At 38.5% G+C, this 57,671-nt stretch carries 65 protein-coding genes (1 of these 65 only partly in view); 60 read left to right on the top strand and 5 right to left on the bottom strand.

Annotated features, from left to right (window positions below):
- On the top strand, positions 1–501 hold the 3' portion of the coding sequence (locus ACSAMO_RS04685) for a DUF2815 family protein (RefSeq protein WP_022230301.1). 30 nt of this gene lie to the left of the window's left edge; 501 of the gene's 531 nt are visible here — the last part of the coding sequence; the start codon falls outside the window, past its left edge; the stop codon is at positions 499–501.
- Positions 502–548: 47 nt separating this feature from the next.
- Here the strand turns inward: ACSAMO_RS04685 and ACSAMO_RS04680 are convergent, their stop codons facing one another.
- On the bottom strand, positions 549–926 hold the full coding sequence (locus ACSAMO_RS04680; RefSeq protein ID WP_022230300.1) for a type II toxin-antitoxin system death-on-curing family toxin: 378 nt from the start codon (positions 924–926) through the stop codon (positions 549–551).
- The gene (locus ACSAMO_RS04675; RefSeq protein WP_022230299.1) at positions 923–1,165 is read right to left on the bottom strand and encodes a hypothetical protein; all 243 of its coding nucleotides are present in this window, start codon (positions 1,163–1,165) and stop codon (positions 923–925) included. The genes ACSAMO_RS04680 and ACSAMO_RS04675 overlap by 4 nt, the downstream gene beginning before the upstream one ends.
- 89 nt (positions 1,166–1,254) lie before the next feature.
- Between ACSAMO_RS04675 and ACSAMO_RS04670 the strand changes: the two genes are divergently transcribed.
- From ACSAMO_RS04670 to ACSAMO_RS04640, 7 genes are all read left to right on the top strand, one after another.
- Positions 1,255–3,204 (top strand): DNA polymerase, encoded by a 1,950-nt coding sequence (locus tag ACSAMO_RS04670; RefSeq protein ID WP_117968742.1) that lies wholly within the window; start codon positions 1,255–1,257, stop codon positions 3,202–3,204.
- Positions 3,205–3,243: 39 nt separating this feature from the next.
- Positions 3,244–3,453, top strand: a complete 210-nt coding sequence (locus ACSAMO_RS04665) for a hypothetical protein (RefSeq protein ID WP_117968743.1) — start codon at positions 3,244–3,246, stop codon at positions 3,451–3,453.
- Entirely contained in the window at positions 3,450–5,807 is a 2,358-nt protein-coding gene (locus ACSAMO_RS04660) for a virulence-associated E family protein (protein ID WP_117968744.1), read from the top strand. The genes ACSAMO_RS04665 and ACSAMO_RS04660 overlap by 4 nt, the downstream gene beginning before the upstream one ends.
- Positions 5,808–6,035: 228 nt before the next feature.
- A complete protein-coding gene (locus ACSAMO_RS04655; protein WP_022230295.1) occupies positions 6,036–6,317 on the top strand; it encodes a VRR-NUC domain-containing protein in 282 nt (93 codons plus the stop codon).
- Positions 6,298–7,656 carry a DEAD/DEAH box helicase gene (locus ACSAMO_RS04650; RefSeq protein ID WP_022230294.1) on the top strand — a complete coding sequence of 453 codons (1,359 nt, stop codon included), beginning with the start codon at positions 6,298–6,300 and terminating at the stop codon, positions 7,654–7,656. Before ACSAMO_RS04655 ends, ACSAMO_RS04650 begins: the two co-directional genes overlap by 20 nt.
- The gene (locus ACSAMO_RS04645) at positions 7,653–8,060 is read left to right on the top strand and encodes a DUF1492 domain-containing protein (RefSeq protein WP_022230293.1); all 408 of its coding nucleotides are present in this window, start codon (positions 7,653–7,655) and stop codon (positions 8,058–8,060) included. Before ACSAMO_RS04650 ends, ACSAMO_RS04645 begins: the two co-directional genes overlap by 4 nt.
- A 300-nt stretch (positions 8,061–8,360) precedes the next feature.
- Complete coding sequence (locus tag ACSAMO_RS04640) at positions 8,361–8,714, top strand: HNH endonuclease (protein ID WP_147513794.1); 354 nt, start codon at positions 8,361–8,363, stop codon at positions 8,712–8,714.
- Positions 8,715–8,728: 14 nt separating this feature from the next.
- Here ACSAMO_RS04640 and ACSAMO_RS04635 read toward each other — a convergent pair whose 3' ends face one another.
- Both ACSAMO_RS04635 and ACSAMO_RS04630 read right to left on the bottom strand, forming a co-directional pair.
- Complete coding sequence (locus ACSAMO_RS04635) at positions 8,729–9,010, bottom strand: type II toxin-antitoxin system YafQ family toxin (protein WP_499209959.1); 282 nt, start codon at positions 9,008–9,010, stop codon at positions 8,729–8,731.
- Entirely contained in the window at positions 9,007–9,279 is a 273-nt protein-coding gene (locus tag ACSAMO_RS04630; RefSeq protein ID WP_022230290.1) for a type II toxin-antitoxin system RelB/DinJ family antitoxin, read from the bottom strand. Before ACSAMO_RS04630 ends, ACSAMO_RS04635 begins: the two co-directional genes overlap by 4 nt.
- A 713-nt stretch (positions 9,280–9,992) precedes the next feature.
- Here ACSAMO_RS04630 and ACSAMO_RS04625 point away from each other — a divergent pair.
- The 48 genes from ACSAMO_RS04625 (at position 9,993) to ACSAMO_RS04390 (ending at position 46,183) form a co-directional block, all read left to right on the top strand.
- Positions 9,993–10,292 carry a hypothetical protein gene (locus ACSAMO_RS04625; protein ID WP_117968457.1) on the top strand — a complete coding sequence of 100 codons (300 nt, stop codon included), beginning with the start codon at positions 9,993–9,995 and terminating at the stop codon, positions 10,290–10,292.
- Positions 10,289–11,572, top strand: coding sequence for a site-specific DNA-methyltransferase (locus ACSAMO_RS04620; protein WP_117968458.1), 1,284 nt, complete (start codon positions 10,289–10,291; stop codon positions 11,570–11,572). The genes ACSAMO_RS04625 and ACSAMO_RS04620 overlap by 4 nt, the downstream gene beginning before the upstream one ends.
- Complete coding sequence (locus tag ACSAMO_RS04615; RefSeq protein ID WP_499209958.1) at positions 11,565–13,403, top strand: DNA cytosine methyltransferase; 1,839 nt, start codon at positions 11,565–11,567, stop codon at positions 13,401–13,403. Before ACSAMO_RS04620 ends, ACSAMO_RS04615 begins: the two co-directional genes overlap by 8 nt.
- An 81-nt stretch (positions 13,404–13,484) precedes the next feature.
- Entirely contained in the window at positions 13,485–14,201 is a 717-nt protein-coding gene (locus ACSAMO_RS04610) for a virulence protein (RefSeq protein ID WP_412332087.1), read from the top strand.
- A gap of 149 nt (positions 14,202–14,350) precedes the next feature.
- Positions 14,351–15,298, top strand: a complete 948-nt coding sequence (locus ACSAMO_RS04605) for an amidoligase family protein (RefSeq protein WP_499209957.1) — start codon at positions 14,351–14,353, stop codon at positions 15,296–15,298.
- Positions 15,299–15,395: 97 nt separating this feature from the next.
- Entirely contained in the window at positions 15,396–15,860 is a 465-nt protein-coding gene (locus tag ACSAMO_RS04600; protein ID WP_499209956.1) for a gamma-glutamylcyclotransferase family protein, read from the top strand.
- The gene (locus ACSAMO_RS04595) at positions 15,857–16,069 is read left to right on the top strand and encodes a hypothetical protein (protein ID WP_022230283.1); all 213 of its coding nucleotides are present in this window, start codon (positions 15,857–15,859) and stop codon (positions 16,067–16,069) included. The genes ACSAMO_RS04600 and ACSAMO_RS04595 overlap by 4 nt, the downstream gene beginning before the upstream one ends.
- Before the next feature lie 96 nt (positions 16,070–16,165).
- On the top strand, positions 16,166–16,615 hold the full coding sequence (locus ACSAMO_RS04590) for a gamma-glutamylcyclotransferase family protein (protein ID WP_499209955.1): 450 nt from the start codon (positions 16,166–16,168) through the stop codon (positions 16,613–16,615).
- Position 16,616: 1 nt separating this feature from the next.
- Positions 16,617–16,823 carry a gamma-glutamylcyclotransferase gene (locus ACSAMO_RS04585; RefSeq protein WP_118446081.1) on the top strand — a complete coding sequence of 69 codons (207 nt, stop codon included), beginning with the start codon at positions 16,617–16,619 and terminating at the stop codon, positions 16,821–16,823.
- A 119-nt stretch (positions 16,824–16,942) separates the two neighbouring features.
- Positions 16,943–17,134, top strand: a complete 192-nt coding sequence (locus ACSAMO_RS04580; protein WP_117968463.1) for a hypothetical protein — start codon at positions 16,943–16,945, stop codon at positions 17,132–17,134.
- 90 nt (positions 17,135–17,224) lie between these two features.
- Positions 17,225–17,707 (top strand): phage terminase small subunit P27 family, encoded by a 483-nt coding sequence (locus tag ACSAMO_RS04575; RefSeq protein ID WP_117968478.1) that lies wholly within the window; start codon positions 17,225–17,227, stop codon positions 17,705–17,707.
- Complete coding sequence (locus tag ACSAMO_RS04570) at positions 17,707–19,254, top strand: terminase large subunit (RefSeq protein WP_117968464.1); 1,548 nt, start codon at positions 17,707–17,709, stop codon at positions 19,252–19,254. Before ACSAMO_RS04575 ends, ACSAMO_RS04570 begins: the two co-directional genes overlap by 1 nt.
- Before the next feature lie 107 nt (positions 19,255–19,361).
- Positions 19,362–19,727, top strand: a complete 366-nt coding sequence (locus ACSAMO_RS04565) for a type II toxin-antitoxin system Phd/YefM family antitoxin (protein ID WP_118446084.1) — start codon at positions 19,362–19,364, stop codon at positions 19,725–19,727.
- Positions 19,727–20,077: a type II toxin-antitoxin system RelE family toxin gene (locus ACSAMO_RS04560; RefSeq protein WP_117968466.1), complete on the top strand. Its 351-nt coding sequence runs from the start codon at positions 19,727–19,729 to the stop codon at positions 20,075–20,077. Before ACSAMO_RS04565 ends, ACSAMO_RS04560 begins: the two co-directional genes overlap by 1 nt.
- Positions 20,078–20,150: 73 nt before the next feature.
- A complete protein-coding gene (locus ACSAMO_RS04555; protein WP_499209954.1) occupies positions 20,151–20,852 on the top strand; it encodes a pentapeptide repeat-containing protein in 702 nt (233 codons plus the stop codon).
- Between the two features lie 235 nt (positions 20,853–21,087).
- A complete protein-coding gene (locus ACSAMO_RS04550; RefSeq protein ID WP_499209953.1) occupies positions 21,088–22,323 on the top strand; it encodes a phage portal protein in 1,236 nt (411 codons plus the stop codon).
- Positions 22,316–23,044, top strand: a complete 729-nt coding sequence (locus tag ACSAMO_RS04545) for a head maturation protease, ClpP-related (RefSeq protein ID WP_499209952.1) — start codon at positions 22,316–22,318, stop codon at positions 23,042–23,044. Before ACSAMO_RS04550 ends, ACSAMO_RS04545 begins: the two co-directional genes overlap by 8 nt.
- A 14-nt stretch (positions 23,045–23,058) precedes the next feature.
- Complete coding sequence (locus ACSAMO_RS04540; RefSeq protein WP_499209951.1) at positions 23,059–24,243, top strand: phage major capsid protein; 1,185 nt, start codon at positions 23,059–23,061, stop codon at positions 24,241–24,243.
- Between the two features lie 12 nt (positions 24,244–24,255).
- Positions 24,256–24,462, top strand: a complete 207-nt coding sequence (locus ACSAMO_RS04535; RefSeq protein WP_412577957.1) for a hypothetical protein — start codon at positions 24,256–24,258, stop codon at positions 24,460–24,462.
- Positions 24,449–24,712, top strand: coding sequence for a head-tail connector protein (locus ACSAMO_RS04530; RefSeq protein WP_499209950.1), 264 nt, complete (start codon positions 24,449–24,451; stop codon positions 24,710–24,712). The genes ACSAMO_RS04535 and ACSAMO_RS04530 overlap by 14 nt, the downstream gene beginning before the upstream one ends.
- Positions 24,712–25,182: a phage head closure protein gene (locus ACSAMO_RS04525; protein ID WP_499209949.1), complete on the top strand. Its 471-nt coding sequence runs from the start codon at positions 24,712–24,714 to the stop codon at positions 25,180–25,182. Before ACSAMO_RS04530 ends, ACSAMO_RS04525 begins: the two co-directional genes overlap by 1 nt.
- Positions 25,166–25,633 (top strand): HK97 gp10 family phage protein, encoded by a 468-nt coding sequence (locus ACSAMO_RS04520; protein WP_499209948.1) that lies wholly within the window; start codon positions 25,166–25,168, stop codon positions 25,631–25,633. The genes ACSAMO_RS04525 and ACSAMO_RS04520 overlap by 17 nt, the downstream gene beginning before the upstream one ends.
- Positions 25,634–25,641: 8 nt before the next feature.
- Positions 25,642–26,082, top strand: coding sequence for a phage tail terminator family protein (locus ACSAMO_RS04515; protein ID WP_499209947.1), 441 nt, complete (start codon positions 25,642–25,644; stop codon positions 26,080–26,082).
- Positions 26,069–27,145: a phage tail sheath subtilisin-like domain-containing protein gene (locus ACSAMO_RS04510; RefSeq protein ID WP_499209946.1), complete on the top strand. Its 1,077-nt coding sequence runs from the start codon at positions 26,069–26,071 to the stop codon at positions 27,143–27,145. Before ACSAMO_RS04515 ends, ACSAMO_RS04510 begins: the two co-directional genes overlap by 14 nt.
- Positions 27,146–27,160: 15 nt before the next feature.
- Complete coding sequence (locus ACSAMO_RS04505) at positions 27,161–27,613, top strand: phage tail tube protein (RefSeq protein WP_499209945.1); 453 nt, start codon at positions 27,161–27,163, stop codon at positions 27,611–27,613.
- Between the two features lie 88 nt (positions 27,614–27,701).
- The gene (locus tag ACSAMO_RS04500) at positions 27,702–28,076 is read left to right on the top strand and encodes a phage tail assembly chaperone (RefSeq protein WP_499209944.1); all 375 of its coding nucleotides are present in this window, start codon (positions 27,702–27,704) and stop codon (positions 28,074–28,076) included.
- 178 nt (positions 28,077–28,254) lie between these two features.
- A complete protein-coding gene (locus ACSAMO_RS04495) occupies positions 28,255–31,629 on the top strand; it encodes a phage tail tape measure protein (RefSeq protein ID WP_499209943.1) in 3,375 nt (1,124 codons plus the stop codon).
- A gap of 66 nt (positions 31,630–31,695) precedes the next feature.
- Positions 31,696–32,364: a hypothetical protein gene (locus ACSAMO_RS04490; RefSeq protein WP_412644535.1), complete on the top strand. Its 669-nt coding sequence runs from the start codon at positions 31,696–31,698 to the stop codon at positions 32,362–32,364.
- Positions 32,364–33,944 carry a CHAP domain-containing protein gene (locus tag ACSAMO_RS04485; RefSeq protein ID WP_499209942.1) on the top strand — a complete coding sequence of 527 codons (1,581 nt, stop codon included), beginning with the start codon at positions 32,364–32,366 and terminating at the stop codon, positions 33,942–33,944. Before ACSAMO_RS04490 ends, ACSAMO_RS04485 begins: the two co-directional genes overlap by 1 nt.
- 82 nt (positions 33,945–34,026) lie before the next feature.
- On the top strand, positions 34,027–34,935 hold the full coding sequence (locus tag ACSAMO_RS04480) for a hypothetical protein (protein WP_499209941.1): 909 nt from the start codon (positions 34,027–34,029) through the stop codon (positions 34,933–34,935).
- 493 nt (positions 34,936–35,428) lie between these two features.
- Positions 35,429–35,860 (top strand): hypothetical protein, encoded by a 432-nt coding sequence (locus ACSAMO_RS04475; protein ID WP_499209940.1) that lies wholly within the window; start codon positions 35,429–35,431, stop codon positions 35,858–35,860.
- Between the two features lie 146 nt (positions 35,861–36,006).
- Positions 36,007–36,960 carry a hypothetical protein gene (locus ACSAMO_RS04470; RefSeq protein ID WP_499209939.1) on the top strand — a complete coding sequence of 318 codons (954 nt, stop codon included), beginning with the start codon at positions 36,007–36,009 and terminating at the stop codon, positions 36,958–36,960.
- 119 nt (positions 36,961–37,079) lie between these two features.
- Positions 37,080–37,355 (top strand): DUF2577 family protein, encoded by a 276-nt coding sequence (locus ACSAMO_RS04465; protein ID WP_022228772.1) that lies wholly within the window; start codon positions 37,080–37,082, stop codon positions 37,353–37,355.
- Entirely contained in the window at positions 37,355–37,726 is a 372-nt protein-coding gene (locus ACSAMO_RS04460) for a DUF2634 domain-containing protein (RefSeq protein WP_499209938.1), read from the top strand. The genes ACSAMO_RS04465 and ACSAMO_RS04460 overlap by 1 nt, the downstream gene beginning before the upstream one ends.
- Positions 37,723–38,088, top strand: coding sequence for a hypothetical protein (locus tag ACSAMO_RS04455; protein WP_499209937.1), 366 nt, complete (start codon positions 37,723–37,725; stop codon positions 38,086–38,088). The genes ACSAMO_RS04460 and ACSAMO_RS04455 overlap by 4 nt, the downstream gene beginning before the upstream one ends.
- Positions 38,089–38,195: 107 nt before the next feature.
- Positions 38,196–38,711: a baseplate J/gp47 family protein gene (locus ACSAMO_RS04450; RefSeq protein ID WP_499209936.1), complete on the top strand. Its 516-nt coding sequence runs from the start codon at positions 38,196–38,198 to the stop codon at positions 38,709–38,711.
- On the top strand, positions 38,708–39,337 hold the full coding sequence (locus ACSAMO_RS04445) for a putative phage tail protein (RefSeq protein WP_499209935.1): 630 nt from the start codon (positions 38,708–38,710) through the stop codon (positions 39,335–39,337). The genes ACSAMO_RS04450 and ACSAMO_RS04445 overlap by 4 nt, the downstream gene beginning before the upstream one ends.
- A gap of 13 nt (positions 39,338–39,350) precedes the next feature.
- Positions 39,351–39,674 (top strand): hypothetical protein, encoded by a 324-nt coding sequence (locus ACSAMO_RS04440; RefSeq protein ID WP_499209934.1) that lies wholly within the window; start codon positions 39,351–39,353, stop codon positions 39,672–39,674.
- A gap of 52 nt (positions 39,675–39,726) precedes the next feature.
- Positions 39,727–40,143 (top strand): hypothetical protein, encoded by a 417-nt coding sequence (locus ACSAMO_RS04435; RefSeq protein ID WP_499209933.1) that lies wholly within the window; start codon positions 39,727–39,729, stop codon positions 40,141–40,143.
- A gap of 16 nt (positions 40,144–40,159) precedes the next feature.
- The gene (locus ACSAMO_RS04430; RefSeq protein WP_499209932.1) at positions 40,160–41,098 is read left to right on the top strand and encodes a hypothetical protein; all 939 of its coding nucleotides are present in this window, start codon (positions 40,160–40,162) and stop codon (positions 41,096–41,098) included.
- A gap of 17 nt (positions 41,099–41,115) precedes the next feature.
- Positions 41,116–41,334, top strand: coding sequence for a hypothetical protein (locus ACSAMO_RS04425; protein ID WP_022229158.1), 219 nt, complete (start codon positions 41,116–41,118; stop codon positions 41,332–41,334).
- A gap of 1 nt (position 41,335) precedes the next feature.
- A complete protein-coding gene (locus ACSAMO_RS04420) occupies positions 41,336–41,614 on the top strand; it encodes a phage holin (protein WP_499209931.1) in 279 nt (92 codons plus the stop codon).
- Positions 41,615–41,617: 3 nt separating this feature from the next.
- On the top strand, positions 41,618–42,406 hold the full coding sequence (locus ACSAMO_RS04415) for a CHAP domain-containing protein (RefSeq protein ID WP_499209930.1): 789 nt from the start codon (positions 41,618–41,620) through the stop codon (positions 42,404–42,406).
- 92 nt (positions 42,407–42,498) lie between these two features.
- Positions 42,499–42,708: an excisionase gene (locus tag ACSAMO_RS04410; protein ID WP_022229161.1), complete on the top strand. Its 210-nt coding sequence runs from the start codon at positions 42,499–42,501 to the stop codon at positions 42,706–42,708.
- A gap of 123 nt (positions 42,709–42,831) precedes the next feature.
- Entirely contained in the window at positions 42,832–43,041 is a 210-nt protein-coding gene (locus ACSAMO_RS04405; protein WP_147513765.1) for an excisionase, read from the top strand.
- A complete protein-coding gene (locus ACSAMO_RS04400) occupies positions 43,041–44,315 on the top strand; it encodes a site-specific integrase (RefSeq protein WP_499209929.1) in 1,275 nt (424 codons plus the stop codon). Before ACSAMO_RS04405 ends, ACSAMO_RS04400 begins: the two co-directional genes overlap by 1 nt.
- Positions 44,316–44,506: 191 nt before the next feature.
- The gene (locus ACSAMO_RS04395) at positions 44,507–44,785 is read left to right on the top strand and encodes a hypothetical protein (protein ID WP_499209928.1); all 279 of its coding nucleotides are present in this window, start codon (positions 44,507–44,509) and stop codon (positions 44,783–44,785) included.
- A gap of 159 nt (positions 44,786–44,944) precedes the next feature.
- Positions 44,945–46,183 carry an IS256 family transposase gene (locus tag ACSAMO_RS04390; protein ID WP_499209267.1) on the top strand — a complete coding sequence of 413 codons (1,239 nt, stop codon included), beginning with the start codon at positions 44,945–44,947 and terminating at the stop codon, positions 46,181–46,183.
- 180 nt (positions 46,184–46,363) lie between these two features.
- On the opposite strand, the gene ACSAMO_RS04385 is transcribed toward ACSAMO_RS04390, so the two are convergent.
- Complete coding sequence (locus tag ACSAMO_RS04385) at positions 46,364–47,206, bottom strand: AraC family transcriptional regulator (RefSeq protein WP_499209927.1); 843 nt, start codon at positions 47,204–47,206, stop codon at positions 46,364–46,366.
- Positions 47,207–47,360: 154 nt separating this feature from the next.
- On the opposite strand from ACSAMO_RS04385, the gene ACSAMO_RS04380 reads away from it, so the two are divergent.
- The 4 genes from ACSAMO_RS04380 (at position 47,361) to ACSAMO_RS04365 (ending at position 57,537) form a co-directional block, all read left to right on the top strand.
- Positions 47,361–52,991, top strand: coding sequence for an MGH1-like glycoside hydrolase domain-containing protein (locus tag ACSAMO_RS04380; RefSeq protein WP_499209926.1), 5,631 nt, complete (start codon positions 47,361–47,363; stop codon positions 52,989–52,991).
- A gap of 84 nt (positions 52,992–53,075) precedes the next feature.
- The gene (locus tag ACSAMO_RS04375) at positions 53,076–55,439 is read left to right on the top strand and encodes a glycosyl hydrolase family 95 catalytic domain-containing protein (RefSeq protein WP_499209925.1); all 2,364 of its coding nucleotides are present in this window, start codon (positions 53,076–53,078) and stop codon (positions 55,437–55,439) included.
- A 43-nt stretch (positions 55,440–55,482) separates the two neighbouring features.
- A complete protein-coding gene (locus tag ACSAMO_RS04370) occupies positions 55,483–56,709 on the top strand; it encodes a 6-phosphofructokinase (protein WP_499209924.1) in 1,227 nt (408 codons plus the stop codon).
- Between the two features lie 108 nt (positions 56,710–56,817).
- A complete protein-coding gene (locus tag ACSAMO_RS04365; protein ID WP_499210086.1) occupies positions 56,818–57,537 on the top strand; it encodes a site-specific integrase in 720 nt (239 codons plus the stop codon).
- The last annotated feature ends 134 nt before the right edge of the window (positions 57,538–57,671 follow it).

The following is a 57,671-nucleotide window of genomic DNA, read 5'->3' as shown; positions in this document are numbered from 1 at the left end:
TTGTCATATGAACATATATGGGAGCCTGCATCTATTAACGACAGTGATGAAAAGTACAGTGTTTCTTTGATTATACCAAAGTCTGATACAAAGACGGTAAAAGATATTCAAAACGCAGTCGAACAGGCAAAGCAGGACGGCAAAGCAAAGTTCGGAGGAAGAATACCTGCGAATTTGAAACTGCCTCTTCGTGACGGTGATATTGAACGTCCTGATGATGAGGCATATAAAGACTGCTATTTCATAAACTGCAATTCAAAAGATAAACCGCAGATTGTTGATAAGAATGTACAGCCTATTTTAGACAGAAATGAGGTTTACAGCGGATGTTATGCAAGAGTGTCAATATCTCTTTATCCGTTTAATACAAACGGAAATAAAGGAATTGCGTGCGGACTTGGCAATATACAGAAGATTGCAGACGGAGAACCGCTTGGCGGACGTACCAGAGCAGAGGACGATTTTGAAGCATATGACGAGGAAGATGATTTCTTAAATTAAGGTGAATTGGAGATGTATGCAAAAAAAGAACACCTCGTAAGATGTTCTTAAATAATATGCTGTTGAAGCCATTGAAGAATATCAGAATCAGACTGAGTTCCTGACGCAACTGATAGAATAAGTTCAATCAATTCGGTATCAGTGTACTTTAAATCAATGCCGTTTATTGCAAGAAATACAAGCATTGCGTGAGTGCCGATTCGCTTATTACCATCTACAAACGGATGATTTTTTACAAGTCCAAAACATAGGCGAGAGGCTTTATCCAATAAAGTCGGATACAGTTCCTCTCCACCGTATGTTTGGAATGGTGTATTGATAGCTGATTCTAAAAGAGAATCATCGCGTATATCAAGTGAACCTCCGAATTCTTTCACAAGCTGTGAATGTAATAATAAAATTTGTTCTTTAGTAAGGATTTTCATTTTGCAAGTTCCTCATATACGGCCTTATTACGAGTAATTAAATTTTCTGATATAGCTAATACATCATCAGTTTGTGCTGATAATTGTTCATCAGCTTGATTGAATTCTAAAATTAGATAGCGAGGTGAGTTGTTTTTTAGAATTACGGCAGAACCGTACTGGTCAACAAGTCTTGCTACTTTAGAAAAGTTTTGATTGGCTTCGGAAATAGAAACCATTGTTTTGGTATTGACATTCATATTGCATACCTCCATTTCTTTTATATAAATATTATATTCTTATTTTAGGATAAAGTCAACCTAAAATTTAATGGTAAATGGTGAAAACTATGAAAAAATTAAGCTGTGATATTGAAACCTTTTCTGACGTAGACCTTATAAGATGCGGAGTATATAAGTATGCGGACTCTCCTAATTTTGAGATGTTACTGTTTGCATATGCTGTTGATGATGGTGATGTTCATATAATTGATATTGCAGGCGGTGAAGAACTTCCGGAGAAAATAATACAAGCGATAAAATCAGATACCGTTGTGAAAACGGCATATAACGCACAATTTGAGCGTGTGTGTCTGTCAAGGTATCTTAAGCTTCCCGATGGAGAATATCTTAATCCTCAGTCTTGGTACTGCACAGCTGTGCAGGCTGCGGAACTGGCACTGCCTTTGTCACTTGCCGATGTCGGAAGTGTACTCGGATTAGAGAGGCAGAAGATGACTGAGGGCAAGGAGTTAATTAAGTATTTCTGTGTACCGTGCAAGCCGACAAAATCAAACGGAAACTGTACCCGAAACAGACCGTGTCACGATATAAACAAGTGGGAAACATTCAAAAAATACTGTATGCGTGATGTAGACGTTGAACGTCAGATTGCCGATAAACTTAAAATGTATCCTATAAGTGATGAGGAACATCGACTATATGTTCTCGACCAAATAATAAACGACAGAGGGGTATTAGTTGACAGTGAATTGGCTGAGCAGGCGGTAAAGCTTAATTCAATACAGACGGCTGTGGCGGTTGAACAGGCATATATGATAACGGGACTTGAAAATCCTAATTCAGTAACGCAGTTAAAACAGTGGCTCAAGGAAAAGGGTGTGGAAATTGAAAGTCTGTCAAAAAAGTCTGTTAAAAGTCTGGCAGATGAAACAGACGGAGATGTCAGTGAAATGCTGAAACTCCGTCTGCTTATGGCGAAAACGTCCGTCAAGAAATATGAGGCTGTAATACGCAGTGTGTGCAGCGATAACCGTGTACACGGAATGATGCGTTTCTGCGGTGCAAACAGAACGGGAAGATGGTCCGGTAACATTCTGCAGCCGCAAAACCTGCCTCAGAACCATCTGCCGGACTTAACCCTTGCAAGGGATATTGTAAAGGACGGAGATTTTGAGATGCTTGACATGATGTTCGGAAACGTACCGAATGTCCTATCGGAACTTATAAGAACCGTTCTCATTCCAAAACCAAACCATAGATTTATTGTCGCAGACTTTTCGGCTATTGAGGCTCGTGTGCTTGCTTGGATAGCAGGAGAGCAGTGGCGAATAGATACATTCAAAAACGGCGGTGATATTTACTGTGCGTCCGCAAGTAAGATGTTTAAAGTGCCGGTGGAGAAACACGGAGTAAACGGCGAACTGCGTCAAAAGGGGAAAATATCCGAACTTGCCTGCGGTTACGGCGGCTCAGTCGGTGCGTTAAAGAATATGGGTGCTGTTGAGATGGGAGTGCAGGAGAATGAACTTCAGGGCTTAATTAACGATTGGAGAAATGCCAATCCGCATATTGTACGTTTTTGGTACGAAGTCGGCAATGCGGCAATGAAAGCAATAAAAGAAAAAACAACCGTTCCGTTAGGAAAACTTGTGTTTGCGTATGAACGGGGGATATTATTCATACGTCTGCCAAGCGGAAGACGGCTGTCATATATAAAACCTCGAATCGGTACAAATAGGTTCGGCGGTGACAGCATTACATATATGGGGATAAACTCCGCAAAGAAGTGGGACAGACTTGAAACTTTCGGCGGTAAGCTGACAGAGAATATCGTACAAGGGACTGCAAGAGATTTGCTTGCAAATGCACTGATAAATGCGGCAAATGCGGGATATGATACTGTTTTTCACGTTCATGATGAAATTATATGTGAAGTTCCGAACGGTTACGGTTCGGTTGACGAACTGTGCAAGCTGATGTGTATAAAACCCGAATGGGCGGACGGACTTCCGCTTAATGCTGACGGTTTTGAATGTGAGTATTATAAAAAGGAATAACAAAAATGCAAAAGAAAATAAATTTAAAGGGGTACGATTATGAAAATAAGATGTTTGGATAAAAAAGACTGCTTTGCTAATGCAGACGGTTATTGTATTTGCTTAACGAATAATGATTTCGGAGGAAGAAGATGTTCGTTTTATAAGACAAAGACGAAAGCTGCGACAGAACGCAAAAAAGTTGAGAAACAATTAAAACGAAAGGGAAAAACGGGATTAATAGACATGTATAACGGGAGGGGACAATGAAAATATCTGTCGGGAACAGCCGTACATCAAGAGCGTGGAAGATTAAAGAATTTTCGTGGGAGAAATTTGTTCAGAAGTGTTCTCAGACAATACGAACGGCTGAAACGGTGCAGGAATATCGTAAACTTCCTAAAGGTCAGCAGGATAATATCAAAGATGTGGGCGGATTTGTCGGAGGTGAACTTCGCAGCGGTCTAAGGAGAAAAGATACTGTGATTAACCGATGTCTGCTCACTCTTGATGCGGATTACGCAGACGAGGATTTTTGGGAGCAGATTGAACTGTTCTTTAATTTCAAATGCCTGATATATTCCACACACAAGCATACTGCACAAACACCGAGATTCAGGCTTATTATCCCTCTGTCACGTCCTGTTACGGCAGATGAATATACGGCGGTTGCACGCAGAATAGCGGCAGATATAGGCATAGAACAGTTTGACGATACAACGTATCAGCCGCATAGACTTATGTATTGGCCGTCAACATCTTCTGACGGTGAGTTTGTATTTCAGCACCGTGACGGTGAAGAAATAGATGCGGACGCAGTGCTTGCACGTTATAAAGACTGGCATGATACTTCTGAATATCCTGTTTCGTCAAGACAGAAAAAAATTGTATCACACGCATTGAAGAAACAGGCAGACCCTCTGACAAAGCAGGGAATAGTAGGTGCATTTTGCCGTGCATATACGATACAGGACGCAATAAGCACATTCCTTTCAGATGTATATGAACCAAGCAGTCTGAACGGCCGTTATGATTATATCCCCGCCGATTCCGTAGCCGGAGTGATAGTGTATAATGACAAGTTTGCATACTCTCATCACGCAACAGACCCTGCCTGCGGTAAGCTGTGCAACAGCTTTGATTTGGTGCGGATACATAAGTTTTCATATCTTGACAAAGATGAAACCGACAGTGAGAAATCAGCCTCATTTAAAGCAATGACAGACTTTGCAATGCAGGACGGCAGAGTTAAAGAACAGACACTGACGGATAAGGAAAAGGCTGTGTATGAGGAGTTTTCTGTGATTGATGACAATGACGATACATCGTGGCATAAGTATTTGTCTGTAAATAAGCACGGCGATGTAGAGAACAGCATACAAAACCTCACGATAATACTTCAGAACGATCCGAAACTAAAGGGAATAGTTTTTAACGAACTGTCGGACTGTATAGAAATTAACGGTGATGTACCGTGGCAGCACCCGTCTAAGTATTGGCGGGACGCTGATGACGCACAGCTGCTTACATATCTTACATACAGCTACGGTAAATTCACAAGAGTGAATTATGATGTGGCACTTGCAAAAGTTGTTGATGACCGTTCGTTCCATCCGATACGGCAGTATCTTGACGGTCTGCCGAAGTGGGATAAGCAGAAACGTGTAGATACGCTTTTAACGGATTACCTTGGTGCAGAGGACAATCCATACACTCGTGCGGTTATCCGTAAAACACTATGCGGAGCGGTAGCAAGAGTAATGGTGCCGGGAATAAAGTTTGACACTATGCTTGTACTGTCAGGACCGCAGGGAATAGGAAAGTCGACGATTATATCCAAGCTGTGCGGTGAGTGGTTTAACGATTCGCTTTTATTATCCGATACGAAGGATAAGACGGCGGCGGAGAAGCTACAGGGATTTTGGATTTTAGAGATAGGCGAGCTTGCAGGACTTAAGAAAACTGAGATTGAAACACTGCGCGGCTTTATATCAAGGCAGAACGATGTGTTCCGTGCGTCCTTCGGTCGCAGAGCGACGCCGCATTTAAGACAGTGTATTTTCATAGGCACAACGAATGCGGAACACGGATACCTCAGAGATACTACGGGCAACCGACGTTTTTTCCCTGTTAAGGTATCGGGGAACTCGGAGAAAAAGCCGTGGCAGATTACGCAGAATGAAATAGACCAGATTTGGGCGGAGGCGCTTGTGTATTACAGGAACAAGGAACCGCTTATTCTTGATGAGCAGACGGAGAAACTTGCTAAGAAACTTCAGCGTGAGGCTATGGAAACAGACGAACGTGAGGGTATGGTGCGTGAATACCTTGAAACATTGCTGCCTGTAAATTGGAATGAAATGTCCTTGTATGAACGTCGGAATTTTCTTGACGGAAGTGAATTCGGAGAGGTGAATATTAAAGGGGAAATAAAGCGTCAGAAGGTATGCAATATGGAAATATGGTGTGAATGTTTCGGTAAGGCGAAAGCGGATTTGAAAAGGATTGACGCAAATGCCATATCTGCCATTATGGCAAAAATAGAGGGCTGGCAGAAGATGAGCAAAAAGAGCCGTTTCGGAATTTACGGAGCGGCAGCAGGTTACGAAAGGACAGAGGTATAGACTTCTATACCTGTTTTGTGTTCCGATGTAACCGAAAAGTTCCGTAAAAAAGCTTGGTTCGGAACACTCGAAAACGGCATAAAACCTATATAAATTAAAGGTAATGTTCCGATGTTACCTAAAAAGTTATATAGATTATATATTATTATATTAAAAATTACGCACATATATATACGCGCGTAGGATATAGGGAACGGAAGGAACTTCGGAACTTGTATGGGAGGTAAAATGCGTGAGAATGAGATAGAAAAAATGCTTGTGAATGCAGTGAAAATACACGGAGGTCTTGCACTGAAATTTGTATCGCCGAACTTTAACGGTATGCCCGACAGATTGATTTTGCTGCCTTTCGGAAAAATTGCATTTGCAGAGATGAAAGCACCAGGACGGAAAATGAGGAGCATACAGATAAAGCGAAAAAGGCAATTAGAAGCATTAGGGTTTTTGGTGTATTGCATTGACGATACGGAACAAATCGGAGGTGTGCTTGATGAAATTGAACAGAGCTAATTTGCATGAGTATCAAAAGTACGGTGTTGATTTTATAATAAACAATCCGATTTCGGCACTTATGCTGGAATGCGGTCTTGGCAAGACGATAACAACACTCACAGCTGTAAGTGACCTCATGTATGATTATTTTGAGATTTCAAAAGTCCTTATAATAGCTCCTCTCAGAGTTGGACTGTCGGTATGGAAACAGGAGTGTGACAAATGGGAACAGTTAAAATACCTGAGATGTTCAATAGCAATCGGCAGTGCGGACGAAAGGGAAAAAGCCTTAAAAGCAGACGCAGACATTTATATCATAAACCGTGAAAATGTAGAGTGGCTTGTAAATAGCGGTCACATTGATTTTGATATGGTTGTGATAGACGAACTCAGTTCGTTTAAATCCCATCAAAGCAAACGGTTTAAAGCACTGCGTAAGGTCAGACCTAAGTTTGACAGAATTGTAGGTCTGACAGGAACACCTGCACCTAACGGCTTGATTGATTTGTGGGCTGAGATAAATCTGCTGGATATGGGAGAAAGGCTCGGAAGATATATAACAGGTTTTCGTGATGAATATTTCAAACCGGATAAACGAAACGGTGCGATTGTGTATTCATACAAGCCGTTGGTTAATGCAGAAAAAAGGATATATGAGAAAATATCGGATATATGTATTTCGATGAAAGCAACGGATTATATCAAAATGCCTGAAAGAATAGACAATATTTACGAAGTTGAGATGAACGATAAAGAGATGAAACTTTATCGGAAACTTGAAAAGGAAATGTTTCTGCCGTTTGCCGACGGTGATATTGATGCAGTGAATGCGGCGAGTCTCAGCAATAAACTGCTGCAGCTTGCAAACGGTGCGGTTTATGATGAAAACCAAAATGTGAAGAAAATACATAATCGTAAACTTGAAGCTTTGGAGGATTTAATTGAGGCGTCAAACGGAAAGAGCATACTTGTTTATTACGGCTATAAGCACGATAAGGACAGAATAGCAGAAAAATTTAATATCCGTGAGATAAAAACGGAACGGGATATTTGCGATTGGAATAACGGTAAAATACAAATTGCGTTGGCACATCCGGCAAGCTGCGGACACGGACTGAATTTGCAGAAAGGCGGAAGCACGATTATATGGTTCGGACTGACGTGGAGTTTGGAGCTGTATCAGCAGGCGAATGCAAGACTTTATAGGCAGGGACAGAACAACACGGTAGTTGTTCATCATATTGTGACCAAAGGTACGGTTGATGAAGATGTGATGACGGCTTTAAATGATAAAGACATGGGACAGGCTTCTTTGATGGAGGCTATAAAAGCAAGGATGGAGGGAATATACAAATGACGGCAAAGGAATATTTAAGTCAGCTTATAACAATGGATAATGCGATAAACAGAAAACAACAGCGTCTTATGACACTTCGTGATGTTGCAATGAATACCACTCCGAATTACAGCGGAGAAACAGTTCAGCATACACGGAATAAAAATCCGCTTGAAAATATAATGACAAAGATAATCGATATTGACCGTGATATTGACAGAGATATTGATGAACTTGTCGATTTTAAAGCAGAAGTATGGGAAAAGCTTGATAAAATCGCAGATGAAAGATATAAACGGATTTTGTGGCTTAGATATGCCGACCGTAAAACGTGGAGATATATTGCGTTGGAACTTAATTTTACAATACGGTATATTCATAAAATGCACTTGAAAGCTTTGGCTGAACTTGATAAAATCATATAAAAAGAAAATTGGACACTATAGTTCACGCAAGTTCACTTCAGTTCACTCTTGAACATCGTAAAAAAGTGTGTTATGCTATAATCGCGAGAGAAGAATAAACAGAGAGATGATATGTAACAGTCGGCTTTGTGTATTGTTCCAATAATTGAGGTTGTATTATTCCGATACACTTGATATTATTCCGATAATACGGTATTGCAGGGAAGATTAGAAATAAATATTTAAGACTTGAAAGTGAAAAGTTATACAAAGAAGGATGTTTCCTATACGGAGCGTCCTTTTTTCGTTGGAGGAAAGAATATGCCATATAGACCAAAGAAACCATGCAGACATCCGGGCTGTGCAAATTTAACTGACGGAAGATATTGTGAGGAACATATATCATGTCACCCTGAAGTTACTCGCTCAGCCACAAAGCGTGGATACGGAAGTAAATGGAGAACATCAAGTAAGGCATATCTTAGAGAACATCCTCTGTGCGAGATTTGTAAGAGGAACGGGAAATACGTTCAAGCTACGGTGGTTGACCATATCAAACCGCACAGAGGTGATAATAAATTGTTTTGGGATAAAAGCAACTGGCAGAGCCTTTGTAAGAGCTGTCATGATAAAAAAACGGGACGGTTTGACAGTAAACCTACATACAGTTACTGAAATCGTCCCGATATTTATTTGTCGAACAAATCGCTGTGTGTTCCTGTTCTTTGCAGTGTAAGAACAAGAATGTTTTTTTCAATGCGATACATCAACAGCCAATCCGGTTGAATATGACATTCACGGTAATCCTTGAGATTGCCTGTTAACTGATGGTCATTGTATTCTTCCGGCAATGTCTGTTCTGCGGCAAGCATACGAATTACATCGTCAAGAAGCTCAATGTTTAGGTTGCGCTTGATTGCGAGTTTGTAGTCTTTTTTAAATCTGGAAGTCCAGATGACTTTTAGATTCATGACTTCAACTCCTTTAGAGCGTCTTCAACATCATATGCCTTTAAATTGGGATCGCGCAACATACGCTCGGTTTCAAGCATTGCCGCCACTGTTTCTGAGTTGGGTGTGTTTATAGTTATGTCGAACGGAATACGTCCTTCGCGTACTGACTGACGCAGAAAAATGTTAAACGCTGTGGTCATATTCATACCAAGCTGAGAAAACAGTGTATCGGCTTGAGCTTTCAAGTCGCTGTCAATGCGAAAACTTACATTTGATATGTTAGCCATGTAAAATCACTCCTTCCGTTGATTGTAGTATTATTATAACATATTAGACTGCTAATATCAAGCTAATAAAACGCAATCAGCAGTTTAATATATAAATATTATATGCAATTATAATAAAGATATCATAGGCAGCGAAGCAAATAAAAAATATATAATCGGTTAAAGGTTTACAATCCCGAATGAACAAATAATCGGGCATTTTATGGGTACACTCTCCCCAAGGGGCTATATAATCTTAAAAAAATGGGTGAGCGTAGACCGTTGCCCCCATTTACGCAAATTTTCGCAAAATTAAGCAAGGGGGCCTAAAAACGGTCACATTAAAATTATCGCATAACTAAATATACACTTGCATTATTGCATACTTGAAATCGTCCTCAAGTGTGCATTTTTTATTGCTTTTTAATATAAAAAAGGTTCACAAAAATGTGAACCGATTATTATCAGGGCTACAAACGAAAATTCAATGAAGCTATTTGGTATTACAAAAGTAAATTGAACACTGACAATAAAATAATATAAAAACAGTAAAATCTTCATAAGCATTCCTCCTCCTAAAACGCGATTCTTTTCGTTTGCTCTGAACCACACTTGGTCTGGTGAGTCATAGAGGAGCTTAATAGATGACTCATAAATATTATATCACAACATTATGAAGATTTCAATTATTCGGCTGTTGTTTATTGAATTTTACTGATAGAGGAGAACAGTTTATGACCGAAGAACAGAAAATTAAAATTCGCAGAATGCGGCTTGACGGTAACGGATATAAGCATATTGCAAGTACACTTATTCTGCCGCTGAGTACAGTGAAATCATATTGTAAACGGAACGGACTTGTAGGCGTAGGACCAGTGGTGGCAATGAACAACGATGTATCTGTACAGCTTGGACTTATCTGTCGGAACTGCGGAAAACGGCTTAAGCATACAGCAGGCAAAAAAAGAAAAGTTTTTTGCTCGGACAAATGCAGAAAACAATATTGGAATCTACATAACGGAGGAAAAGTATGATTGAACATATAGAACCGAAAGCAACAGCAGACGGAGTTGCAGTGTATTGTGCTCACGATAAAATTGTCGATACGGACAGCTTGGTGGGCAATCCGAGAAATCCGAACAAGCACCCTAAAGAACAGATAACAGCATTGGCTAAAATCATAAAACGTCAAGGCTGGCGACATCCGATTGTAGTGTCAAACCGTTCCGGATTTGTGGTAAAAGGTCACGGAAGACTTCTTGCCGCAAAAGAAATCGGAGCAAAGCAAGTTCCCGTTGATTTTCAGGATTATGAAAGTGAAGCTTCGGAATATGCCGACCTTATGGCAGATAATAAAATACAGGAGTTTTCAGAACTTGATATGAAAATGTCTGCTGATATTTTACAAGATATAAAGGACAGCGGTGACATTGAACTTGAAATGTCTGCATTTACGGAAGAAGCACTTAATGAACTTCTCGCCAAATCGCAAGAGGGTGAAGTTAAAGAAGATGATGCAGATTTGACACCTCCGGAAAATCCGGTATCTGAACAAGGTGATATATGGCTTTTGGGAAAACACAGATTAATATGCGGTGACAGTACCAAATCGGAAACATATGAAAACTTGATGAATGGCAAAAAAGCAAATCTTGTTGTAACAGACCCGCCGTATAATGTTGCATACGAGGGCACAGCAGGTACTATTCAAAATGACAGCATGGAGGACGGAAAGTTTTATGAATTTCTGTTTTCAGCTTTTAAGTGTATGTATGATGTTTGTGCGGATGGTGCAAGTATTTATGTTTTTCATGCTGATAAGGAAAGTATAAATTTCAGAACGGCATTTCGTGATGCCGGATTTTTCTGTCATCAAACGTGTATATGGGTGAAAAATACACCCGTGCTCGGCAGATGTGATTATCAGTATTGTCATGAGCCTATACTTGTTGGATGGAAACCTACTGCCGGACATAAGTGGTACTCTGACAGAAAACAAAGAACGGTATGGAATTTTGACAAGCCGAAGAAATCGGAACTTCATCCGACAACAAAACCAATACCGCTTGTGGCATATCCGATACAAAATTCAAGTGTGGTCAATTCAGTTATTCTTGAACCGTTCGGCGGCAGCGGAAGTACATTGATTGCGTGCGAACAGACTGACCGTATATGTTATGCGATTGAGATTGATGAGAAGTTTGTAGATGTAATTGTAAGACGTTATGTGGATTTTAAAGAAAATTCAGATGACGTTTTTTTATTGCGTAACGGTGAAAAAATTCCGTACAGTGAGGTATTGACTAATGAGTAATTTAACACTTGGCTCATTATTTGACGGCAGCGGAGGTTTTCCTCTTGCCGGAATGATGGCTGGAATTACGCCTATATGGGCGAGTGAAATCGAACCATTTCCTATTCGGGTTACTACCAAGCGTATTCCGCATATGAAACACTACGGGGATATTTCAAAAATGAACGGCGGAAAGATTGAGCCGGTTGATATAATTACATTCGGGAGTCCTTGTCAAAACTTGTCTTTGGCAGGAAAACGTGAAGGGCTAAACGGTGAAAAATCATCAATGTTTTTTGAGGCGATTCGGGTTATAAAGGAAATGAGGGAGAGTACAAATGGAGAATATCCGAGATGGATTGTGTGGGAGAATGTGCCGGGAGCAATGTCAAGCTCAAAAGGACAGGATTTTAGGACAGTCCTTGAAGAAATCTGCAAAATCAAAGATGAAACCGTACATATTCCTATGCCTGAGAAGAAATGGACAACAGCCGGAGAAATTGTGGGAAATGATTATTCCGTTGCCTATCGAATACTCGATGCGCAATACTTCGGAGTCCCTCAAAGACGCAGAAGAATCTTTCTTGTCGCAGATTTTGCAGGAGAATGTGCCAGAAAAGTATTATTTGAGTCAGAGAGCGTGTTCGGGAATTTTAAGAAGAGCCTCTGCTCGTGGCAAGGAACTGCCGGAACTGCTGAAACGGGCATTGGAGAAACAGGCACAATATGTTTAAACGATCAAGGCGGAGAACGTATAGATGTGACGCAAGACAAAACAACTACATTGAGAGCACAGGCACATCATCCGCCGTGTGTAATGTTTGAAAATCACTCTCAAGATACAAGATATATAGGTCCGTTGGAAGTATCACAGACAGTGCTTGCAACTTTCGGAACGGGCGGTAATAATCAGCCGTTTGTCGTACATACACCAAAAACTTTAAAAATCAGATGCGGATGTGACGGCGGTGGTAAAGGTGCATTGATACAAGAAAATAAGTCGGCAACATTAAGCTGTAATAATGACCAGACCTTATTTGAACCGAAAGTGTACGGGATATGTTCAAACGATAGCAATTCGATGAAGTCTGACAATCCGAACAGCGGAATATATGCGGCAGATACTTCTCGCACCATTGACTGCGGAGGTGTAAATCCGTCATCTAATCAAGGAGGTATGGCTGTTGTTGCATTACAGGGTTCAATGATTGGACGTAAGGAGAAAAACGGACCGAACGGCAGCGGATTTAATCAGGATACATCATTTACATTAAATACAGTTGACCGACATGCGGTTGCATACGGAATTGACCGTGCTGCATTTAATCAAGGACAAAATGCGTTATATGATTTTGCAATAGAAAAAGAGAAACAGCCGACAATGGTGGCAAAAGGTCCGGGAGCGGTAGCCGAACCTGCATATTCGGCAAGCAAGGCATCATTCTTTACAAGTGCCGAAAAAGAATGTGCAAATACACTTGTTGCAAGCGATTACAAAGACCCTCCGCTTGTAAATGATACAAACGGTACGGAATATATAGTAAGACGTCTGACACCTAAAGAATGTGCTCTGCTGCAAGGGTTCCCTGTATGGTGGTGTGACGGTTTGGAAACAGAAAATCCTACGGAAGAAGAAATTCAGAAATGGTCGGATATTTTTGAAAATCACAGAAAAGCACTTTGTAAAAGTACAAAACCGAAAACAAGAAATCAGATTATAAAGTGGCTTAAAAATCCTCATTCCGACAGTGCGGAATATACGATGTGGGGAAATGGTGTTGCACTTCCGTGCGTGTTCTATGTATTGAACGGAATTGCTCACTATGCTGAACTCACAAATTCTGTAATATAATATTGTGTACTATACACCTTGATATATTTTCTGCATGACGGTAATATGTGCTTAACAAAAAAATAAAGGAGGATTACCGTAATGGAGATTAAATATAATCTGACAGGAACGGACAGAAAGGCTCTTGTGAAAGCAGTTAGCAATATAATTGGAAAAAAGTCTAAATATCTTGGAGCACCGTCGTTTGCTTATCAAATTGGAGACTACTGCACAGTTACGAGTGACGGAACACTTAAAATTTCAAACGACACCGACAATGATAAGGTTGAGCATTTACTTGAAAAGCTGTATGAGTGCGGATATGAAACCGAGAATGATGAAAATGTTGATATTTCAGATACAAATAAAGATTTTGAAAGTGAAACAATAGGCTGTTCAATCGGACTGCCGATTGCAAAATTATCTGATAAACCTTGTAGCGATAAAATAATTGCAAATCTCAAAGCGATTATTGCGGGTAAAATGACCTTGTTTCAAAAAGCAGTCGGTACGGATAAGGAACTGAAAGTTGAATGGAACAAGGATGAAATATGGTTTGACTGGTTTGACAGCGTGATTCCTAATGAAAAGCTTGGACTGTATATATCACTTTTCAAAGCCCTTTACCAAATGGCGGAAAAAGCTGTAAGAGTGAATACAAAGGATAAGCCGGTTGACAACGAAAAATTTGCAATGCGTACATTCTTAAACCGTATCGGTTTATCAGGTATTGAATATAAACCGCTCCGTAAAGAACTGATGAGAAATCTCAGCGGTGACGGTGCATTTCGCTACGGCAGACCTGAGCGATGTAAGTAAGAAAAATAAACACGAACTCAATCCACAGCCGTAATGTACACAAATTACAGTGTATATTATTGTGTACTAATCGTATTGATATAATCTCCGTATGACGGTAATATGTGTTACAAGAAAAGGGCAGAAAGCCTAAAAACGGAGGAAATACAATGAACGAGAAAACAAGAATTCAGATTGAGGAAATGAAAAGACAGACCATCGGTGTTGAGGTTGAAATGAACAACATTACAAGAGAAAATGCTGCGAGAATAGCCGCAGACTATTTCGGAACAGGCAGATACAAATATACAGCAGACAGAAACGGTTATTACACTTGGTCAGCTTGGGACACAGAGGGCAGAGAGTGGAAATTCCAAAGGGATGTAAGCATTGCAGGGGTTGACAGTGAGAAATGCGAATTGGTAACGCCGATTCTTAAATACGAAGATATTCCGCTTTTGCAGGAACTTATAAGAAGACTTAGAAAAGCAAAAGCCAAAAGCGATGCAACACGAGGATGCGGCGTACATATTCATATCGGTGCAAACGGACACACAGCACAGACACTCAGAAATCTTGCAAACATAATGGCAAGCCACGAAAGCCTCATAGCAAGTGCATTAAATATTTCACAGAGCAGAATAAACAATTACTGCAGAATGGTAAGTCCGAAATTTCTTGATAACCTTAACAGAAGAAAGCCAAGAACAATGTCGGAATTAGCGGATATTTGGTACACATCAAACGGTGCAAACTACGGCAGAACACAGCATTACAACGACAGCAGATACCATATGCTGAACCTACACGCAACTTTTACAAAAGGAACGGTTGAATTCAGACTTTTTCAATTCGATGCACCGTCCAACGGAAAACAAAACGGCTTACACGCAGGACAGTTAAAAAGCTACATTCAGCTTTGCCTTGCACTCAGTCAGATGGCAAAAACACTAAAGTCAGCAAGTCCGAAACCACAGCAGACTGAAAATCCTAAATACGCAATGAGAACATGGCTTTTAAGATTTGGATTTATCGGTGAAGAATTTGCAACGGCAAGAGAAATCCTTACAAAACACCTTGACGGAGATGCATCATTCAGAAATGGCAGAATGGCATAACCGAAGAAAACAGCCTCCTATAACCTTAAAACTGTGACCGCATTTGGCGGTCTTAAGGTGGTAGAAGGGTGTTTCCTTCGGAAAGGATATGATAAGAATGAAACGGTATTACTTAGCTTACGGCAGTAACCTTTATACACCGCAAATGCGGTATCGCTGTCCGTCGGCACGGCTTATGGGAATTGCGGTTATAGAGAATTACAAGTTGATGTTCAAGAAAAGCAAAACGGGCTCTTATCTGACAGTTGAACCGAAACAAGGTGCGGAAGTTCCCGTTGCCGTGTGGCAGTTGACAACAGAGGACGAACGGTCGCTTGACCGCTACGAGGGGTATCCGAAATATTATTATAAAAAGGAATTTCAAGTAACGGTGACAGGAATTAAGACGGGCAAAAAACGTGAACGTGCAGCATTTGCATATATATTGGACGAAAACAGACCGAGCGGTGTTCCGTCAATGAGTTATGTTATGACTTGCCTTTGGGGATACAGAAACTTCGGATTTGATTCCAAACGTCTGTTACACGCTATTGACGAAAGCAAAAAGGAGACAATGATATGAAGAAGTATGAAGATATAAAAACAGCCATATGTCCTAAATGCGGACAGGAATACACAGGCAGACCTGCATTATCAAGAGCAGATAACAAAACAATGATTTGTCCTGACTGCGGAATACACGAGGCACTTGAAAATATCGGTGTAGGCAAAGAGGAGCAGAATGAAATACTTGAAATTATACACCGCAGTATGAGAGAAAAAGACAAATAAGTATTTAGCAGTTACAGCCAACGGACGGTTTAAGCCGTCCTTATGGCAGTAGAAGCGGTATTATAAAAATCAACCGATCAGAAAGGACGAAATATTATGAAAACAAAAATCTACGGAGCATACGGCTCAAACATTAATTTGGAACAGATGGCATATAGATGTCCGCATGCTGAAGTGTACAAGGTGGGGTACATAAACGGCTATCGACTCACATTCAGGAGCGGAGGCTTTGCCAACATTGAAAAATCCGAGGGAGACCGAGTGCCTGTTCTGCTTTGGGTTATTACAGAACAGTGCGAAAAGACACTTGACCATTATGAGGGTTATCCGAGCTTTTATATCAAGCAGAATATTTCGGTGGAAATTGATAACGGCGAAGATACGATTGAAGCGATGTTCTATGTTATGGACGATAAATACTGTCAAAAGATGCAGACACCGACAGAGTATTATTACGGAGGAATAGAATGCGGGTATAAATCTAACGGTATGCCCGTGGAGGAATTAAAGACGGCATTTGAACGCTGTATGGCGGAGGTGAATTGAGATGGATAATTTTTTTACACAGAAAAACTGTGACCGATGCGGAAAGTCTTTAAAAGACGGTCGAATTCAAAGTATGTTTAATAGCGAATGTATCTGTATGGACTGCAAGAAAAAAGAATGTACCGATTCGGAATACAAAAAGTCACAAGACGCCGACATTGCAGAAATTCGTAAGGGAAACTATAACTTTAAGGGAATACGAGGGTAGTATATACACAAATAAAGGCTGTACTTTTTGTATAGTAATGGTATTGATAAAGTCCTCACATAACGGTAATATGTGTACAACAAAAAGATAAACAGACCGAGAAAACGGAGGAAAACAAAATGCTAAAATTAAAGAAACTTTACAGCCTTATCAACCGAAACGCAACAATAAAATTGGTTAATGAAAAACGTACAGACGTTTATTTCTGCGGAACAGTTAAAGATATTCCTGACCAATATGATTTATGGAAAGTAGTTGACCTTTTTGAACTAAACAGCTATGAATATGAGATTATGATTACAGAAAAATAAGAAAATACAATTTTTAAACCGCCTTAAATGGCGGTTTTTTGTATGAAAATTTTTAATGACAAGAAATTTATACGAATGGAGGTGATACGCTTGGCACAGAGGGGCAGAAAGCCGAAACCAACGGCAGTAAAACAGCTTGAGGGTAATCCGGGCAAGAGGCAGTTAAACGCAAATGAGCCGAAACCTGCGGCTCGTGCACCGTCTTGTCCGAAATGGCTTGAAGATGATGCGAAAAAGGAATGGAGACGTCTTGCGAAACAGATGGAACAGCTCGGTATTCTAACAGAAGTTGATATGGCGGCTTTTGCGGGATATTGCCAAGCTTATGCACGTTGGAAAGAAGCAGAAGAATTTATATCAAGACACGGTGCTATTGTCAAAACTCCGAGCGGATATTGGCAGCAAGTGCCGCAGGTATCTATTGCTCAGCAGTATATGAAACAGATGAGCAAGTTCTGTGAACAGTTCGGTCTTACTCCTGCGTCAAGGTCAAGAATTGTAACAGACAGAGGCAATGACAGCAGTGATGACGCAATGGAACAGCTTCTTTCATTGGGCGGAGAGAAAAAGTAATGTATGACGAAAATAAAGCAAAACGTGCAGTTACATTTATAAATGCACTTAAACATACAAAAGGCAAATGGCGGGGTGTGCCTTTTGAATTGCTGCCGTGGCAGGATAAAATAATAAATGATGTGTTCGGTACGGTAAAGGAGAACGGATACAGACAATACAACACAGCATATGTTGAAATACCGAAGAAGATGGGTAAGTCAGAACTTGCAGCAGGAGTGGCGCTGTATCTTACATGCGGTGACGGTGAATGGGGTGCAGAAGTATACGGCTGTGCAAGTGACCGTCAGCAGGCAAGTATTGTGTTTGATGTGGCGGTGGATATGGTCGAACAATGTCCTGCTTTGAAAAAGAGAATTAAGCCTGTTATGTCAGTAAAAAGACTTGTGTATAAACCGACTAATTCATATTATCAAGTGCTGTCGAGTGAGGCTTTTACAAAACACGGTCTTAATGTTCACGGCGTAATATTTGATGAACTGCATTCACAGCCGAACCGTGAATTGTTTGATGTAATGACAAAAGGTTCAGGTGATGCACGAACACAGCCACTGTTCTTTCTTATAACTACTGCCGGAACAGACCGAAACAGCATATGTTTTGAACAGCACCAAAAGGCAGTTGACATTTTGGAAGGCAGAAAAATTGATCCGACATTTTATCCTGTTATATACGGAATAGAAGATACAGATGACTGGACAGATGAGCGTAATTGGTATAAAGCAAATCCCTCGCTCGGACATACGGTTGACATCGAAAAAGTCCGTGCCGCATTTTTGTCGGCAAAGGAAAATCCGGCTGAGGAAAATCTGTTCAGACAGCTCCGCCTTAATCAGTGGGTTAAACAGTCAACACGATGGATGCAGATGGAGAAATGGGATGCGTGCGATGAAGTAATAAATCTTGATACACTTATCGGAAGGGAATGCTATGCAGGTCTTGACCTTTCAACAACACTTGACCTTACGGCATTTGTTTTGGTGTTCCCTCCGAGAAACGATACAGAAAAATATATAATTGTTCCGTATTTTTGGATACCGGAAGAAAATCTTCGTCAGCGTGTACGACGTGACCATGTTCCGTATGATGTATGGAAAGCAAACGGATTTATACGAACAACAGAGGGGAATGTAGTTGACTACCGAAGAATAGAGGCTGATATAAAGGATATTGCAAGCAAGTACATTGTGCGTGAAATAGCATATGACAGATATAATGCAACACAGATAATTCTTAATTTGCAGGATGAAGGATTGACGATGATACCTTTCGGACAAGGCTTTAAGGATATGTCACCTCCGACAAAGGAACTTTACTCGCTTGTTCTGAAAGAAAAGATTATACATAACAATCATCCTGTACTCAGATGGAATTTTGATAATGTATGCGTAGAAACAGATTCGGCAGAAAATATTAAACTTTCTAAGAAACACAGTACCGAACGAATAGACGGTGCGGTTGCAGCGGTAATGGCACTCGACAGAGCAGTTCGTAACGGTGGACAGCAGGGAAGTGTTTATGACAGTAGGGGTATTATTGTATTTTAAGATAAATTAACATAAAAATAATTAGGTAAATTTATTGACTTTTTGACTCGGATTGAGTATAATAATCATAGAAAGAATAATACTATATATGTCAGGAGGTTTTTAGTATGGGAACTATTAATAATCAAATTCTTAATTTTGCCGATAAACTTATACCTATTTCTGATTTTAGTAAAGGAAAAACTGCACAGATATTTGAAGACGTAAAAAATAATAATGCAGAATATATTGTACTGAAAAATAATCAGCCGACAGCGTTGGTTATTTCTATTGACAATTATCGTGAAATGGCAGATAAGGCAGCAAAGATGGAACTATTACTTGATAAAATCGAAGAGAAAAGGCTTCTTGGTATTGCGAATGAAAGAATAAGCGATGGTCATGAAACCACAGATTTTAACGATGTAATTACTGAGTTGGGTTTTACAGAAGAAGAAATATATAATGGTATAGATGATGTGGAGTTTGAATAATGTGGCAAGTTAAATTCTTAAATGAAGCAAAGAAAGATTTGGCGAAATTAGATAATTCACTGAAAGGGCAGGTATTAAAGGGGATTGCAAAAGTAAGAACAAATCCTCTGCCTGTTCCGCATGGTTATGGTAAGCCATTGGGAAACAAAGGTGGAAATAATTTGACTGGATTTTTCAAAATAAAATATAAAGGTATCGGAATTAGGGTAGTATATTCTCTTGTGTCAGAAGAAAAAATAATGAACATAGTTGTAATATCACAAAGGGATGATGAGTATTGCTATGAAATAGCAGCAAAATTGTATAATAAGTATGGTGACGATATTTTTAGTAATATGTTCAGCGAGTAATATGTATATATTTTAAAAGTAAATAGTGCGAATTGAAAAATATAATTACAATTAAGATGAGGTTGAATGTGAATTGGGAAGAGCAAAACAAAAAAGAAGAAAGCTGGCAAAACAAAAACACAATAGAAAGATAAAAAAAGGGGAACGCGTGCGATTTGATTTACAAAATTCGCCTAAAAAGTTGAAGGGGCGTATCAATAGATACTTATACCAAGCAAATATACATAATCTTATATATAAAGATGCTCAATTTAAAAATGTAAGATTTAAAGCTTCCAATATAACTGAATGCAATTTCAGAAATTCTTTGCTATGTGGTGTGGATTTTATTTCTTCTAATTTGCGAGGAAGTAATTTTAATGGTGCAGTGTTAAAGAATATTGTATTTTTTGGATGTAAGTTAAAAGATACAACATTCAAGAATACAAAATTTGAAAATGTTTATTTTATTTCAACTAATATTGATAATTGTATAGATTTTAATTTATCAGATGGCTGTGTAATAATGAATAAATATAATAGTATACCACTGTCAGATGGAATAAAAGAGAAAATAAGCATATTAGCAGATTGCAATGAAATTTACAAGCCTGGAGTAATTCATGTAAATAGAAATAAATTTAATCATTGGATTGTTAAACTTTTAATTGAATATTCTGGTGGTATGCATACATTTAATCGAGTTTTGAAAGCTTTATGTAATCGTAAGAATAAAAAAAATTTTTACACAGTATATTCATATAAAAAATTTATTGACGCCTATCTTAAAAGATAGTATAATTTATATGTCCTGCCCTGGAAAAGCTATGTCAAGAATGGGGACAAGTTAGTATGGCTGGTATTCGAGGAGGGGTGTCTATGTTTAATGATATTATTAGCATTATTTCATTTGTTGGATTATTGATAAGTTTTATTGTTAAAAGTGATATTCCATCCCGATTACTCGGGGTTAAATTAGATAAATAGATTTTTAGCATCTCGTTAGAGGTGCTTTTTTTATGGGAGGAAATATGGGGGTTATAAAATCAATATTCAAACCAAGAGACAAGCCTAAAAATCATACGGGTGACAGTATCGGAGGAGGACGGTCGTTTCCGTTCGGGCGAACGTGGTCGGGAAAGGCTGTGACGGAACGGTCGGCTATGCAGACAACGTCAGTATATGCGTGTGTTCGTATCATATCGGAAACAGTAGCAAGTCTGCCGATTCATCTTTATGAATACACGGACAGCGGAAAAGAGCGAGCCTTTACGCATCCGTTGTACAGACTTCTGCACGATATACCCAATCCTGAAATGAACAGTTTCATAATGCGTGAGGTTATGATGTTACATCTGCTTTTATGGGGGAATTCGTATTCACAGATTATCCGAAACGGTAAAGGTGAGGTTACGGCACTTTATCCGCTTATGCCGGAAAAGATGCATATAGACAGAGGTGCGGACAGCAAAATATATTACACATATAACAGTGATAAGCAGGGGACATTTGTATTTCGCAAAGATGAAATTCTGCATATAGTCGGACTGGGATTTGACGGACTTGTGGGATACTCACCGATTGCTATGGCGAAGAATGCGATAGGACTTTCTATTGCTGCCGAAGAATACGGCTCAAGCTTTTTCTCAAACAGCGGTACACCAAGCGGAGTTTTGGAACATCCGGGAGTTTTGAAAGAGCCTGAAAAAGTTCGTGACGCATGGAATGACGCATACGGCGGAAGTTCAAATGCACACAAGGTTGCAGTGTTGGAAGAAGGAATGAAATTCAATCCGATTTCGATAAATCCTCATGAGGCACAGTTTCTCGAAACAAGAAAATTTCAAGTGAATGAAATATGCAGAATATTTCGTGTTCCTCCGCATATGATTGCCGATTTGGAAAAATCAAGTTTTAACAATATAGAACAGCAGTCGCTTGATTTTGTAACGAATACAATCCGGCCGTGGCTTGTGAGGATAGAGCAGACAATATTTCAGCAGCTTCTGACAGAAGAAGAACAGAAGAAATACTTCGTAAAATTCAATGTTGACGGACTTCTGCGAGGGGATTTTAAAAGCCGTATGAGCGGATATGCTATCGGCAGACAGAATGGGTGGTACAGTGCAAACGATATAAGGGAATTGGAGGATATGAATAAAATACCTAAAGAACTTGGCGGTGACAGATATTTGTGTAACGGCAATATGGTTGATATAAATAATGCCGGAAATTACAACAGCGGGGGTGAAAGTGAAAATGAGTAAATTTTGGAGGTTCAAGACTGTTAAAAACAAAATAGACGAAGAAAATGAAAGCACAGAAAATGTGCTTTTTTTAAATGGCGTAATTGCGGAAGAAAGCTGGTACAGCGATGATGTAACACCGAAAATGTTCCGTGATGAACTTAATCGGTACGAAGGTGATATTACGGTATGGATAAACAGTCCGGGCGGTGACTGTTTTGCGGCAAGTGAAATATATACGGCACTAAAAGAACATAACGGCGAAATTACCGTTAAAATAAACGGCATTGCGGCAAGTGCGGCATCTGTAATTGCAATGGCTGGGGATATGGTTGAGATGTCTCCGACATCAATGATTATGATACATAATCCTTCAATGATGCTTTACGGACAGGCATCGGAACTTGAACAAGGTATTGATTTTCTTAACGAAGTAAAAGAATCAATTATCAATGCCTATCAGATAAAGACCGGACTGTCACGAAGCAAACTGTCACATTTGATGGACGGAGAAACATGGATGAATGCACATTCGGCACATGATATGGGGTTCTGTGACAAAATCCTATACGGCAATGATGACAGCACTGATAATCAAGATATGATTTTTGACAAAACAACAATGGTGACTAATACTATTGCCGCAATGCGAAAAAAACTTAAGCCGATAGTCAAGCCGGAAGATTCAAAGTATTGTATTCCGTCAGAACAGTTTGAAACAAGATTAAATTTATTGAAATAATGGGGGTAATATAAATGGCGTCAATAACTGATTTAAGACAAAAAAGGGCAGCGTTATGGGAAAAGACAAAGAAATTTCTTGATAATGCAAAACGAGAAAACGATATGCTTTCGGCAGAGGACGTAGAAACATATGAAAAAATGGAGAGTGAAATTGTTGCTCTCGGCAAAGAGATAGATATTTTAGAACGTCAGGCAGAGATGGAAAAAAGACTGAATTCTCCTGTTAATACACCCGTTCTTGAAACACCTAAAACGAACGGTAATACAAAAACGGGCAGAGCAAGTAACGAATATAAGCAGGCATTTTGGAAGCTTATGAAGAATAATCAGCTGTCATATTCGGTACATGATACATTGCAGATTGGTACTGACAGTGACGGCGGATATCTTGTTCCGGACGAATACGAGACAGTTCTTATTGACAAACTTGCCGATGAAAACATTATGCGAGGATTAACTACAATCATAACAAGTGCAAACGGTGATAAAAAGATTCCGGTAGTTGCATCTCACGGTGAGGCTGTGTGGACAGATGAAGGCTCGGAATACACTGAAAGCGATGATGAGTTCGGAACGGTATCTCTTGGAGCTCATAAGCTCAGTACGATTATAAAAGTATCGGAAGAACTGCTCAATGACTCCGCATTTAATCTTGAAACATACATATCATCGGAATTTGCAAGAAGAATGGGTGCGGCAGAGGAATTGGCATTTATCAACGGCAACGGTACAGGAAAACCGACAGGTGTGTTAAATACGGCTGAAGTAGGGGTTACGTCTGCTGCGTCAAACGCAATTACGACAGATGAAATAATTGACCTATATCACAGTCTTAGAACACCGTATCGAAAGAATGCCGTATTTATGTCAAGCGACAGTACAATAAAGGCTATAAGAAAACTTAAAGACAGTAACGGTCAGTATTTATGGCAACCGGGTCTGCAGGCGGGACAGCCGGATACAATTCTTAACCGTCCGATACATACTTCTGCATATATGCCTGAGATAGAGTCCGGCAATAAGATATTGCTGTTTGGTGATTTATCATATTATTGGGTGGCTGACAGACAAGGACGTTCATTCCAAAGATTGAATGAACTTTTTGCAAAGAACGGACAAGTCGGTTTCCGTGTATTCCAAAGATTAGACGGAAAGCTGATATTGCCTGAATCGGTTAAGACTGTTCAGATGAAATAATAGGAGGGTAAAATGAAAATAAAGATAACAACTTCATGTTCGGGTTTGACTTTCAGTTTTTCTGAAGGTCAGACTGTTGATGTTGAAAAGAAAATAGGCGAAGATTTGGTTCAGTGCGGATTTGCGGAAGAAGTAAGGGACACAAAAACAACAAGAAGGGACACTAAATCTAAAACAGTGCAGTCTAAAACGGAGGAAGAAGAAAATGCTGACGATTGAAGAGGTTAAACAGTATCTGCATTTGGATTCTGACGCAGAGGACAACTATCTCCGAATACTTATTCTCTTAGCAGGGGAAATGTGTGAAAATTATACACGTCTTGCAATACCTGACGAACTGCCGGAAAGCTATAAACAAGCCATGCTTGTGTGTATAGGATATTTCTTTGAACAGCGTGACGGAACTAAAAACGGCGTACCGAGTATATTTTATACATTGCTGAGACCATACAGAAAGGCGGCATTTTAATGGACTTTTCAAAACTGCGTCATCGGGTTATATTTTTGAAACCGCTTGATAAAAGATTAAATTCAATGAATGAAAATGTACCGGTTTGGATTCCGTTCAAACCTAAATTAAGCAGTGACATTAATGCCGATGAAACTTCTGTGTATGTGCTGACTGATAACAAAGGCAACGCATTATGGAAATCAGCAGGCGGCGGACAGCTGTATTCACATCAGCTTTCTTTGAATGAGTATGCCGTATGGGCAAATGTTTCTCCGATGTCGGGACGTGAGTATGAGGAGTCACAAAAACTGCGTGCAGAAACCACATACAAAATTACAACAAGGTATTTTCCGAATATAACCGAGGATATGAAAATCATGTTCGGACTAAAGGTTCTTGATATTGTTTCTGTTCTTAACATAGGCGAAAACAATACGGAATTGCAAATTGTTGCAAAGGAGAAAGACCGAAATGGCAAGGAATATTGATGTATTCGGATTTGACGAACTTGAAAAAGCTATGAAGCAATGCGAGAAGAATTATCCGAGTCAAGCAGACGCATTCCTTATGGCAGAAGGACGTGCCGTAAATAAGAGAACAAAATCACTTACACCGGTAAGGACAAAGAAGCTCCGAAACTCATGGAGAACGAAAAAAGTAAAACTGTATAAGGGCGGTAAAGTAAGAGTAGTGAGAGTTCAGTCAACAGCACCTCATGCACATCTTGTTGAACTCGGTCACAAGATTGTAAGCGGCGGCAGAACTCGGGAAAGAGGCAGAAAACTTAATCGTGTACAGCGTTCTGCAATAGGCATTAAATCCGGCGGATATGTACAAGGTGATTTTATGCTTGAAAAATCAATATCGGAGGCACAGGCAAAATTCAACTTGGGTGCAGAAAAACTGCTTGATAAAATAACAAAAGATATACAAATGTAGGAGTAGAGATGATTACAGAAAAAGATATACAGACACGAACTGCGGAAATCCTTGCGAATGCCGGATTTAACGTAGTTGCATCAGAAGTAGATGAGGGATTTTTAAAACCGGCAGTGTTTGTTTCTGCGTATCCTTCAGATGTACAGCCTCTGTGCTGTGGCGGTGCACTTGAGGAACTTACTGTTTCGGTAGAATTAAAATATATATCGGCTCTTGAAACTGTGGAGGACTGTATAGGTGCTTACAGCAGGATAAAAGAGCTTTTTTTGTACCCGACTTTCGATATTATGGACAGACATCTGACTATTCATGAAATGAATTTTGAAATTGAAAAGAGTGCAATGTATGTGTATTTTGATATAAATTTCATTCAGGCTGTGGATAAAACAGAAAAGTATGATGAAATGAGCGAACTTGTGATACGGGGGGATAAAAATGGGGTTACCTGAAATTTTAATTGAATTTAAGACGAAGGCACAGACTGCGGTAACACGAAGTCAGAACGGAATTGTAGCGGTTATTCTTGAAGATTCAACCAAAGTCGGAGATGAAAATTTAAGTTATACATATAACTATGAAGCCGATATCGTGAAATCAGACTGGACAACGGCAAATCTTGACTACTTGAATAAAATATTTCTCGGTAAACCGAAACGAGTGCTTGTGGAAAGAGCGGGAACAGGCGAGGACTTCAAAAAGTCATATAACGCCGCCTTGGCACGCCTTAGAAATAAGTCGTGGAACTGGCTGACGTTTCCGGGGTTGGAACCACATAAAGATTTGACGGAAGAACTGCAGAATTGGATTATAGCACAGAGAGCGGCAAAAAAGACATTCAAAGCGGTTTTGCCTTGTTCTGCGGCAAATAATGAGGGCATTGTTAACTTTTCCTCGAGTGGCATCAAAGTAGGAGCAAAGACATATTCGGCATATGAATATTGTGCAAGAATTGCAGGCTTGCTTGCAGGAATGTCAATGACGGAGAGTGCAACATATCAAGTTCTTTCGGAAATTGACTCTATAACGGAGAGTCTTACTCCCGATGAAGATATAGACGAAGGTAAGTTTATACTCATCAATGACGGCGAAAAAGTAAAAGTCGCACGAGGTGTAAATTCGCTGCATATTTTAAGCGGTGATAAGACCGAAGATATGAAGAAAATCAAAATTATTGAGGGTATGGACTTAATGCGTGACGATATTCGTTCTGCATTTGAGAATAACTATATCGGAATTAATAACAGCTATGACAATAAGGTTATGTTTGTAGCTGCTATTAATCAGTATTTTGACGGACTTGTAAGAGAAGGCGTACTGTACGGCGATGCGGAAAATACAGCGGATATAGATGTTAATGCACAACGTGACTGGCTTGCACAAAAATATGATATATCCGAGTACAGTGATGAACAGATTCGTAAGGCAAAGACGGGCAGTTATGTCTTTGTAACGGCGGATGTAACATTCTGTGATGCAATAGAGGATTTGAAATTTTCTATAAATATGGAGTAAGGGAGGCAGTAAACAATGGCAAGAGAAAGAAAGCTTCCCGCTGTCGGAAAAGTAATCAGCGGTACGCACGGCTATTTTTGGTGGAACAACAGTATTTGTTATGAAATAACTTCATTTGAAGCAAAAATCAAAACAAACCGTGAAACGATAAACTTTTCGGGGCAAATGTGGGACGACAGTAAACTGATGGGTGTGTCCGGTACTTGGACAGCGAAAATAAAAAAGATTTATTCAAGAGGCAAAACGTATGCGGAGAAACTTTCGGCGGGTATTGATGAGCGATTGTCGCTTATATCAAAATTAGAGGACCCCGATAACGGCGGTACAGAAAGAGTACAGCTTATGTCATGCTGGCTTGACGAACTTACACTTCAGGCATTTGAAAACGGAAAAATTACCGAAGATGAATTTTCGGGCGGATTTGTCGGATTCAAGTATCTTGATACAATCGCTGACCCGTGTGTATAAAAAGATTATATTTTTAATGGTAGGGACACTAAAAAATTAACGGCTATACAGCTGTTTTTTTATTAAGGAAAAAGAAAGGGACACTAAAATGAATAAGGCTACAAAATTAACATTAGCAGAACTTTTACGACGTAAGGAGCAGATGATTGCGTCAAAGAAAATTAAAAAGACAATGGATTTATATATTAAGTCCATTGATTCGGTTATAACGATTGAAGAACCGGACGGAGCACTTTGCCGTGATGCAAATGATATGGAGGCAGGTGAGGGTGATAAATATATGTGCTATGAATGCATTAAAGAACCTGACCTTAAGTCGAAGGAAGTACAGGACACATTCGGCTGTGCAGTGCCTATGGATATTATTGAAATTATATTTGCACCGGGTGAAATACCGCAGATTGCGATTGAGTGTATGAAACTTGCCGGATATATGGGCGGTGTGGAAGCTGTAAAAAACTAATACAGACGGACGGTGACCTGCAGCTTATTCATTTCTATCTTCAAAAGGGATTTGATTGGGACAGGCTTGCAAGGTTATCACTGTCTGAAAAAATATTTTTAAAGGCGAGTATGGAACTTGCTGTGGAAGAGGAGACGGAGAAGTATAAGGCGTTATTGGGGAGTGGGTGACGTAAAATTTGGCTCGTAATATAGGTGCAACTTTAAGCCTTAACAACGGTAATTTTTTCGTCAATATGAAGTCCGCTGTCAATGCGAGCAATAACCTTAGAAACAGTTTAAACGGTACAACGTTGGGAATGAAAAACTTCGGAAATCAGTCTTCCGGAGTAGGCGGGGTTATAACCTCGTTGGCATCTAAGGCGGCAGTAGTCGTAGGAGCGTTTGTCGGTGTACGTCAAGCGATTGACTTCGGCAAAGATGTAGTGAATACCGGCAGAGAGTTTGAACAGGGAATGGCAAACGTATCCGCAATCTCGGGGGCAACAGGTGCAGAACTGACCGCACTTTCCGAGAAAGCAAAGGAAATGGGTGCTAAAACCAAATTTTCTGCAATAGAAGCGTCAGAGGCTATGTCATATATGGGTATGGCAGGCTGGAATTCATCGCAGATGATTGACGGCATTGCGGGAATAATGAACCTTGCCGCTGCGAGCGGTGAGGAATTAGCCGGTGTATCTGATATTGTAACCGATGCCTTGACCGCTTTCGGACTTAAAGCAAGTGACAGCGGTGAGTTCGCTGATGTTTTGGCGGTTGCATCGTCAAAGTCAAATACAAATGTATCTTTGCTCGGCGAGTCCTTTAAAAATGTTGCGGCAACTGCGGGTGCAATGGGATATTCAATGAAAGATACCACCACAGCACTCGGTCTGATGGCAAATGCCGGAGTTAAAGGTTCGGACGCAGGTACTTCTCTGAGAGGTGTTATGACAAGGTTGGCTAAACCTACCAAAGAAGTAGATGCGGCTATGTCGGCTTTGGGAATTTCTGCAGTAAATACGGACGGCAGTATGAAACCTTTATCGGTGCTTATTCCCGAACTTCAGACACGCTTCTCAACACTTACCGATGCTCAAAAAGGTCAGTATGCAACAATGATTGCCGGAAAAAATGCACTGTCGGGATTTCTGTCAATCGTGAATGCAAGTCCTGATGATTTTTACTCATTGTCTGACGCTATAAATAATTCGGAAGGTGCGGCTTTAAAAATGGCTGACACTATGAATGACACGGTAAGCGGTAAACTCACACTGTTAAAGTCGCAGTTCGAGGGTGTGAAAATTGCGATATTTGATGCACTCGGTTCATCGCAGTTTAAAGGCGTTCTTCAGTCTATGTCTGACGGACTCGGTGCATTAACTCCCGCTATTTCTTATGTTACTGTTGCAATAGGAAACGAATTATTTTCTGCAATTCAGACAATTTATAATACTGCAAGCACGGTATTTAACGCTGTAAAGAATGCAATTCAAAATAATCAGCCGGCAATAGAACGACTTCATAATGCGTTTGATAATGTCAGGAACAGCATTGTAAACGCATTCAGCGGAAACGGTACTGAATTGATTCAGACACTTGCAAATGTAGTAGTACCGAATTTGTGCAATTCACTTGCGGCAGTGATGAATATTGCTTCGGGTGTAATATCCGCTGCAAGCACACTTTCACCTGTGATTGCCGGAATTGCCGGAGCGGTAACCGCATATAAAATTGCTGTTGCGGCTGCAAATGTAGTCGAGGGGATAAGAAACGGACTAATTGCATTTTCTGCTGTCATGACAGGAACGCAGGCGGCTGCTTTTGCACCGCTTACAACTGCGACTATCGCTCAAATTGCCGCAACTCAGGCACTTAATGTGGTGACGGGAGTGTTCGGTGCAATAATGACGTTTGTCACATCACCGATAGGTCTTGTTGTTATTGCTATCGGTGCGGTTATTGCGGTGGGTGTTCTGCTCTTTAAACATTGGGACAAGGTAAAGGAAACAGCAAAAAATCTCTGGAACGGTATAAAGAATGTGTTCAATGGGATAAAAGATACAGTTTCAAATGCTTGGGGTAAAGTCAAGGAAACGGCAATAAATGTTTGGGACGGTATTAAAAATGCGGTATCAACAAAACTGAATAACATCAAGAATGCATATCAGGAACACGGCGGAGGAATAAAAGGTGCAGTCGCCGGTACTATGACAGCAATAAAAGAATATTACAAGACCGGCTATGATGCAATAAACTCTCTTACAGGCGGAAAACTCGGACAGGTTGTTGAGAGTGTAAAAACAAAACTTTCTCCTATGCTGAATACTGTCAAAGAAAAATTATCAGGCATAAAAGATGTGTTTGGCAGTGCCTTTTCAAAAGCCTTTGAATTTGTGAGAAATTCATATAATGAAGGTGCTTTGAAACCGATGGTGGATAAATGCATAAGTGCATTTAACGGTATAAAGACAAAAATCAGTGAGAAATTTACCGGAATTAAAGAAGCTGTCGGAGAAAAGTTATCGTCAATCGATGATGCCGCAAACGGAATAAAGAACAAAGTTGCGGAGAAATTTACTTCGATAAAAACCGCAATTACTGAAAAATTTGCAGAAATAAAAACTTCGGTAAGTACAGCACTTGCTCCGGTTAAGAATGTAATTTCCGAGATTGTGAATGATGTCAAAGCAACTGTCAGAAAAGTTATTGACGGCATTAAAAATCAAGTATCCGATACCGTCTTAAATATACAAACGGTAATATCGAATATTATAGGCGGAATAAAGCAGAATTTTCAAATGTTCTTTGATAACATAAAATCTGTTTTTGAAAATATAAAAACGGCGGTGGCAGGAATATTTGAAGGCATTAAAACAACAATATCCGGTGTGTTCCAAGTCATAGTCGGTATATTTACATTAAATACCGAAACTATAAAAAACGGTGTACAGAATGTGATAAGCGGTATTACATTAATAATTGACGGTGCGAAGAATGTTATAATAAATATTTGGAATACGATAACATTATCCGCAGGACTTGCTTTTGACAATATAAAGACGGTTGTAACGAATGTTACAGAAGGAATTAAAACAGTAATAGACAGTATAAGAACAACATTTCAGAATGTGTTTAATTCAGTCAAAAACACAGTGTCAAGCGTCTTTAATTCAATAAAGAGTACAATAAGCAATGTATGGAACGGGATAAAAGGTATTATTAAAACTCCGCATATTGTGCAGACGGGAACTATCAGTATTGCCGGTATCAATACACCGATACCGAAATTAGGCATACAATGGTATGCAAAAGGCGGTATTATGACACGTCCTACAATGTTCGGTATGAACGGCGGTTTCCCTATGGTCGGAGGTGAATCCGGAGCAGAGGCAATTCTTCCGCTCGACAGATTTTGGAACACACTGCAGAACTATATGAAACCGGTGTCTGCAAATGAGAAACCGAGCATAATAAACCAGATAAATGTTACTGTGTATTCAAACGGCGAAGATGATGATACTTTGGCAAATAAGGTGGCAAAAAGAATTGTTGAAGTATTGGAGAATATGTGATTTTGGTGGCTGTCAACTCATGACGGCTTTTTTTCTTTGCAGTTTTTTTAGGTCGGAGGTGCGAATTTGGATATATATTTGAGCGTAAATAACAGAGCGGATATATTGAAAATTCCCGTTTTGCCGTCACAGTTTACTATAAGCAAACCACAGTCAACCGAAACATTTGAAACAGTATCGCATGGCGAACTTATGCTGATAGGAAGTCCGAAATTAAAAAGCATTTCTATTTCAAGCTTTTTCCCAATAAGAGATTATCCGTATCTTCGTGATAAGTCAATGAAGGGGTGGGAATATGTATATAAAATTGATACATGGATAGACCTGAAACTTCCTATACGCCTCATTATTACAGAAACACCGATAAATATGGCTGTTGCGGTCAAGGACTTTAAATACACAATAAAGACAGACGGTGACCTTTGGTACACACTTGATTTAGAGGAGTTTAATCTTCTGAATTATGAGGATCAAAGCAATGCAGAGGATGAAATTGATATGGAAGAACTTAATAAACTCAAAGAACAAGTTGCATACCTTGTAGGACTTGTTGAAACCCTTGCAAATCCAATGATATATAACTATATTGATGAAAACATGCCGGAGTGGGCACGAAAGAGTGTCCAAAAGGCTGTTGACAAGGGTGTACTCAGCGGAACGGACGAAGGATGGAATTTAAAATATGATGATTTGCGTGTAATTGTGTGGTTGGATAGATTGGGGCTGCTTGAATAATGTCATCGGGATTTGATGTTGCGGAACGTGCAAGAAAAGAAATGCAGGAAATAGGGGGCAAGTGCGGAAATAACAATAAATACACTCATTGGTATTCCGACAATGTTGAGAATATAGGATATAACTTTTGGTGGTGTGCGGCATTTGTAAGCTATGTTGTAAGACAGTGCGGTGTTCCGACAAGTATAGTTCCTAATTACTCATACTGCCCTAACTGTATTGATTGGGCACGAAGAAACGGCAGACTTCATTCAAAACATCAAGTTACAAATGGTACATATACACCTCACGCAGGAGATATATTTCTGCGTGAGGGACATACCGGAATAATTGTTTCTGTAAGCGGTAACAGTTTTACTACTGTTGAAGGTAATACAGGAGGGACAAGCAACTGCAGAACTGTGGGAAGTCATACATGGAGCTTTGCAGGCGGTAATTATGATTATGTGTTTAATCCGGAATACTCCGATAAGTCAAACGGAACATCATCTTCCGGAAGTATGGAAAGCTATATGTATTCGGAAAATTCATACGGCGGAGAAAAAGAACCTACGGCTGTATGGAATAACAGAGTTAAGGAAAACATTCATCCTGCAATGCAGAACCTTACTCCTATTACGCCGACTGATGAACTGAGAATGTATGCAAATGATACCGATATAACCGAAATGATAGGAAATCTGTCGTGGAAAAACAGTATATATGAACTTGCAACTACAATGTCTTTTGATATAGCGAAAAGTGACGCAACATACCTGAAAGATTTGATGTACACACCGCAAGTCGGCGATATTATCAGAATGGTAACCAATGCAGAGATTTTTCGGGGAGTAATAACTAAGGCAGATGACGGTGACAAGAACAGTAATAAATATACTATTGCTGACCTTGGGTGGTATCTTAATAAAACAAGTCAGACATATCAGTTTAAAAATATTTCGGCAGCCAATGCAATCAAAGAAATCTGTAATGACTTGTCTATATCTATTGTAATGCTGCCGGAATTGACTGCAAATATAAAGCAGATATATTTTGATAAAACCGTATCGGATATACTCAAAGATATTCTCGAAAAGTGCGGCGGAAATTATAATTTTGATTTTGTGCCGGAAGGATTGAGAATATACAAAATCGGAGATTTGACAGCCTATCCCGAATTTCAGGTGGCGAGTAATGTAAGACAGGAATATTCGATTGATTATAGAGGCAATGTAAGCCATAGCATATCTATTGAGGATATGTACAACTCTATTAAAATCACATCTGAAAAGGATAATGTGTATAAGGAATTGATGGTTTTGCAGAATCGTGACCTTATTGATAAATATGGCTTTTTGCAGAAAATTGTTAAGATAGATACCGAAAAAGAAAATGCCGATACAGTTGCAAAACGCGAACTTAACGAAAATGCAAAGGTGAATGAAACTTTTTCGCTTGAAATAGTAGAGAAATATGACAGCTATACCAGAGCCGGAGAAGTTATATCGGTAGACGGTGTGAAGTATGCAATCGAAAGCACAAACCACAGTTATAAAGACGGCTGGCATTTTGATAAACTGGAGTTGAGTAAACTTGAGTGATATATCTATTGATAATATTTGTTGTTTCTGTTATAATAGTTTTTAATTGTTAAAGAAATTTGTATGGAAGGTGGTGCATGATATGTATCTTTTTAATGAAGAAAAAGATGAGTGTGAGTTTGATGGTGATTTAACCGAGTATTTGCTGCAATTTGGCGTAAGTGCTGAACATATTGATAAAATGAAAAATAAGATTTTAATGGATCGTAAAGATTATTATCATGATTGTGAAGATACATATAAAAATACATATAAAAAATTAGTTCCACTGAATAAGGTCATAGGAGTATCAAGAGGCACTGTAGGGGATAGTGTATATGAAAATGTTAGAAAAATGAAAAAGGTAGAAAGAAAAAAAGAAAGGTTTGAAGCTTGTTTTGAATATCTGGAAAAAATGCCGTTGGAAGAGTTGAAAAAATCATACGAAAAGTTAACAAGACCAGTGAAAATGGTATACTATGAATGTGATGATGAATATTTTTTGACAGGTGACGGTAATCATAGAACACTCACAGCTATGTTAGTAGGAAGTGAATACATTTTAGCAAAAGTGACCAGAGTAAAGTGTGATTTAGAAAAAAGAAAGAAGTTTATACCAAGTAAAGAAATTGAAAATAAATATAACATAGTGAAGCTTAGGAAACACATGTGTAATAATATTAAATATAGTATAGTGTTTAAAGATGATGAAGGGGAATATACAATATACGGATATCCTATGATTGAAAAAGATGAAGACTTTTTTGAGTATTTAAAGCGGATAGATAAGATACTGGATAATGATCTAAAAAAGATTAATTTTGTGAGGAGATTGCCTAAGATTGTGCAGAATATTATTTTAATAGGAGACAAGAATAATAGGGTAAAACAGTATATAACAAGATATAAGAATAATAGGGTAAAACAATATATAACAAGATATAAGAAGAAATTATGTGATGGTGATGTAGTAGAATTTCACTTATATGATTTACCGATTATTATTGAATAAAAGCAAAGCAGGTGTAAACGGTGGAAGAACAAATTAATCAGCCTGTGCGAGTACAGACTGAATTTGAAGAATGGGTAGAAGGCGGATGCAAAAAAGCTGAGGACTTAATTAAAGATTCAGAAAAAGAAGATTAAAATATAAAGCGATTACTTAGGTAGTCGCTTTTATAATTGAAAGAATAGTCTATGACCTGAATTATATGTCGATAAAAATATAATATGATATAATAATTAACAAGCTTACAATACACTAATATTATAATAAATGATCTGTGTTGACAATATTTGTTTATTTTGCTATAATTGTTATGGATTATGAATTAAAAAGTGAGAGATTACTACAAAAAATATATGGTAGAAAACGAGATGGCTATATAAACTTTCTGATAGCTATTTGCACTGTTGTTACACATATAAAAGTATTATGAAACAATTGTAATCATTTGTATATTGAAATAAAAACAAAATGCTTTAGTGATTAAGGAGATATAAATATGGCAGATTTATCACTGTTTAGCTATAAAGAGGCTATAGAATTTATATTATTATTTTATACATTTACATCATGTTGCAATGAAGATGATTTGGAGCAGATTGATGGAATAAAAAAATTTATAGAACTGGGCTTTGCTGAAAAGGATAAAGTACATGACAGTATATATGTATTATCTAAGGATGGCGAAAAGCTATTGCATGAATACATAAAAAATATATCGGAGGAGTTTATTAAGTATATGAAAACTAAAAATTTTAAAGTGATATATACCGAAACTTCAAATTGGTTTAAAGAAAAGTTTGGACTAGAAACAGATGATGATGGAGAAGATATATCAATATTTATATGCGAAAATTTACACAATTATGGATATGTGGCTCAAAAAGTTTATTCAAAGAGAGGACATTTTATTAAATTAGAACGCGTATAATTAGCTGAAAATATTAAAAGTGAGAAAATATGAAATAGAAGATAAAAACATAGAATGATTTCTTTTGTATTATCTTTTTATGAACGAATGAGAATAAACAATATTTTCAATGTATATGAATGAGGTATATAATCAAAGGGGATATAATGAATTTAAAATATAGAAATAATATAAAAAGCATTATAAAAACAATTATAAAATATTTTAAAAAATATGTGTTACACATATTTTTTTCTATAGCTTTGTATCTTTCAATTAAGTGGTCAGAAATCCCTTTGTTCAAGGTGTTAGATTATAAGATTATTAATCAAATATTATGTCACAAAAAAGCGGTAGATGCATCTATGCTAAATATTGCAACGGGCTATATAACTGGATATTTTGTATATCTATTGACTGTATTTATTCCTCAACAAAAGAGAAAGAAACCAGTCGAAAAAGAAGTGATCAGTAAATTATCTTCATTTTATAAAGATTCTGTTTATCTTTTGTTACTTATGTGTAAGAATTGTTGTACGGAAGAAGAATGGGAAGAAATTCATAAGGGTAAGTCGGATATAGAATGTTTTAATGATAAATTTTATAGACAAATAAAAAAGTTGGACATAAATAGTGATGCTGATACAATCTTTTTACATAAAGATAAAAAGAATAGAATGAAATGGCATGAATATTTAGAAATGAAATGCCAGAATTTTTATGAAAATTTAGAGAGTTTGTTTTTGCAGTATCATACATATTTAGATGATGAAATTATTAATGAGATTATTAAAGTAAAAAATTCTAAATTCATTGATGTGTTTGTAGGAAAGGGAAATTCCTTTATGCTTTATATACGGGCATCTGAAGATCATATCGGATATTATGAAAATTTGCCGATAGGAATGCTAAATTTCCCAGATGAACCATTCAAGATATTTGAAAATAGTAAAAATGTTCAAAATATTAACATATTGGTGGATTATATTGATAATTTAAGAGAATTACATACTCTTCTGTCAGAGTATAAAAATAAATACAAATTGGATACATTACGAGAGGATTATTCTATTAGTAAGCTAAGAGGAAATGAGGTGGGTCATTATAATACTGCTGTTTAAAAATAATATTTAAAGTTATTATTCATAGGCTAAGCATTTAATGCAAGATTCAGAAAAGAAGATTAAAATATAAAGCGATTACTTAGGTAGTCGCTTTTTTCGTTGAAAGGAAAAATGATATGAGTGGAGTTACAGATTTAGCAAGGCACATAAAAGCAAGAGACAATCCGTCATCATATACACCGATGTTCGGCAGAATTATATCTCTGCCGAAACTTGTAATACAGCTTGGAAACAATATTTTACTTGATGACAGTGATATAAAATCGGTCTTTGATATTTATGAAACACAAGAGAGGGACAATCATACGGAATACAAATACCTCGGAAAAGAAGTAGTTTTATTGCCGTATGACAACGACAACAAGTTTGTTGTGATAGGAGTAACCGAATAATGAAAAAGACATTTGATTTTGATTTCGGTAACGGCGAATTTGTTATGAAAGACGGCAATCCCGTTATTTTATCGGGCATTAATGCTCTTAAGCTATGGATACAAAAATGTATGCGGACACAGCTTTACAGATACTCCATATACAAAGACAAACAATACGGTGCAAATATTGAAGATTTGGTGATAGGAAAATCATATAACTTTGATTTTGCAGAATCGGAACTTCGCAGAGAAATAGAAACAACACTTTTGCGGAATGAGGATATTTATAGTATGAGCGGTTTTTCAGCAGAGAAAGTCGGAGCGATACTTAAAATATCTTTCACATTAAACACAGCTTACGGAGAAAGTGCGGAGGTGTACACCATATGACACTTGATGAAATAATTGAATATATGCTGTCGAGCGTGCCGGAAGAATATGATATTTCGGTCGGCTCGTTTTTTTATGATCTTCTTTATCCCGTGGCAGAACAAATATATCTTTTGCAGAAAAGGATAAGCAGATTGTCAGAAAACACATTTGCCGTGACGGCAGAGGGAGAATACCTTGACCGCAAGACAGCCGAGCAGAATATAGTTCGTAAAACAGCCACTTATTCAAAAGGTACACTGCTAATCAGCGGAAACCGAGGTGAAGTGATTTTGAAAGGTGCAAAGGTTGCGGCGGATAATGTCCTGTTTGAAGTAAATGAAACAGTGAGCATTGCTGAAAACGGTTCTGTTGAAGTCTGAAAAAAGGAGATATAAATCGATTCCCTATAACGCTTCCCGGAATTACAGCCGTTCAGAATATAACGGATTTTACAGGCGGTTATGATGCGGAGAGTGATGCAGACTTATTGGAACGATACCTTGAAAAAGTGTCACGTCCGAATGTCAGCGGAAATAAATATCATTATATTGAATGGGCAAAAGAAGTAAGCGGAGTAGGAGATGTAAAAGTAATACCGCTTTGGAACGGAGCGGGGACAGTAAAAATAGTAATTGTAGATGCTGATAACCGTCCCGCAGACAGTGAACTTATTTCAAAAGTGAAAGAGCACATTGAGGAAAACAGACCAATCGGTGCAGAAGTTACAGTGGTCAGTGCGTCACCTGTTATGATAAATATATCAGTTAGGCTGACAGCTGATAATACATCAGATATACAGACAACAGTTGAAAATGTATTAAAAGACTATTTGTCGGGAGAGGCAATAAAAAAGGAATATATATCGTATGCCAAAATCGGCAGCCTTATATTATCAATATCGGGTGTTGAGGATTATACGGATTTAAAGGTCAACAGCGGAACAGAAAATATCAAAATAGCGGACGGAGCGGTACCTGTGCTTGAAAGCGTGGTGTTGAAATGATTGACAGACTTCCGAATTACTATAGAAAATCAAAGACGGTAAGGGACTTTTACAGTGTTGTTCAAACAATACTTGATAAAGTTTCGGAAGATATTTCTGATGAAGATAAGCGTCTGTTTATTACTACCACGGACAGTTTTCTGCTGCATGAAAAAGATGTCGGGCTATCTGAAATTACGGCAGATAATGAAACTAAGCGAGCGAGAGTAATTGCAAGACTGCAAGGAAATAATCTTCTGACAAAATCGGAACTTGAACAGCTTATTTTAATGTATGACAGAACAGGCTGTACAATAACCGAGGACTATAAAAATTACACAGTGGCTGTTAGATTCAGCGGACGTAAAGGAGTGCCGTATAATTTTGAACAAATAAAATCAGCGGTGGATGAGGTTAAGCCCGCACATCTTCAAGTGAATTATGAGTTTCAAAGCAATACTTGGAGCGAAGTACAGAAAAAACTTGGGACATGGGGCAATGCAAAAATATTTACATGGGGAGGTGTTAAAGATTATGACGGCAGAACGTGGCTGTATGTAGAAAACAATGAGGTATATTTAAGAGAAAATGGAGCAAACGCATATGTGGTATTTAAAGATAATAAGCCATATGCACATTTTTTATAAGGAGGCGTGAAAAATGAAATACACATCAAATCATAATTTTAAACTGCCGGCACCGTCCGACACTATTGATGTAGAGGTGCTCAATGAGAATTTTACAAATATCGACGCACTTATTAAAACATTGGAGTCTGCTAAGGCAGATAAAAATTCACCGAGTTTTACGGGTGCACCAACCGCACCGACTGCGTCAAGCAGTACAAATTCTACACAGATTGCTACTACTGCTTTTGTGCAGGGACTGATACAAGGCATACAGACGGCATTGTCAGGCAAAGCGGACAAAAATTCACCAAGTTTTACGGGTACACCGAAATCTCCGACTCCGCCGTCATTCTGATATTTCAACGAGAATAGCAACAACCGCATTTGTGCAGAACTTGGTGCAAGCAGTGGATAAAAAAATCTCCGAATTGGTATCTTCAACATTGGACAGCACTTATGCTCTGCTGTTGTTTGATAAAGATAATATCGGCACTTGCAGTAATATTGACAGTTTCGGAATTACATACAGTCAGTATCAAAACGGTACATATAAGACTGATATAGTGCAGGTAGGAAATAACGCTCAACTGCCGAATAAATCGAATGCACCCGTATTTTTAGTGTCGTGGGCTGCCGAATCCGGTGACGAAAGTGAAATATATAATGTTCAGGCTGTAATCTATCCGGACGGAACGGTATATGGACGCCATAGATACTTGTGGAGTATCAGCAGTGGCATTGTGAGTAAGCTTTCTTGGAATGATTGGAGTACGGATAACAATTATATTTATTATAATCCTAAAGATCATTTTGTAAAGGAATAGCGTGGGGTGATAAAGTATGCCGGAAGATATACGATTGGCAAAAGGCGAAGATTTAGATGCACTTGAGGATATAGTGAATAACCATATCGGCAGTGATGAAACTCACGTTACTGCCGGTGACAAGCAAAATTGGAACGGCAAGGCTGATGTGGCTATGCTTGAAACAGAAGGGTATCTGAAGAAAAAAGTTGTAGGCGTACTGCCATCAATGTCTGTTGAATTTGGTTTTTCAGACGGTGTTTCAAAATTCAATGCTATAAATAGATGTACTGTATCCGTTGCGGAAGAAAGTGACGGCAACAAGTATCAAAAAATTGTAACCGGTTCAAATGCTGCGAATATGTATGCTTTTGCTTATCTTGACTTTTCAAAATATACGGCTAATGCAAAAGAACTGATAATTGAGTTTGATACGAAAATAAATACCGACCGCTGGTATATAGGACTGTCTGATTTGTCACAGCGTCCGGGAGAATCAAGCAGAGGTTCGTATGACAGTACAGGAGTTGTTTTCACGCAAGGTACAAAAGACGGAAAGTATTATTACATAAACAGTGACTTGACGTGGAAAGACAACTTTTTTAACTGTTGGGTTCATAGCCGAATAGAAGTCAATTACGAGTCAAAAACGGTATCATATTGCATTACAAACAATAATGAATCAGCAAAATTAAGCGGTGAGATTGCTTTCTATGATAAGTCCGCAAGTAAGGTTACTGGACTTGAGATTTATTCTTATGTAAATAGCGTTGAAATGGGGATTGACAATATAAGCATAACATCAAAATCGGGAAATGAAAGTGATGACGAAAGAACCGTATATATAGTGGCAGAAGACGAAGATATAGCGGAATATATCTATATAGACGGAAAGCCGATTTGTATAGGAAGGAGTGATATATTTAATACAATAAAAGACCTGCTCGAAAGAGTAGAAAAATTAGAAAATAACTGATAAGGGGGGTACTGACTATGGAAAGTACGGTTGTTGTGGCGATTTTGTCGCTTGTAGGAACGCTCGGCGGTTCTATTATTGCAGGTATTGTTTCAAACAATAAGACACTGTACAGAATTGAACAGCTTGAACGCAAAGTAGAAAAACACAACAGTGTTGTTGAACGAGTGGCTATTGCGGAAAATACACTTAAATCTCAGCAGCACCAAATTGATGAACTGAAAGGGGATATGTAAAATGATTAACTGGAAAGTACGAATGAGAAATCCTATGTTTTGGGCACAGATATTGCTGTCTGTAATTATGCCGATACTGGCATATCTCGGACTTACAGCCGAGGATTTAAACTCGTGGTCGGTATTGGGGGAAGTACTTATAAAGGCGGTTTCAAGCCCGTACATTTTGAGCCTTGTAATTGTCAGTGTATATAACGCAATTACAGACCCTACAACAACAGGATTTACAGACAGCAAACGTGCATTGACATACGATACACCTAACGATGATAAGGAGTAAGAGATGACTGCAATAGATAAATTGATTCAGACAGCCGATAATGAAGTCGGCTATTTGGAGAAGTCAAGTAATTCACAGCTTGATGATAAAACAGCGAATGCCGGTATGAACAATTATACTAAGTATTGGCGTGATATAAAAAACGAATATCAAGGACAGCCGTGGTGTGCGGTGTTTGTTACATGGTGCTTTACCAAGGTTTTCGGAGTGGATAAGGCACATCAATTATTGAAGCATTATCCGTATGTATATTGTCCGACAATGTCGGGACTTTTTAAATTGTACGCAAATCCGAAAAGGGGCGATATTGTTATATTTAATCATAATGGGGTATTTACGCATACGGGAATTGTAACCGGCGTGGACGGTGATTATTTCACTACTGTTGAGGGAAATACGTCAGCCGGAAGTGCGGTTGTTGCAAACGGCGGCGGTGTCTGCAGAAAAGGATATTATATAAGTAATCTTGCGGGAACAAAGTTCTGCAGACCGGATTATGAAACGGCAGAAAGCGAGGAAGAAATTATGAGTAAGGAATATACGGAGTTGAAAGCAGAAATCGCAAAATTACAGGCTGATGTGAATAAACTGAACAGCAAAATGATTTACAATTATGTTGATGACAATATGCCTGAATGGGCAAGACCTACCGTTCAGAAAATGATGGATAAGGGATTTCTTAAAGGTGACGAAAACGGCTGTCTGAGCTTGACCGATGAACTTCTGAGAGTCTTTGTTATAAATGACAGAGCAGGAGTATATGAAAACAGATGGGATGGTAAAAGTGAATAGTTGAGTTTATGCCCGTTAGAGATTGATTTTCTTAACGGGCATTATTTTTATTATTTGAGAACCACAATATATAAATAACAGAGGTGATTGCAATGAATGAAGAGAAAAATGTACCTATAACACTCGGAGAAAAATATATGCTTACCATAAGAGAAGCAAGTATATATTTCAATATCGGAGTCAAAAAAATCCGCAGACTGGCGGAAGATAATCTCGGAGTATTCTCTATTTACAGTGGCAACAGATATTTAATAATACGTCCTAAATTTGAGGAACATCTCTGCCGAATTTCTACGATATAAATTGATTTTATTTGCCGTAAGTAGTTGACTTTATGAGATTTTAGAGTGATATATAGTGCAAGCTTAATAAAGCTTATAATCAAACTAAAAGTGAAAATTAAAGAACAGAAAGGAAGAAATTTTATGCAGAGAGCAACAGCAGAGAAAAAGGATTTATTAAATCTGTCAGAAACGATTGAATATTTCAACCTCAGCCAAAGAAAGTTTCATTCTCTTATCAGAGAAAAAACTGTTCATGATTTTATCGTTTTCTATGGCAGTCGAAGATTGATTATCAGAACGGCATTTGAGAGGTATATCTTAAAACATCCGGAACTTAGGAGGTGCAGATAATGGGGATCAGAGGAAGAATAAGACGCGATTCAAAACATAGAGTTTTGAGAGCGGGAGAGTCAATGAGAGCAGACGGAAAATATCAGTTTAAGTATCATATAGCAGGCAAACCGCATTTTGTGTACAGTTGGAAACTTGAACCTACGGACAAATTACCTGCAGGAAAGAAACCGTGTCTTTCACTGAGGGAACTTGAAAAGCAGATAGGATACGACTTGGAATCGCAGTTAGATCCGATGAAAAGAAATATAACAGTGAACGAACTTGTAGAGCGATACCTATCCACAAAAACAGGAGCAAAACACAGTACAGTTGCAAACTATAACTTTGTAAAGAATATCTTGAAAAAAGAGGAATTTAGCGAGGCGAAAATAGCAGACGTTAAAACATCGGATGCAAAACTTTTCCTTATTAAAATGCAGAGTGACGGCAAAGGTTACAGTACAGTCAAGTCGGTACGCGGAGTTCTAAGACCTGCATTTCAGATGGCTGTTGATGATGATATTTTAAATAAGAATCCATTTGAATTTCAGCTTGCCGGAGTTGTGGTGAATGATTCACATACGCGAACTGCAATAACAAGAGAGCAAATGCGACAGTTTTTGAAATTCGTGCATGATGATAACTGCTATTGTAAGTATTATGAGGTGGTTTATATCCTATTCCATACAGGAATGAGAATATCGGAATTCTGCGGTCTGACACTCAAAGATATTGATTTAAAGAACCGAATTGTAAATATTGACCATCAGCTTCAGAGAACCTCAGATATGCAATATGTAATTGAATCAACGAAAACCAATGCCGGAACAAGAAAACTTCCAATTACAGAGGAAGTGGCAAAGTGTTTTCAAGCCATTATCGAGGACAGAGAACCGCAGCAAAGAGAAAAAATGATTGACGGATATGCCGGATTTTTGTTTTATGATAAAGATAACAATCCATTAGTAGCAATGCACTGGGAACACCGATTTAATCACATGGTAAAAAGATACAATGACATTTATCGAATACAAATGCCGAACATCACACCGCATATTTGCAGACATACATACTGCTCGAATATGGCAAAATCAGGTATGAATCCGAAAACACTGCAATACCTTATGGGACATTCCGAAATAGGAGTTACACTCAACACCTATACGCATCTCGGACTTGAAGATGCCGAGAATGAGCTAAAACGCATGGAGGACTTGAATAATGCAAGAAATGAACTTGATAAGAATACAGGAAGAAAATCGGTAACTCAGAAGATGTTTAGGGTTATATGATAATGATGCATAGACGGCACTTAGGCTACGGCTTGGGTGCTGTTTTTCGTTTTTTTGTTATATTTTGTCGGTATTGTGAATTGATATGATGAGTGGGATGTGGTATAATGTATAAAAAGAGTGCTATAAAGCAATCAGAATTATATATTCTGTCACTTGGAGAAAGTATAATATGAGGAGGTTAAAATTGTATGAGTGAATTGCAGATATTAACTTCACAGAGAGATGAAATTCTTCTGAAGATTAGAGAAATTGAGGCATCTTGTGAAGGAATAGAAAATGAGAATAATGCAAAGAGAGTACAGGAATTAAATTTGGAACAGGCACAATATTCGGCACAAAGACAAGAACTATCTGCTAAATTAGCCGGTTTGGATGGAAAGTTATCAAGTATAAATGCAGAGATATTAAAATTGTCAGGGACCGGAATTGATAGAATATTAGAGGCTATCAAGAATCAGCGGTGGTAGACCAATACCATTATAATCAACACGCATATAACGAATTCGGTAAGTCAGTCGGTAAATCAATGGCAGAATGGGTTTCAAAAAAATAGAGTCAATTTCAAGTATTGTGTAAACCTTCATTATGGTGTAGAATAGAAATACACTAAATGGAGGTTTTTAATTATGCCACGAAGAAAAAGAACACCGGAAGAAATTGCACGAAAAGAACGCACAAAAGCACTTATGAAAGAATTGAACATCAAAGATATGGACGATATTCAAGATTTGTTCAAATCTTTTGTTGCGGCTGCCTTAGAGGGCGGTCTTGAAGCAGAGCTTGACGAAGAATTAGGCTATTCCAAGTACGATTATCGCAACAAAGAAACCAATAACAGTCGCAATGGTTACAGTAAAAAGACCATGAAAACCAGTTTTGGAGACATGGATATAGATATTCCACGAGACCGCAATGGTGATTTTGAACCTAAGCTTATTCAAAAACATCAAACAACATTGTCGGGAGATATTGAAGAAAAAATCATATCAATGTACGCCAAAGGAATGACAGAAAATGATATAGCAGCACACATTGAAGAAATATATGGACTTGATGTGTCTGACAGTACCATAAGCCGTGTTACAGATAAAATTTTGCCAATAGCTAAGGAATGGCAATCACGTCCTTTGGAAGAAGTATATGCAGTTGTATTTATGGATGCAATACATTATCATGTGCGATACGAAGGACGTATAGTAAAAAAGGCTGTATACATAGCAATAGGTATAAATTTAGATGGCAGAAAAGATGTTCTTGGCATGTGGGTTGGTGAAAACGAGAGTGCAAAATTCTGGCTTTCTGTCTTAAACGGATTAAAAAATCGAGGAGTAAATGATATTTTAATTGCTTGTATTGACGGACTAAGCGGATTTACCAATGCGATTGAAGCAGTCTTTCCGCAAACAGAAATACAGCAATGCATAATCCATCAAATCCGTAATACAACAAAATATGTGTCATACAAAGATATTAAAGCACTTATGGCAGATTTAAAGCGTGTTTATGCAGCGATAGATGAGGATACCGCATTACAAGAATTAGACCGATTTGATGAAATATGGGGAGGAAAATACCCAAAAATCGCTGATAACTGGCGAGATAAATGGGTTCATTTATCCACATATTTCAAGTATCCCCAAGCAGTGCGTACACTTATCTACACAACCAATACGATAGAAGGATTCAATCGTCAACTTAGAAAAGTGACTAAAAACAAGGGGGTTTTTCCTACAGATGATAGCTTGTTTAAGATGCTGTACCTTGCAATGATGGACATCACGAAAAAATGGACAGGTCGACGTCGTGATTGGGGCGAGATTCATTCTCAGTTGGAGATATTCTTCGCTGATAGAATCAGCTATTGACAAGTGCTGATTTTTCTGATAATGTAAAAGCGGACGGAATTTAATTCCGTCCACTTAAATAAATTTTTCTGCACTATTTTGTATTTACACAAAACTTGAAGAATACTCAAAAAATAAGATATAGACCCGAACAACCACCCGTGATGTGCGGGTGGTTTTTTTTATATATTTCAAAAATCATTAGTCGGGATTATAATACGCATTTATATATTCCTTTGGTGTCATACCGACATTCTTTTTAAAGGTACGGAAAAAATGTTCATAGCTTGAATATCCTGTTGCTGTCTGCGCTTCCGCAACTGTAAATCCCTCACGAAAAAGTTGTTTTGCCTTTGTCATTCTCTGTAAAATAATATAATTGCTTATTTGCGTATTCGTATGCTTTTTGAAAATTCGTGATATATGATTAGGTGTTAAATAAAACTTTTCTGCAATATCTGTAAGATGAATATTCTCAACAAGGTGCGCGTTTATATACTTGATAATCTGATTTACTGTTTGCTGCGTTCCTGTAACTCTCTTTTCCGCCTCGTCATTTTCGGCGTGCGTATAAATTAGTCCGTCTATTATTTGCAGAATATCAAAAAATATTGATATTTCCGAAAAGGTATCGTTGTTTTTACAGGCGATAAAATCCTGCATACGGTTAAGCAATAATGCTTTTTGCTTAACATCAAGAGTAATAACGATAGGATTTTTTGTATCGGTAAAATAGCTGTACCGCTTATTATCCGCTATAAAATTTTCAAGCCATTCCGTACTGATAGTTATAATATAGCGTTCATACTCACGGTCAGGAAGTTGTGTGAACTGATGAATGCAATATGACGGTATTATAAGCAGCGAATTTTCTTTGAGCGGCATTACATTATCACCGAGCAGTATATTTGACAGTGGTGTCAAATTTATATACAATTCAATCGCATTATGCGTATGCGGCGGCATTTGAATTGTAGGAATTTCATTCCTGTATATCACCTCAAATTTATTTTCAAACGAAGAATATCGGATAGTTTTATTCATACGTTCACCCCCTGCTTTTAGTATATCATATTGCGGAAATCAACGCAATATAAAGATGCGTGAATTTATCATAAAACAGGCACTATTTTGACATATACAAAAGCAAGGTGATATTGTATAATAAAATTAACAATAAATTTAAGGAGGCACACCTATGAAATCAAAAGTTTTCAAACGTATTTTGTCCGCAATATTATCTATACAGATGATATGCGCATTTACTCCGGCTATTGCCTTAAATGCAAACGCGGAAGAATTGCAGATGTATCTGAACGAAAATTTTACTTCGGAAAATAACAAGTGGACGGGCAAGACAGGAAATATGGAAATCTTACCCGATGAGGAAATTCCGTATATGCGTTATATTGCGGCAGATACGGAACAAAAAGTAACGCGAAAGGTTGATACGACACTTCCCGGTGGCAGTGTATATGTCGCAGAATTTGACGTAAGATTTGCAGACGCAAATTCGGGTGTTGTAGAATTATACGGCGGCTCGCAGCTTGGCCCTACTGTCATTTTTGACGGAGAGAAAATAAAAACCAAATATGGTAATCCGTCAAGCTACGATACTATGTATCAGGGTGCGGAAGCGAATAAATGGTATAATGTGAAATTTCTTGCAAACGGAACAACAAGTATGGTCGGCTATACTAAGGCGGCAGGTACAGACGAGGAAGCACAAGCGACAAAATCAGAAAAAGTAATCAGAAATTTAAAGAATACAATATTTTCAAAATTTAATGTTACAAACAAAGTAAACGGCGAAAGCGATATACGCTCCGGCGCGGTTGACGTCAGAAATATGAAAGTATATAAACCTGCGCCGACGGAGGTTACTATCGGAGTAACAGACGATATAAGCAAGGTTTCTATTCCCGCCGAGGGAACAACAAAAACAGTAAACTATCTTGTCGCAGCGGCTTCGTTTAACGGCGTTGATTTATCAAGCTATGAACCGCTGTCAAAAGAATTGGTAAAGTTTGAGCTTTATAATTCAAATGATACAGAAAGCTTGCAGGAGAATTTACCGACAGGCGTAGCGTTAAATCCCGCGACAGGCGTTTTAACTGTAAGTTCCGACGCGAAAGCAGCTGAATACAATGTCAGACTTTTAAGCTATGACGGCGCGGTATATGACAGCAAAAAAATAACCATAGCACAGGCAGGCTCGGCGACTTCTGTAAGTCTGGTAAATCCGGCGGAAAAGCTTCCGATACCAAATAAAGGCACTGTCAACACAGAATTTTTCGCACAGTGCTATGACAAGGCAGGCAGCGAAGCATATAATATACCGCTTAAATGGTCGCTTTTAAATGTAGACGGTACAGAATTAAACGACAGCGGAATAAGCATAAACGAAAGCACAGGTGTTATTTCTTCAACTTCATCAGCAGCGGCAAGCTCTTTTAAGGTAAAGGTTGAATTAGCAGATAATCCGAATGTTTACGAAATTTCAGAAGAAATAGAAACATATAAAATGACTGCTTCTAAAATAGATATAATCGGAGCGGATATGTTACAAACCGCGTCGCAGGTAAGTGAAACCTATACAATAAAAATATTCGACCAATACGGAGTGGAAATGCCGTCAGAGGAATTAAGCGGCTGGAACGCTGAAAATATGACAGACGGTATCACCTTTGAAAACGGAGTGCTGACAGCCGCAGCAAACAGCGACAGCGACGTTATAATTAAGGCAACATCAGGCGATATAACCGCAAGCAAGACGGTAAGAGTATATAAGCCTGTATTATCAGAAATCGCCGTAGACGGTGATATGTCAATAGAAATACCGAAAAGCGGTGAAAAGAGCTTTACATATACCGCAAAGGCATACGACCAAAAGGGCGTTGAGATTAAAGATACTGACTTTTCTTGGAGTATGGAAGCATATGACAATAACGGCATAACCTTTGACAGCGCAAAGGCTATGATTACAGCAGACGGCGCAGCAACAGAACAGACCATAACGGTTACCGCTTCAACTGCTGATATAAACGGCAGCTTAAAGGTTGTAGTTACAAAAAATCCGTTTACATACAAGCCTGTTGACGGCGGCTTTGAAATTGATAACGGAAACAAAAATTATACGCGTCCTATATATGCGGCGCATACAAACGATGATGGCGAAACCTCGTTCAGATATATCTATTATCTCGGCGACAGACCGAAATTGGTATTGTCAAACGCAGGTACAGGCACAAGTTTTTTCCGTTTCGCTCATATGTTTCTTGGAATAAAGGACGGAAAATGGCTTGATGAAATGAGCAACATAACTGCAAGATATGTAAACGGACACGAGGAATATGTCATAAAAGACAGTTCCTTTGAGGGTGAAATAAAGCTGACATATACACGCTCGGACAAAATCGACGCTATGCTTGTAAAAGCGGAGCTTCCCGACAGTGTAAAGGATAAGCTGGTAGTTGCAGCGGCAGGCGGAAACCGAATAGACAGTAAACAGCCTACGGGTGGAAATTCAAGCGCACTTGAATTTAGTCCGTCTGATACAAATTCAACTGTTCCGACCTTTACTGATAATTCATTCAGTATCACAGGCTCATATGCTACAATAAGCGGCACATCAAATGTAAAAATGAATTATGCCGCAAAGGACTCGTCAATGTACAGTTCAGGAGTGGACGCGTTATTAACCTCAACAGCGGCAAATCAGCCAATGGTAGTAGGTACGACTGACGGTAATACCGAAAATACGGTGTATATGATGATTACGACAGATAGTCCGTCTGAAAACAAATATTTTAATGAGTATCAGACAAACGCAAGAGAAATATTTAACGATAGTATAAGCTATTTCAAAGGTGTTGCGGAAACTATAAAAATTGATACTCCCGACCCGTACATCAATTCAGCTATGCGCGCTCAGGTTATGGCAATGGATAACATATGGGATAATCCTGTTATAACTCACGGGGCAATCGGCTGGCATAACGGACAAGGCGGTTGGCGCGGCGGCTATTGCTTTGTAAACGCAGGCTGGAGCGACAGAATAAAAACTAATATTCAAAATTATATTGCAAGACAGGAGAAAGATACAGGAAGAATATGGGCATATCCATCTCACGACGGACGTTATAATATGAGCCTTGTAATGGTAGACATTATAATGCAGTATTGGGATTGGACGGGAGATGACGCGTTCTTTTCAGACGAGGGCGGATATGACTTTATCGCCGGACACCTGAAATTTATGGACGATTATATGCAGGTTCCCGGAACAAATTTATATGAAAATTGGCTTGATGCTTGGAATACCGATAATAAATGGAATAACGGCGGCGCAGGCTCAATAGCAACCGCATATACTTGGAGAGCGTATAATACAATGGCAAAAATCGCGTCAAAGCTCGGTAAGACAGATGACGCGGCAGCATATCAGACAAAGGCTGATTTAATCAAAAAGGAAATGAACGAGCAGCTTTGGAACGCTGACACAGGCGTATTCGGCGAGGTAAAGGAACGCTTTGGATACGGCAGACTTAACGCCGCGCCTGATTTATCTTCAATATATACTCCTGTTGATATGGGTATTGCGACTGATGAGCAGGTATATCAAATGATGAGATTTACCGATTACGCTGTTCCGAGTGTTGCAAACTTAGATAAAATTTGGGATAATATAGATTTTAAGTATTCTTCAAATAGACTTCCCGAATATTATTCAAGCGACGGATTGTATGTTGAGGAGGTTATGAATAATGCCCTTGCATATTTTGAAAACGGTCAGCGCGAAATGGGAATGAAACAGTTTAGAGCTTGTATTGTTCCCCTTATGAAAGGAAGCTCGGCAGGTCAGGGAACTGTTCAGCATATCGTAAAGTCTGATTTATCAAATAACGGTCATATTGACTTTGCAGACTGTACATCTCAATATGCGAGAACAGCGGCAGAGGGTATATTTGGAATAAAAGTAAATGTTCCGGGCTCAAAAGCTGATATAAAGCCCGGCTTCCCCGCAGATTGGAAATATGCGTCTATAAAAATGGACGCTGTAAGCTATGACTATACATACGAAAATAACACAGATAAATTTAGTGTAACATCAAAAGAAAATTTAAGCTATGAAATGCACATTCCGACAAGAAGCTCGAAAATTACAAGCGTTAAGGTAAACGGCACGGAGGTAACAGACTACACTGTCGATAATTTTGTGAATGTAAAAACTCCTGTCGGCAACAGCGCGGTTGTCGAGGTAACATACGCAAATGACGAAATCGCAAAAGTAGAAACGGAAGCTGTCGGCGGTAAAAATGCTGATTATACTGTTAAATCAAACGGCAAAATTACAGCCATTTCAGACCCGCAGAGCTTAATTGTAAATACAGATGGTATCGGCACAGATACAATAACAGTAAACTTGGGCGAAAAGTCAGGACACCATACATTCTTTGTTACGGTAGAGAAAAACGATATGACAGCAGTATTGCCTGTTGACCTTGAAATTAAGGACGCGGTTGAATTAACCGATATGGAAATAGTTACAGGCGCAAATGCAGGAATAAAAGTAAAGCTCACAAATAACACTGAAAAACAGCTTACATTAAACGCTGTATTGTCAACCGTAAGCGGAAAAGTTACAGAAGAAAATATAACAATAGCTGCAAAAGGCGCAAGCAATGAAATTCTTGTACCGATTGAAAATGAAACCGATTTAACACCCGGCAATAATAAGGTTACAGTAGTTTTAAGCGGAGATATAGACAATACAATTTACGGCGAAATTACCGCTTGGGATTTAAAGGATACCGTAACAAATACTGCGGAGCAGTATCAGACAATATCGCTTGACGGCGTTGTAAATCAGGATTTGAGAACACTTCACCAAAATACATATGACCTCACTTATGAGGGCAACGAGCATTACAGACTTGAAAGGTTTTATTGGTCGTCTGACGCGGAAAGAACAGTTCTTCCGAATGGACGCGCTTGGTGGGAGCCGGGCAGGGGCGCGAACGGTGTTCCGAGCAGTCTTAATTTACCGTCAAGCGGCGGTGAATATACAACTAATATAGGTGTTCCGTTTAAAATTTCATCATCAGAGGGAAACAACGCGGCGTTTGTATCGCTGTATAATCAATTCCCAGACAAAATGAATATTCCCGTTAATGCAGACGGCTCAAAGATTTACTTTATGTTAAGCGTATCTACAAACAATATGCAGAGCAGAATTGAAAACGCGAGAATTACAGTCAATATGAAAGACGGAACAAAGGAGATACTTCCGCTTACAAACCCTGATAATATTGACGATTGGCTCAATTATCAGCAATCAAAACCGTATGCGGAAACGGGATATGTACAAATGCTTGGCGACAAGGCACATTCAAATATTCTCGCTCTTGACTTTGGCAAGGTTAATCAAATAGAAAGCGTTGACTTTGAATGTCTTTCAAGCGAGGTCTTAGCAGGTCTGTTAGGAATAACAGTTGTAAAGGGAGAATTTGAAGAACCGTTCTTGGTTGGTGAGATAGAATTTGACAAAACAGAATTAACCGCAGGAGAAACAGTTACGGCAACTTCTGCTATAAAAAATAACGGTGAAACGGATATACCCGTAAATATGATGATTGCATTGTATGATGAAAACGGAACTTTAAAGGAATTGAAAACCGAAAAGCATACAGTAACGGCTAATAGTGCCAACGAATATAACATTACATATTCAAATTCAGCGATTGAAAGCGGAGATTATATTAAAGCGTTCTTATGGAACAGTTTAGAGAATATGAAGCCGCTTACAGAAGCAAAGATTTTGCGTTAACTCTCTCTCTATATATATTTTATAAATGCCAATTCGGAATATTTCGGATTGGCATTTATAGTATAAGACTTCAAGGAGGATAATATGAAACTGATAAATAAAAACATAAATGTAATTACAATGAAATACCCCTCGTCGTGGCATAAAGCCTTGTGGCGCGAGGGTTTGGTGAGCGGTAACGGAAAAATAGGCGCAAATGTGTACGGCGGCACAAAACGCGAAAGTGTGCTTATAAATCACAGTGCTTTATGGACGGGTACGGAATGTAATCCTCTCCCTGATATAAGCAAAAGTCTGACAAAGACACGTCAAGCAATGGATAACAGAGATTTCAATACGGCAAATTGGATTTTAACAAATGCGCTTACAGAAAGCGGATATAACAATGAGCGCGGTTATCCGCTGCCACTTGCAGAACTTAATATGTCTTTTACAGGCTTTACAGGATTTTCTGATTATCTTCGCGCTGTCAATATGGAAACAGGCGAAGTAAGCTCACAATTTCGTGAAAAAGATGTGTGGGTAAAAAAAGATTTATTCGTATCACGAAAAGACGATATGATACTTCTTAGAATACAGGCAGATAAGCCTTTCTTGGACGCTGTATTTTCATTAGATGTTCCAACAGCTACCGACAGCTCCGACAAAACATATCAATATGTAAAGGAACATAGCCGTACTGAAATAGACAGTAATATTATCATTTATAAATCGCTTAATACCAATAAAAAACCATACGGTGCGGCGGTAAAAATCGAAAGTGCTGACGGTGATATTAAAAACATTGAAAATCGTATCAATGTAAATTGTGCGTCTGATATTCTTATTAAAATAAAGGTGTTTGTAAATGGCTGTCCTGATAAAGACAAGTTGAAATTTGAGAATAACAGCTATGAATATTATCTAAACCGTCATATTTCGCTTCACAGTGCCTTGTATCATAGTGCGGAGCTTAACTTGTTTGAGAACAATGATTTATCGAATGAGGAACTTATGTTAAAAGCGTATAGCGGCAAATCTCCGAATGAGCTTATCGAAAAACTATGGCGGTACGGGCGGTATTTGTTTATATCGGGAAGTTCTAAGGACGGATTTCCGTTTTCTATGTACGGATTATGGTGCGGAGATTATAAAGCTGTATGGAGTCATAATATGGCAAATGAAAATATACAGATGATGTATTGGCACGCTAATATCGGCAATCTGGAGGAGCTTAACAAAGCATTATTAGAGTATTATATAAGCAGACTTGACAGCTTTGAGGAGTGCGCTAAAAAACTTTACGGCTGTAATGGTATATTTATTCCAGCAGGAACAACGCCGAATATGCCGCTTCCGTGTCAGCTTGTGCCTGTAATTATGAATTGGACGGGCGCAGCGGGTTGGCTGGCGCAGCATTATTATAAATATTATTCCTATACGGGAGATACCGAATATCTGCATAGTGTTGTTTTACCGTTTATGAAAGCGGCGGCGGATTTTTACGAGGATTTTATTGTGTTTGACAAAAACGGACATATAAAAATATATCCGAGTGTTTCGCCCGAAAATACACCTCTTAATTTTATTCCAAAAGACAACGCAGATATGGCGCACCCTATGACAAGCGCGGTTAATTCCACTATGGATTTTGCGATAATCAAGGAATTGTTTACAAATTTAATTGAGCTATGCGTTGAGCATAATATATACGACGAAAAAATTAAAATATGGGAAAACATCGTAAATTCCATTCCCGAATATGGTGTAAATAAAGACGGAGCCGTTAAAGAATGGCAGAACGATAATTTTGAGGACAGATATTATCACAGGCATTTATCGCATATATATCCTGTTTTTCCGGGTGATGAAATAACAACAAATGATGATATTATATCAGCATTTGAAAAAGCGGTTGATTTAAGAGATATGGGAGCGCAAACAGGTTGGTCGCAGGCACATATGGCGTCAATATATGCAAGATTTAATCGCGGTAATGACGCAATGGACTGCTTAAATAGTCTCGTAAGAAGCTGTATGCAGACTAATTTTTTCACGCTGCATAATGATTGGCGGCGAATGGATTTGTCTTTGGAAATGGACTCTGCCGCTCCTATTCAGCTTGACGCAAGTATGGGATATGTAAACGCAGTGCAGGAAATGATTTTGTATTCCTCAAAGAAATTGATAAAACTTCTTCCGGCTCTAAGCGATGATATGCAGCACGGAAAAATTACAGGCTGGAGATTTGAGGGCGGCACTATTGATATGGAATGGAATATACCTCAAAATGAGTTTAAAGCAGAATTAACAGCAAGCAAAACATTTAATATAATAATCGAACTGCCTCCATTTTGCGCGAATAATATGATTTGTAACAACAAAAATATTATCTCACAAAACGGTAGAACGGCTGAAATTGATTTTATAAAAGGTGATAAATTGATTTTATCGAATAAATATTTTTAAAATTAAAGTAATAACATCTATCTATAAGAAAGGAAACAAAAAAATGAAACACGGAAATGTTATTGTAGGTCAGTCAGGCGGACCAACAGCTGTTATCAATTCAAGTCTTGCAGGGGTATTTAAAACTGCCCGCGACAGGGGCGCAAATAAAGTATTCGGTATGCAGAACGGAATTGCGGGATTTCTTGAAGGACGATATGTAGATTTGTCGGAGCATATTCAGACAGATTTGCATATTGAATTACTTAAAAGAACTCCGTCGGCATATCTCGGCTCTTGCCGATACAAACTCCCTGAAATAGAAGAAAATGAGGAAATATACATAAAAATCTTTAAAATGCTAAATGACCTTGAAATTGAACATTTTTTCTACATCGGCGGAAACGACTCAATGGATACCATTAAAAAACTATCTCATTACGGAGAAAAAATAAACAGCAGCATAAGATTTATGGGTGTACCAAAAACTATTGATAATGACCTTGCCGAAACAGACCATACTCCCGGTTACGGAAGCGCGGCAAAATTTATCGCAACGGTTATGAAAGAAATAATCAAGGACGCAAATGTGTATGGAAATCAAAATATACATATTGTAGAGATTATGGGAAGAAACGCAGGCTGGCTTACAGCTTCGGCTGCACTTAGCAAGGGAGAGGATTGTATCGGTCCTGATTTGATATATCTGCCTGAAAAAGTATTTGATGTTGACAGTTTCCTTTCAAGCATAGAAAATTTAAGAAAAAATAAAAAGTCGATAGTTGTTGCGGTTTCTGAGGGTATAAAGTTAAAGGACGGTAGATATGTCTGCGAGCTTATATCAAGTCAATCACAATTTAAAGACTCTTTCGGACACGTCGCATTAGGCGGTACGGCACAATTCCTGTCAAATACAATAACACAAGAATTTGGCTGCAAATCGCGCGCGATAGATTTGAATATTCTCCAACGCTGCGGCTCTCATATGGTTTCAAGAGTAGATATAACAGAAGCCTTTGTTGCAGGCGGACACGCGGTTGAAGCTTCGTTCAGAGGTGAAACGGGCAAAATGATTATATTTAACCGTGTTACAAACAATCCGTATCAGTGTACCACTCAGCCATTTGATATTAACAAAATCGCAAACATTGAGAAAAAAGTACCTTTGGAATGGATAACTGATAACGGTACATATGTGTCGCCTGAATTTTTGTCATACGCGCGTCCACTGATACAAGCCGAATTGTCGCCTATTATGGTAGACGGTCTGCCGAGTCATTTATATAATTGATTAGTTTGATAATGGTAAATACTCACAAATAATTTACTAATGTACAGGAGATATGAATAGAATAAAAAACAAGAAACCTGTTTACAGGTCTGATGAAAAACTTTATTTATCAAAAAAATAGAATACCCTATCACAAGGGATCAGATGAGAAAATTTCTAAAGTTCGTTCACGATGATAATGTGTATTGCAAATACTATGAAGTGGTTTATATCCTTTTTCACACCGGAATGCGTATTTCGGAGTTCTGTGGGTTGACATTAAGTGACATTGATTTGAAAAACCGTATCATCAACATTGATCATCAAATTCAGCGAATGCCGGATATGAGACTTGTCATTGAATCCACCAAAACCAATGCCGGAACGAGAAAGCTGCCGATGACGGAAGATGTAGCTCGTTGTTTTCAAGCTATTATCGATGATAGACCGAAACCTAAATTTGAGAAAATGATTGATGGTTACACAGGATTTTTATTCTTAGACGATAACGGAAATCCATTAGTGGCAATGCACTGGGAACATCGATTTAATCACATGGTAAAAAGATACAATGACATATACCGAATACAAATGCCCAACATCACACCGCATATTTGCAGGCACACATATTGCTCAAACATGGCGAAGTCGGGAATGAATCCAAAAACACTGCAATACCTTATGGGACATTCCGAAATAGGAGTTACACTCAACACCTATACGCATCTCAGACTTGAGGATGCAACAGATGAACTTAAGCGTGTGGAGGACTTGGAGAACGCAAGGAAGGAGCTTGATAAAACCTCCGGCAGAAAAACGGTAACGCAGAAGATGTTCAGAGTGGTATGATGAATATACACTGCATAGACGGCACTCAGGCTATGGCTTGGGTGCTGTTTTTCGTTTTTTTGTTATATTTTGTCGGTATTGTGAATTGATATGATGAGTGGGATGTGGTATAATTATTATATGTATACACACAA

This window comes from Ructibacterium sp. SJQ-7, assembly GCF_054696575.1.
The sequence above is the reverse complement of the archived record's forward strand: the minus strand, read 5'-3'. Positions and strand labels throughout refer to the sequence as shown.

What these genes read in the sequence shown, in the direction of transcription:
- ACSAMO_RS04485 (WP_499209942.1), top strand. Translation starts at nt 32,364, where the DNA reads ATGTCATCGGGATTTGATGTTGCGGAACGTGCAAGAAAAGAAATGCAG.
- ACSAMO_RS04625 (WP_117968457.1), top strand. Translation starts at nt 9,993, where the DNA reads ATGACCGAAGAACAGAAAATTAAAATTCGCAGAATGCGGCTTGACGGT.
- ACSAMO_RS04430 (WP_499209932.1), top strand. Translation starts at nt 40,160, where the DNA reads ATGCCGGAAGATATACGATTGGCAAAAGGCGAAGATTTAGATGCACTT.
- ACSAMO_RS04565 (WP_118446084.1), top strand. Translation starts at nt 19,362, where the DNA reads ATGGGAACTATTAATAATCAAATTCTTAATTTTGCCGATAAACTTATA.
- ACSAMO_RS04380 (WP_499209926.1), top strand. Translation starts at nt 47,361, where the DNA reads ATGAAATCAAAAGTTTTCAAACGTATTTTGTCCGCAATATTATCTATA.
- ACSAMO_RS04665 (WP_117968743.1), top strand. Translation starts at nt 3,244, where the DNA reads ATGAAAATAAGATGTTTGGATAAAAAAGACTGCTTTGCTAATGCAGAC.
- ACSAMO_RS04620 (WP_117968458.1), top strand. Translation starts at nt 10,289, where the DNA reads ATGATTGAACATATAGAACCGAAAGCAACAGCAGACGGAGTTGCAGTG.
- ACSAMO_RS04585 (WP_118446081.1), top strand. Translation starts at nt 16,617, where the DNA reads ATGGATAATTTTTTTACACAGAAAAACTGTGACCGATGCGGAAAGTCT.
- ACSAMO_RS04595 (WP_022230283.1), top strand. Translation starts at nt 15,857, where the DNA reads ATGAAGAAGTATGAAGATATAAAAACAGCCATATGTCCTAAATGCGGA.
- ACSAMO_RS04560 (WP_117968466.1), top strand. Translation starts at nt 19,727, where the DNA reads ATGTGGCAAGTTAAATTCTTAAATGAAGCAAAGAAAGATTTGGCGAAA.
- ACSAMO_RS04480 (WP_499209941.1), top strand. Translation starts at nt 34,027, where the DNA reads ATGTATCTTTTTAATGAAGAAAAAGATGAGTGTGAGTTTGATGGTGAT.
- ACSAMO_RS04540 (WP_499209951.1), top strand. Translation starts at nt 23,059, where the DNA reads ATGGCGTCAATAACTGATTTAAGACAAAAAAGGGCAGCGTTATGGGAA.
- ACSAMO_RS04460 (WP_499209938.1), top strand. Translation starts at nt 37,355, where the DNA reads ATGAAAAAGACATTTGATTTTGATTTCGGTAACGGCGAATTTGTTATG.
- ACSAMO_RS04635 (WP_499209959.1), bottom strand. Translation starts at nt 9,010, where the DNA reads ATGAATCTAAAAGTCATCTGGACTTCCAGATTTAAAAAAGACTACAAA.
- ACSAMO_RS04420 (WP_499209931.1), top strand. Translation starts at nt 41,336, where the DNA reads ATGATTAACTGGAAAGTACGAATGAGAAATCCTATGTTTTGGGCACAG.
- ACSAMO_RS04640 (WP_147513794.1), top strand. Translation starts at nt 8,361, where the DNA reads ATGCCATATAGACCAAAGAAACCATGCAGACATCCGGGCTGTGCAAAT.
- ACSAMO_RS04535 (WP_412577957.1), top strand. Translation starts at nt 24,256, where the DNA reads ATGAAAATAAAGATAACAACTTCATGTTCGGGTTTGACTTTCAGTTTT.
- ACSAMO_RS04500 (WP_499209944.1), top strand. Translation starts at nt 27,702, where the DNA reads ATGAATAAGGCTACAAAATTAACATTAGCAGAACTTTTACGACGTAAG.
- ACSAMO_RS04510 (WP_499209946.1), top strand. Translation starts at nt 26,069, where the DNA reads ATGGGGTTACCTGAAATTTTAATTGAATTTAAGACGAAGGCACAGACT.
- ACSAMO_RS04600 (WP_499209956.1), top strand. Translation starts at nt 15,396, where the DNA reads ATGAAACGGTATTACTTAGCTTACGGCAGTAACCTTTATACACCGCAA.
- ACSAMO_RS04465 (WP_022228772.1), top strand. Translation starts at nt 37,080, where the DNA reads ATGAGTGGAGTTACAGATTTAGCAAGGCACATAAAAGCAAGAGACAAT.
- ACSAMO_RS04520 (WP_499209948.1), top strand. Translation starts at nt 25,166, where the DNA reads ATGGCAAGGAATATTGATGTATTCGGATTTGACGAACTTGAAAAAGCT.
- ACSAMO_RS04630 (WP_022230290.1), bottom strand. Translation starts at nt 9,279, where the DNA reads ATGGCTAACATATCAAATGTAAGTTTTCGCATTGACAGCGACTTGAAA.
- ACSAMO_RS04375 (WP_499209925.1), top strand. Translation starts at nt 53,076, where the DNA reads ATGAAACTGATAAATAAAAACATAAATGTAATTACAATGAAATACCCC.
- ACSAMO_RS04680 (WP_022230300.1), bottom strand. Translation starts at nt 926, where the DNA reads ATGAAAATCCTTACTAAAGAACAAATTTTATTATTACATTCACAGCTT.
- ACSAMO_RS04475 (WP_499209940.1), top strand. Translation starts at nt 35,429, where the DNA reads ATGGCAGATTTATCACTGTTTAGCTATAAAGAGGCTATAGAATTTATA.
- ACSAMO_RS04645 (WP_022230293.1), top strand. Translation starts at nt 7,653, where the DNA reads ATGACGGCAAAGGAATATTTAAGTCAGCTTATAACAATGGATAATGCG.
- ACSAMO_RS04410 (WP_022229161.1), top strand. Translation starts at nt 42,499, where the DNA reads ATGAATGAAGAGAAAAATGTACCTATAACACTCGGAGAAAAATATATG.
- ACSAMO_RS04550 (WP_499209953.1), top strand. Translation starts at nt 21,088, where the DNA reads ATGGGGGTTATAAAATCAATATTCAAACCAAGAGACAAGCCTAAAAAT.
- ACSAMO_RS04570 (WP_117968464.1), top strand. Translation starts at nt 17,707, where the DNA reads ATGTATGACGAAAATAAAGCAAAACGTGCAGTTACATTTATAAATGCA.
- ACSAMO_RS04525 (WP_499209949.1), top strand. Translation starts at nt 24,712, where the DNA reads ATGGACTTTTCAAAACTGCGTCATCGGGTTATATTTTTGAAACCGCTT.
- ACSAMO_RS04615 (WP_499209958.1), top strand. Translation starts at nt 11,565, where the DNA reads ATGAGTAATTTAACACTTGGCTCATTATTTGACGGCAGCGGAGGTTTT.
- ACSAMO_RS04515 (WP_499209947.1), top strand. Translation starts at nt 25,642, where the DNA reads ATGATTACAGAAAAAGATATACAGACACGAACTGCGGAAATCCTTGCG.
- ACSAMO_RS04470 (WP_499209939.1), top strand. Translation starts at nt 36,007, where the DNA reads ATGAATTTAAAATATAGAAATAATATAAAAAGCATTATAAAAACAATT.
- ACSAMO_RS04580 (WP_117968463.1), top strand. Translation starts at nt 16,943, where the DNA reads ATGCTAAAATTAAAGAAACTTTACAGCCTTATCAACCGAAACGCAACA.
- ACSAMO_RS04530 (WP_499209950.1), top strand. Translation starts at nt 24,449, where the DNA reads ATGCTGACGATTGAAGAGGTTAAACAGTATCTGCATTTGGATTCTGAC.
- ACSAMO_RS04390 (WP_499209267.1), top strand. Translation starts at nt 44,945, where the DNA reads ATGCCACGAAGAAAAAGAACACCGGAAGAAATTGCACGAAAAGAACGC.
- ACSAMO_RS04400 (WP_499209929.1), top strand. Translation starts at nt 43,041, where the DNA reads ATGGGGATCAGAGGAAGAATAAGACGCGATTCAAAACATAGAGTTTTG.
- ACSAMO_RS04505 (WP_499209945.1), top strand. Translation starts at nt 27,161, where the DNA reads ATGGCAAGAGAAAGAAAGCTTCCCGCTGTCGGAAAAGTAATCAGCGGT.
- ACSAMO_RS04385 (WP_499209927.1), bottom strand. Translation starts at nt 47,206, where the DNA reads ATGAATAAAACTATCCGATATTCTTCGTTTGAAAATAAATTTGAGGTG.
- ACSAMO_RS04415 (WP_499209930.1), top strand. Translation starts at nt 41,618, where the DNA reads ATGACTGCAATAGATAAATTGATTCAGACAGCCGATAATGAAGTCGGC.
- ACSAMO_RS04445 (WP_499209935.1), top strand. Translation starts at nt 38,708, where the DNA reads ATGATTGACAGACTTCCGAATTACTATAGAAAATCAAAGACGGTAAGG.
- ACSAMO_RS04660 (WP_117968744.1), top strand. Translation starts at nt 3,450, where the DNA reads ATGAAAATATCTGTCGGGAACAGCCGTACATCAAGAGCGTGGAAGATT.
- ACSAMO_RS04650 (WP_022230294.1), top strand. Translation starts at nt 6,298, where the DNA reads ATGAAATTGAACAGAGCTAATTTGCATGAGTATCAAAAGTACGGTGTT.
- ACSAMO_RS04590 (WP_499209955.1), top strand. Translation starts at nt 16,166, where the DNA reads ATGAAAACAAAAATCTACGGAGCATACGGCTCAAACATTAATTTGGAA.
- ACSAMO_RS04370 (WP_499209924.1), top strand. Translation starts at nt 55,483, where the DNA reads ATGAAACACGGAAATGTTATTGTAGGTCAGTCAGGCGGACCAACAGCT.
- ACSAMO_RS04605 (WP_499209957.1), top strand. Translation starts at nt 14,351, where the DNA reads ATGAACGAGAAAACAAGAATTCAGATTGAGGAAATGAAAAGACAGACC.
- ACSAMO_RS04440 (WP_499209934.1), top strand. Translation starts at nt 39,351, where the DNA reads ATGAAATACACATCAAATCATAATTTTAAACTGCCGGCACCGTCCGAC.
- ACSAMO_RS04610 (WP_412332087.1), top strand. Translation starts at nt 13,485, where the DNA reads ATGGAGATTAAATATAATCTGACAGGAACGGACAGAAAGGCTCTTGTG.
- ACSAMO_RS04675 (WP_022230299.1), bottom strand. Translation starts at nt 1,165, where the DNA reads ATGAATGTCAATACCAAAACAATGGTTTCTATTTCCGAAGCCAATCAA.
- ACSAMO_RS04545 (WP_499209952.1), top strand. Translation starts at nt 22,316, where the DNA reads ATGAGTAAATTTTGGAGGTTCAAGACTGTTAAAAACAAAATAGACGAA.
- ACSAMO_RS04425 (WP_022229158.1), top strand. Translation starts at nt 41,116, where the DNA reads ATGGAAAGTACGGTTGTTGTGGCGATTTTGTCGCTTGTAGGAACGCTC.
- ACSAMO_RS04455 (WP_499209937.1), top strand. Translation starts at nt 37,723, where the DNA reads ATGACACTTGATGAAATAATTGAATATATGCTGTCGAGCGTGCCGGAA.
- ACSAMO_RS04655 (WP_022230295.1), top strand. Translation starts at nt 6,036, where the DNA reads ATGCGTGAGAATGAGATAGAAAAAATGCTTGTGAATGCAGTGAAAATA.
- ACSAMO_RS04395 (WP_499209928.1), top strand. Translation starts at nt 44,507, where the DNA reads ATGAGTGAATTGCAGATATTAACTTCACAGAGAGATGAAATTCTTCTG.
- ACSAMO_RS04405 (WP_147513765.1), top strand. Translation starts at nt 42,832, where the DNA reads ATGCAGAGAGCAACAGCAGAGAAAAAGGATTTATTAAATCTGTCAGAA.
- ACSAMO_RS04670 (WP_117968742.1), top strand. Translation starts at nt 1,255, where the DNA reads ATGAAAAAATTAAGCTGTGATATTGAAACCTTTTCTGACGTAGACCTT.